Genomic DNA, 55,955 nt, shown 5'->3' on the forward strand with positions numbered 1-55,955 from the left:
TCGCTGCGCTCGCTCTCTCCTCAGTCCAGACACCGGCGCCCCCTCGCGGGTCCGGACATCGGCGTTCCTGAGCGGGTCCAGACGGCGGCGGGCCCTCGCGGGCTCATGGGGACGCGGCGAGGCCCCGCCGTACGGGGGTCCGTACGGCGGGGCCTCTTGCGCCGCCCTCCGTTCCGGGCGGCTCGCGGACGGTGGGGCCGTTGGCCGTCCGCGCGATGTCCGGGGGATCCGGGCGCGCCGGGGGCCGGCGCGCCTCGGGGGGATCAGCGCTCGACGGCCTGCAGCAGCTTGCGGCGCTGCTGGGCGCCGAGACCGCCGAGCCGGCGGGTCTCGTCCACGTCGGCCGCCTGCATGAGCTGGGCCGCCTTGACGTTGCCGATGCCCGGCAGCGCTCGCAGCGCCTGCGAGACCTTGATGCGCTTGGCGACCTCGTCTTCGCGGCCGAGCAGCTGCTCAAGGCTCACGGACCCGGCCTTGACGTCGGCCAGGAGCTTGGCCCGGGCCGCACGCGTCTCGGCGGCCTTGGCGAGCGCCGCTTGACGCTGTTCGGGGGTTAGCTTGGGCAAGGCCATGTTGGTTTCTCCCTGGTTGCTTGGGTTCTGCCGTCCTGTTACCCATAGCGACGCGGCTAATCATCCTGGAACCAGGGAAAAACGGGGCATCCTTCACTGACCACCACGATATGCCCGATTGGTTACCCCAGACTTACCTGACTCTTCGTAGCCTCGACCTCATGAGTATCTGGCAAGGACCGGACGGCATCGAGGTGGAGGCGGTCGTGCTCCACGACCTCCCGTGCCTGCGCGTGACCCGTCGTGTCGGTGACCGTCGGGTGCTCCTGGCGTACTGCACCGATGTGCGGGAGGTCGGCGAGCACGTCGACCTGGCGGAACTGGTCTCCTCCTGAGGAGGCGGCCGGATGCGCGGGGACGTCGGGAGCGCGGGGGCGCCGGGAGGACGATCACGGAACCGGCCGTCCCGCGGGCGAGGCCGGTTCCGCGTCACCGGAGGAACCGAAAGGCGAGGCCGGTTCGGCATCGACGTGAACTTTCCCGATCACCAGGGCGTCCGTGTGAGCAGGGAGGCCCGCATGGAAGTACTCGACGGCCTCGCTGACGAGAGGCTCCGCCTGGAGCTCCTCCTCATCGAAGCCCTGCACCGGGAAGCGGAACGGCTGGCCGCACAGGCCGGCCGCTGAACGGCCGGGGCGGTCCGCCGCCTTGGGGGAGACGGCGGACCGCCCCGGCACCTCCACCCGCGGCACCCGGCGCGGGCGCGGCGCGGACCGCCGCGGGAGGCAGGGCCGGGCGAGCCCCCGAGGCCGCCCGGGTGCCTCACCGCCGCGCCAGCCCCGGGATGAGCACCGCGCCGACGACCAGGTGCAACAGGATCAGCACCAGCGTCGCGGCGGCGCCGGCGGCGCTGCCCAGCGGGCCGAGGAGGGACAGGACGCACACGACCAGGGCGACGATCGTCCAGACGCGGCCGGACCGCCTCACCGACCGTTCCAGGACGGCCAGGAGCGCCCAGCCGGCCAGCCCGGCCAGCAGGCTCGCCACCACGACCGACACCGGCCCGACCGTCTGCGTGGCGCCGCCCGTCCGCACGGTCAGCGCGGTTCCGGCCAGCGGCACCGCCAGCGCCCACACGACCAGGGCCGCCGCGGGGGCGCCGATCACCACTACGAGGAATCTTCTGAGGGAGGTGTTCACGGCGGCCAGCCTCGCCCGGCCGGGCCGGTCACCGCATCGGGCCCGAGGTCGCGTTCCGTCCTCCTCCGGCGGGGGCCGCCTCCTACTTCGGTAGGTGACGGATCCCGCGTTCCGGAGCCTAGTCTGGGCCGGTGAGTGAGACCCGGCCCCCGCACCCCGTGGCAGTGATGATCACGTTCCTGGGGGTGGGCGCGCTGACCGCCGTGTCGATGTGGGGCCGGGCCGGCGGGCCGCCGCCGTGGCCGGAGGCCGCGGTCGGGGCGGCGAGCCTGGCCGCCGCGCTCGCCCAGCTGTGGTGGCCGGTCCCCGGAGCGCTGGCCGCGACCCTCCTCGCCGTACTCTCCCCCGCCGCCACCCCGGCGGCGACGACGGGGGCGCTGCAGGTGGCCCAGCGCAGGCGGTTCCCCGTCGCGGCGGCGGTGGCGGCGGCGGGCCTCGCGGCCCACGCGCTCCAGGGACTGTGGCGGCCGAGCTCCGGCATCTCCCTCGGCTGGTGGCTGCTGCTGATCTGCGCCTCGTACGGTGCTCTCCTCGGGTGGGGCGCGCTGGCCCGTTCCCGCCGCGCGCTGCTCGCCTCGCTGCGCGAGCGCGCCCGCCGTGCCGAGGCGGAGCAGGGCCGGCGGGTCGCCGAGGCCCGCATGGCCGAACGCCGCAGGATCGCCCGGGAGATGCACGACGTGCTGGCCCATCGCCTGTCGCTGGTGGCCACCCACGCCGGGGCGCTGGAGTACCGCCCGGACTCCTCCCCCGAGCAGCTCGCCAGGGCCGCCGGAGTGGTCCGTTCCGGCGTGCACCAGGCGCTGGAGGAACTACGTCAGGTGATCGGCCTGCTGCGCGAGGAGGACGACCTCCTGGAGGAACCCGAACCGCAGCCCACGCTGGCCGACCTGCCGCGGCTGGTCGCCGAGGCGCGCCAGGCGGGCCAGGACGTACGGGTCGGCGACGAGACCGCCGGCGCCGTCCCGCCCCCCGCCGCCGGAAGGACCGGCTACCGCGTCGTCCAGGAGGGGCTGACCAACGCCCGCAAGCACGCCCCGGGCCAGCCGGTGGAGGTGCTGCTGCGCGGCTCCCCCGGCACGCGCCTGCTGATCGACGTCCGCAACCCGCTGCCGGCGCCGGGCTCGGCGCCGGCCGTGCCCGGCGGCGGCGTCGGCCTGGTCGGGCTCACCGAGCGGGTACGGCTGGCCGGTGGGCGGCTGGACCACCAGAACACCGGCGGACGGTTCCTGCTCCGGGCATGGTTACCATGGCCCGCGTGATCCGCGTGCTCCTGGTCGACGACGACGCCCTGGTCCGCGCCGGCCTGTCCATGATGCTGGACGGCGCCGCCGGCATCACCGTCGTCGGCGAGGCGGCCGACGGCCAGGAGGCCGTCACCGCCACCGACGCCCACGCCCCCGACGTCGTCCTCATGGACCTGCGGATGCCCCGCGTGGACGGCATCACCGCCACCCGGCGGCTCCGCGCCCGGGCCCGCCCGCCGGAGGTGATCGTGCTGACCACCTTCGACACCGACGAGAACATCCTGCACGCGCTGCGCGCCGGCGCCGGTGGATTCCTGCTCAAGGACACCCCGCCGCCGCAGATCGTGGAGGCGGTCACCCGGGTCGCGGCGGGCGACCCGATCCTGTCCCCGCGCGTCACCCGGCGGCTGATGGACCGCACCGTCGCCCAGGCCGGCGCCTACGAGCGGGCCCGCGCCGCGCTGGCGGCCCTCACCCCCCGCGAGCACGAGGTGGTCCTCGCGATCGCACGCGGCCGGACGAACGCGGACATCGCCGCGGAACTCGCCATGGGCGTCACCACGGTGAAGGCGCACGTCTCCAGCATCCTCACCAAGCTCGACCTGGGGAACCGCACCCAGATCGCGCTCCTCGCCCACGACGCCGGCCTCACCTGACCGGCGCGCCCCCGACCGGGGCGCACGGCCGCCTGGCCCTCGGCACGCGACGGACCCCCGGCACGCCGCGGCCGTACGGAGAGCCCGGCTCGACGCCGCGGCCGGTGATGGCGTTAGCTTTTCCCCATGAACAAGCGCGAGCTGATCGACAAGGCCGCGGCCGAGGCGGGGCTCAGCAGGCGGCAGACCGCCGCCGCCCTGGACGCCATCCTCAGCGTGATCCAGACGAGCGTGGCGGCCGAGGAGAAAGTGGCCATCCCCGGCTTCGGATCCTTCGAGATCGTCCACAAGCCGGCACGCACCGGACGCAACCCGCAGACCGGCGAACCCCTGGAGATCGCGGAGACCTGGACCGCCAAGTTCAAGCCCAGCCCGGGTTTCATGGGCCTCATCCGCCAGCGCAAGAGAGACTGACCCCGCCCCGCCCCGCCGCGACCGCGTCCCGGCGGGACCACGGCCGCACGCGCGGACGCCCGGCGGACCCGGAGACCGGCGGACGCGAAGGCACCGCGCGGGGTCAGGCCCGTACGGCGCGGGCGTACCAGCGCCCGTCCAGGGCGTCGATCCGCAGCGGCCTGCCGAAGCACTCCGACAGGTTCTCCCCGGTCAGGACCTCCCCCGCCGGGCCGGCCGCCTGGACACGGGCGTCGCGCATCAGCAGGGCGTGGGTGGTGGTGGCCGGGACCTCCTCCAGATGGTGGGTCACGGTGACCGTGGTCAGCGCGGGACGGGACGCCGCCAGATCCTCCACGGCGGCGATCAGGTCCTCGCGGGCGGGCAGGTCGAGCCCGGCGAACGGCTCGTCCAGCAGCAGGACCACCGGCTCGGCCATCAGCGCCCTGGCGACCCTGATCCTGGCCCGCTCCCCCTGGGAGCAGACGCCGAACGGCCGCTCGGCGAGGTCCTTGCATCCCAGGTCGGCCAGCAGCCGATGGGCCCGCTCGTGCTCGGCCGGGCCGTAGCGGTCCCACAGCGGGGCGCTGCTGCCGGTGTGACCGGTCAGCACGACGGTGTGCGCGGTGGCGCCCTCGTCCTCCAGCAGTTCCTCGTCGACGAGCCGCTGACTCGCCGCCACCAGCCCGATCCGGCGGCGCAGCTCCCGTAGGTCGACCCGTCCCAGGCGCTGGCCGAGCACGGTGACCGAGCCGCGGCTGGGGTGCCGCACGGCGGCCGCCAGCGACAGCAGCGTGGTCTTGCCCGCCCCGTTGGGCCCCAGCACCACCCAGTGCTGGCCGTACTCCACCCGCCAGTCGACGCCGGACAGGAGGGTCCGCCCCACCACCCGCACCTCGACGCCGCTCAGCTCCACCGCCCCGGGCCCGAACCCGCTCATCGCTCTCCGTCCGGTTCCGCACGTCCGACGATGATCACCCTAGCCGACCCGGCGGTCCCCGCCTCCGGCCGGGCAGGGCGGGGCCGCCGCCCCTCAGTCGCCGATCTGGAACGACGGGGTCGCGCCCGGCGGGGGCGGGGACGCGTCCTCCGTGGCCGACGGCGCCTGCGACGGCGCCTGGCTCTCACCGTCGCCGGTCTGCGGGATCTGGGTGAAGGAGGGCCTGGGACGGGGGGTGGGCGCGCCCGTCGCCTCGGGACAGCCGCGGTTCGCACCCCGGCCCCGGCCGCCGCCACGCCCGTTGCCCCGGCCGCCGCCGTTTCCCGGGAGGTCCGCACAGGTCTGCGGCCCGTCACCGCCGCCGGGAGGGCCGGCCGTGTCGCGGGGACGGCTCGGGGACGGCTCGGCCGGCACGTCCGCAGAGGTGCGGGAGGTGGGAACCGGCACCGTGCGGGTGGCGGTGACCGTGATCGCCGTCGGCGTGACCGGCGGCGCCTGCCGCGGCCCTCCCTCCGCGGGGCGGGGCCGGTGCGGCGCGGGCGTCACCGTCGCGCCCTCGGCCGGGACCACCACCGGGACGCGCTCGGGGACGCCGGAGCCGCCGGCCCCGCCGGTCCCGCCGTCACCGGCCCGCGCCGCGGCGGCCACGGTCAGCGCCGCCATCGACACCGTGGCCAGCGCGGCGAACCCCGCCTGCGAGAAGCTCCCGCCCCTGCCCGGCGCCGCCCGCCTGGCGCCCCGTCCCCGGGAACGTTCCCGTGAGGGGCCGCCGGGCGCGGACCGTCCCCCCTTCACGGCCGGCTCCTCCACGGCCGGGTACGGCACGCCCGCCGACGGATACGGCACCGGCGCGTACGGGTACGGCACGGCGCCCGGCGGAACCCCCTCCCCGAAGAACGCGGCCCGCGACGCCCCGGAGCGGCCCGGACCCGGCACCTGCGGCGCGACCGGGGGATACGGCACCGCCGTCCAGATGTCCCCCAGCACCGCGGCGACCGCCTCACGCGGATCCGCCGGCGCGGGCACGCCGCCCGCCGCCAGCAGCGCCACGAGCAGGTCGGCGGCCCGGGGACGATGCGCCGGATCCTTGACCAGGCACGCCTCGACCGCCGGGCGCAGCAGCATGGGCACCGAGGAGACGCGCGGCGGCTCGACCATGACGCGCCGGGTCAGCACGTCGAGCTCACCCGTGCCGAAGGGGTGGTACCCGGTGGCCGCGTAGGCGATCACGCAGCCCCAGGCGAAGACGTCGGAGGCGGGCCGCGCGGGCCCCCCGGTGAGCCGCTCCGGGGCGACCCAGCCGGGACTGCCCATGACCTGCCCGGCCTGGGTGTGCGCGCCGGGGGCGTCCACGTCGGTGGCGATGCCGAAGTCGATCACCCGGGGCCCGGAGGGCGACAGCAGCACGTTGCCGGGCTTGAGGTCGCGGTGCACCAGCCCCGACTCGTGCACCGCGACCAGCGCCGCGGCCACCCCCAGGGCGACGCCGTAGGCGAGGTCGGGCGTGAGCGGGCCGCCGGCGGAGACCACCTGGGACAACGCGGGCCCGGGGATGTACTCGCACACCAGGAACGGCCGGTCGCGGTCGGCGCCGTCCTCGACCACGGCCGCGGTGCAGAAAGGCACCACGCGCCGGGAGAACGCCACCTCCTCGGCGAACCGGGCCCGCAGCGTGGGATCGTGCAGATGCAGCGGATGCGGCGTCTTGAGCGCCACCACGCCGCCCTGGGGATGCTCGGCGAGATAGACGACGCCCATCCCGCCCACGCCGAGACGGCCGAGCAGCAGATAACGGCCGATGATGACCGGGTCCCCCACGGTCAGCGGCCGCACACCGGGCGGCAGGCCGTCGATGGGTCCGGTTCCGCCACGCACCATCCTGGTCGAGCCTCCCGTGTCCGCGATACGGCAGAACACACTGTGGCCGTAACCCGTGGCGCTTCGCGCCCGACCGGACACAAGCGATATGACAGGTAAGGCGACTGATCCCTCAAGGTAAGTAACCCGTGGTACGCGGGACGCGGATGGTGCACGACATGACACCGCGACCGGCCGGCACGGCCCGCGGCGGGTCCGGGAACCGGTACGACCGGGCACAGGCGCGAAAAGCACTGCGGGGGGCCAGGCGGCGACCTCCGGCCACACGGCCGGAATGACCGGAACCGCCGCGGGTCAGGCGGCGGCCGAACCGGACGGCGCCGGCAGGTCCCGGGACGTCACGACACCGGGCCGCGCGAGATCCTCCGCCGTCACCGCGCCCGGCCGCGGGAGATCCTCCGCCGCCGCGACGCCCGGCCGTACCGCTCCCCCGGCCGCCACCAGCCCGGAACCACCCGACAGGTCCGGCGCCGAGAGATCCGGCGCCACCGCGGGACCGGACCCGGCGGACACCCCCAGGGCCGCCGTGAGGAACCGGTCGATGTGCCGGAAGACCTGGCGCGCCTCCGGCAGGACGTCGGCCAGGATCGCGAACACGTGCGGCATCCGCCGCCACTCCTCATAGGTCACCGGCACCCCCCCGGCCCGCGCCCGCTCGGCCACCCGGCGCCCGTCGTCACGGAGGACCTCGGTGGAACCCGTCACGATCATCAACGGCGGCAGCCCCCGGTAGTCACCGAAGACCGGGGACACCAGGGGATCGCGCACATCCAGGCCCGCCGTCCAGCGACGGGCCAGCCAGTCCACCCTGCCGGCCGGGATCAGCGGATCGACCAGCCGGTTCACCCGGCGCGGCACGTCCGTCAGGTCCGCCCACGGCGACAGGCACACCGCCGCCGACGGCAGCGGCAGCCCCCGGTCGCGCAACGCCAGCAACGCCGTGAGGGTCAGGTGACCGCCCGCCGAGTCCCCGGCGAACAGGATCCTCGCCGGATCGTAGCCCCGCTCCAGCAGGCACCCGTACGCCGCGACCGCGTCCTGCAACGACTCGGCGGGCCGGTGGACCGGCCCCTGCCGGTAGTCCACGGCCAGCACCGGACGCCGGGCGACCGCCGACAACCGCCAGGTGATCGCCCGATGCGTCGCCGGAGAACAGGCGAAATACCCCCCGCCGTGGAAGTAGAGCAGCACCCCGCCCTCGTCGAGGTCCTCCCCCGCCCGGACCCACTCCCCCCGGCACACCCCGGTGCCGTCCCGGCTCACCCGCACATGGGAGGGCAGGCGCACCGGCACCCGCGCCGCGAGGGCGGCGAGCTGAGAGCCCGCGGCCACCCCCGCGCCGGAACGCAGCAGCAGACCGGCGAGCGGCTTGAAGGTCCCGCGCAGCATCGCGTTGAGAGCCGCGGCCTGCCAGCTCACCGGGTAGCCGGGACAGACGTCCACGTCGATCTCGTCATGCATGCGGACCTCCCGCGGGACCACGAGCGCGGACCCGCTGAAAGGCCGTGCACGCGGACCTCCTGGAAACAGGATTCCCCGCCGCGAAACCCCCCACTCCCCCACCGGGCGCCCACTCCCCCGCCCCGCCACCGTAAATCCCGTTGCCGGGCACGGATCCGACGGGGAAAATCGGGTGGTCCCGACGACCCCGGGAGGCAGCCTTCCTGCTCTACGCACGCGTCGCCGGCTACGGCTTCCGCCGCCACTCCGCCTACCGCGCCGCCGCCCTCGCCGGGGCCTTCACCAACACCGTCTTCGGCGTCCTGCGCGCCTACGTCCTCATCGCCCTGTGGCAGGCCAGGCCCGGACTCGGCGGATACGACGTCACCGACGCCGTCACCTTCTGCTTCCTCACCCAGGCGTTCATCGGCCCCATGCAGTTCCTCGGCGACGGTCTCCAGCTCTCCGAACGCGTGCAGAGCGGCGACATCGCGATCGACCTGCTGCGCCCCGCCTCGCTGCAGCTGTGGAACCTCGCCGACGACCTGGGCCGCGCCGCCTACCTGCTCCTGCTGCGCAGCCTCCCGCCGACCCTCGCCGGGGCGGCGCTGTTCGGCCTGATCGTGCCCGCCTCCCCGGCGACCTGGTGCCTCTTCGCGGTCAGCTTCACCCTCGGCGTCGTCGTCAGCTTCGGCTGGCGGTACCTGGTGGCCCTGTCGGCCTGCTGGATCGTCGACGACCGGGGCACGCAGACGCTGTCGATGGTGCTGACGACCTTCTTCAGCGGCATGACGCTCCCGCTCAACCTCTTGCCGGGCCTGCTCGGCGACGTGGCCCGATCCCTCCCCTGGGCCGCGATGGCCCAGGTGCCCGCCGACGTCTACCTCGGCGAACACGACGCCCTGTCCGCCCTGGCGTTCCAGGCCGCGTGGGCCGCCGCGCTGCTGGCCCTGGGCGCCCTCGCCACCCGCGCCGCCCGCCGCAAGGTGGTGGTCCAGGGTGGCTGACCACGCCGCCGCGGAACCGCGGGGAGGCCCCCGATGACCAGGACCTACCTCCTGCTGGCCTGGACGTGGCTGCGCGCCTCCGCGCAGTACCCCGCGCCGCTGACCATGATGATCATCGGCTCGTTCGTCCTCAACGCGCTGGACGTCGCCGCGATCTGGGTCATCTTCCGCCACACCGGGACGCTCGCCGGATTCGGCCTCGCCGAGGTCATGTTCCTGTACGGCACCGCCGGCGTCTCCTTCGCCCTGGCCGACCTGCTGTTCGGCAACGTCGACCGGCTCAGCCGGCACATCCGGGCCGGCACCTTCGACGTCATGCTCATCCGCCCGGCGAGCGCGTTCGTCCAGATGGCCGCGGACCGCTTCGGCGTGCACCGCCTCGGCCGGGTGGCCCAGGCCTCCGTCGTGCTCGGCCTCGCCCTGTCCCGGCTCCACCTGGAGGCGGGCCGGGCATGGATGATCCCGCTGATGATCGTCTGCGGAACCGTGATCTTCACCTCCGTCTTCACCCTCGGCGGCGCGCTGCAGTTCCTGCTGACCGACGCCCCCGAGGTCGCCAACGCCTTCACCTACGGCGGCGGCACCCTCGTCCAGTACCCGCTGAGCGTCTACGGCGGCGAACTCGTCCGGGGCGTCACCTACGTCCTGCCGCTGGCGTTCGTCAACTGGCAGCCCGCCCTGTTCGTGCTCGACCGGCCCGACCCCCTCGGCCTGCCGTACTGGCTCCGCTTCGCCGCGCCGCTCGCGGCACTGCTCCTCGCCGCCGCGGCCGCCCTCGCCTGGCGGACCGGCGTCCGCCGCTACCGCTCGACAGGGAGTTGATCCGCGTGATCGAAGCCGAACGACTCGGCCGCTCGTTCACCGTGGGCCGCGGCCGGTCCCGCAGGACCGTGCACGCCGTACGGGACCTGTCGTTCACCGTCGGGGCCGGGGAGTTCGTCGGCTGCCTCGGCCCCAACGGCGCGGGCAAGTCCACGACGATCAAGATGCTCACCGGCATCCTCGCGCCCAGCGCGGGGCGGCTGCGGGTGGCCGGGCTCGATCCGACGCGCCGCCGTACGGCCCTGGCCCGCCGGATCGGGGTGGTCTTCGGCCAGCGGACCACGCTGTGGTGGGACCTGCCGCTGCGGGACAGTTTCGAACTGGTCCGGCACCTTTACAAAGTAGATCGTGTTGATTTCCGGCGGCGGCTGGACGAACTGACCGCCGTGCTCGACCTGGCGCCCTTCCTGGCCACCCCGGTCCGTCAGCTCAGCCTCGGCCAGCGCATGCGCGGCGACCTGACCGCCGCGCTCCTGCACGACCCCGTCCTGCTGGTGCTCGACGAGCCCACGATCGGCCTCGACGTGGTGAGCAAGGCGGCCATCCGCGGCTTCCTGCACCGCCTCAACGCCGAGCACGGCACCACGGTCCTGCTCACCACCCACGACCTCGGGGACGTCGAGAAGCTGTGCCGCCGGGTGATGCTGATCGACCACGGGCGGCTGTCCTTCGACGGCACGCTCGGCGACCTGCGCGCCACCGCTCCCCCGGAGGACTCCATCGAGGACGTGGTCGCACGCCTCTACGGCGGCTGAGCCCCGTCGAGCCCGGTCCGGGGACCGGCGCCCGGGGATCCGGCGCCGCCCGGTGTCAGCGGTAGTAGCCGTCGTCGGGCTCGTCGTAGTCCTCGTCGCGGACCCGGGGCGCCCAGCGGGAGGGCATCAGGACGGGCATGAAGAGGGCGACGCCCACGAGGGCGTAGACGCCGGCGGACAGCAGCACGCCCATGCCCCGGCCGGCCTCCAGGAGCGCGGCGGGCATGGAGGGGTCGTGCGGGATCAGGTCCGTGGCGCGGGCGGGATCGAGGGAGTAGACCACGGTCCAGGCGAGCAGCACGATCGACGGGACGAAGGCGGCCATCGGGGAGACCCGGCCGGAGGCCACCAGCCCGAGCAGGAGACCGACGCCCGCCATGGCGCCCAGCGCGGTCCAGGATCTCGGGCCGCCGAGCGTGAAGGCGGCCGCCGCCGACAGACCCTCCTGTACGGCCCAGCCGGCCCCGCCCAACAGTGCGGCGGTGAGAAGCAGCCCGACCAGAAAACCGGAAAAATGCCGCATTGACCTCGCCTAGCTACGAACTGTCTGCGGTGCTCGCGGCAACCATAGCGGCAAAAGACCGGAAAAGGCAGGCGTGGATCATTCATGAGAACATGTGGTCACCATGCGCGCCCGCCTCCCCCTGCGCCTCGCCCGCGCGGCGGCCTTCTCGGCCGTCTGCGTGGCCCTGGCCGTCGCCGGCCACCGGGCCGCGGGCGGAGCCGGGCCCGAGCCGCAGGCGGTGGCCGCCGCCTGGGCGGCCGTCGCGGCGGCGACGGCCGCGCTCGCCGGGCGCGAACGCTCCGGCACGGTGATCAGCACCGGCCTGGCGGCCGCGCAGCTCGTCCTGCACGAGCTGTTCGCCTTCGGCGACCCCTCGGGGATCTCCCTGGTCACGCACTCCCACGGCCGGGGGCTGGGCGAGGGCCTGGGCATGCTCGTCGCGCACCTGACCGCCACGCTGCTCACCGGCTGGTGGCTGGCCCGCGGCGAGGCCGCCCTGTGGACGCTGCTGCGCGCCGCGGGCCGGCGCCTCGGCGCGGCGCTCCGGCTGCTCCCCTCCCCCGCCACGCCGCCCGCTCCCCCGCGGGCGGCCGTTCCCTCCGTCCCGCCCCTCCCGGCGTGGGGCGTCCTGCGGCACACCGTCAGCCGGCGCGGTCCTCCACTCCCCGCCGTCTGACCCTCTCACCGCGGAACCCGCTCCACACGCCGCGGTCCCACGCGTGCCGTGGCCCTGTCATGGGTTCCGCGTCTTTCCCGGACATCCCGAACCCCGAAGTGGAGAATCCCATGTCCTTCCCCGCAGCGTTCCGCCGCCTGGCCGCCGTGACCGCCGGCGCCACCGCCCTCACCCTCGGCCTGGCCGTACCCGCGCTCGCGCACGTGAGCATCAACCCCGGCACCGCCGAGCAGGGCGGCTTCACCAAGGTCGCCTTCCGGGTCCCCAACGAGCGCGACAAGGACTCGACGAGCAAGGTCGAGGTCTCCTTCCCGCTCGACCACCCGCTGCCGTTCGTCTCGGTCAAGCCGGTGCCCGGCTGGAAGGTCAAGGTGACCGAGGGCAAGCTGCCCAAGCCGGTCACCACCGAGTACGGAGAGATCACCGAGGCCGTCACCAAGGTCGTCTGGTCGGGAGGGAGGATCGAGCCGGGCCAGTTCCAGGAGTTCGAGGTGTCCATGGGCGCGCTGCCCGAGGACACCGACCGCCTCCTCTTCCCGACGACCCAGACCTACGACGGCGGCGAGGTCGTCAAGTGGGCCGACGAGCCCAAGGCCGACGGCTCCGAGCCGGAGCACCCGGCTCCGGTGCTCCGGCTCACCCCGGCCGCCGCCGGCTCCGACGGCCACGGCGCCGGTACGGCGAGCCCCTCGGCGGCCCCGGCCGCGCCGGCCGCCTCGCCGGCCACGCCGTCGGCCGCCGTGGTCGCGGCCCCCGGCGCGGACTCCTCCGACGGCACCGCCCGCGCGCTGGGCGTCGCCGGTCTGGTCCTCGGGCTCGTCGGCGCCGTGGCCGGCGTGCTGGGCCTGCGCCGCGGCCGCACCGCCTGAGAGCGCCCGAGGACGCCATGAGGGCCGGCGGGCCGCGCACCGGGGAACCGGTGCGCGGCCCGCACCGTTCGAGGGACTGGAAAGTCAGCACGCGCCGATAAACACTCCTGGGGAGCGGACGGAAAAATCGACCCTGCGGCCCGCGGTTCCCGCCACCGGGATGTGGAACACGGGACGTCCGGGATCGCGGTCCGCTTGACGGCACACGGTCATGACCCCCGAAGCGAGGTTCGCGCATGGCAACCGAGGCAGTCTCGGCACGTCCCTCCGGCGGATGGATCTCCGCACTCAACACCCGGCACCACAGGACGGCGCTCAACGTCTACATGCTGATCGTCCTCGGCCACTGGGCCGAGCACATCGCCCAGGCCATCCAGATCTACGTCCTCGGCTGGCCGCTCCCGGAGGCGCGCGGCGTCCTGGGCCTGCCGTTCCCCTGGCTGGTCACCTCCGAGTGGATGCACTACGGCTACGCGCTGCTCATGCTGATCGGCCTGATCCTGCTGCGGCACGGCTTCACCGGCAGGTCGCGCACCTGGTGGAACATCTCACTCGGCATCCAGGTCTGGCACCACTTCGAGCACCTGCTGCTGCTCAGCCAGGCCATCAGCGGCTACCACCTGCTGGGACGCCCCACCGTGACCAGCATCATCCAGCTCCTGGTGCCGCGGGTGGAGCTGCACCTGTTCTACAACACCCTCGTGTTCATCCCCATGGTGGTCGCGATGGTCCTCCACCGGCGTCCCCGCGCCTCGGAGCGCTCGCTGATGCGGTGCACCTGCGCGGTCGCGCCCCAGTGGTGAGGCGGCACGGCGGACCGGCGAGGAGGCGCTCCCCGTTCTTCAACACGGTCCTGACGCTCATCGCGCTCTTCCTGCTCTACCTGGCCGTGCCGAACATCGGCACGGTCATCCGGGCCGCGCGGGCCGACGGGATCGGCGGCCGGTTCACCGCGCGGCAGCTCGAGTGCATCCAGCACCCCGGGCACGAGTCCTGCACCTGGACGGGCGACTTCCGTTCCTCCGACGGCGGGGTCCGCAAGACCGGGGTCGCGATGTACGGGAGCTCACGCGAGTCGCTGCGGACCGGTCAGGAGATCCTGGCCGTGGACGTCGGCCGTCCCCATCAGGTGTACGGCCCCGGCGGCTCGATGGAGTGGGTCTTCACCGGGGTGCTGCTCCTGATCGGGGTCGCCATCCCGGTGTACCTGTACGGCGGGCCGCTGCGCCGGGCGCTCACCGGCCGCGCGGCGTCCGATGCGCCTGATGCGTCCCGGGAGCCCGGCGGGGTGGACCACCCGGAGCCGCGGACGGCGGAGCCGGTCCGTTGAGAACCGGTGCGGGGGCCCGCCGCCGGCCCGGCCCCCGCACCGGTTCGCACGCCGGGGCGGACGTGGCCTGATGCGGCGTCAGGCGACCTCGAGGACGAAGAACAGGAAACACATGAAGACCCCCGTGGGCCTGGTCGCGAAGAGGTCGGGGAACAGTTCGCGGGCGGCCGGCGCGGGCGGCGGCTCGCTGATGACGCCGATCCGGAAGCCGGCCGCGGTGAAGGCGTCGGTCATCGCGTGCAGCGGCCGGCTCCAGAAGCCCAGCAGGGCGGTGTTCCCGCCGAGGGTCCACTCGTCGAAGGTCTGGCGGGTCTCGAAGTAATTGGTGCCGGGACCGGCCGACAGGTAGTCGGCGAAGGGGTGGTTGACCGACACGATCAGCCGGCCGCCGGGCTTCAGCACGCGCCGCAGTTCGGCCAGCGGCGCCGTCCAGTCCTCCAGGTAGTGCAGAACCAGGGACGCGACGACGTCGTCGAACGAGGCGTCGGGGAACGGCAGCGGGTCGCTCAGGTCGGCCAGGCGCAGGTCCGCGTCGTCGCCGAGCCGCCGCCGGGCCAGCTCCAGCATCTTGGCGCTGGCGTCGAAGCCGGTCACGACGGCGCCCCGGTCGCGCAGCGCCGCCGACAGCGGGCCGGAGCCGCAGCCGGCGTCGAGGATCCGCCGGCCGGCCACGTCACCGGCCAGGTCCAGTATGGCGGGCCGCTCGTAGTGGGCGTTGAGGAGGTTGGTCTCGTTCTCGGCCGAGTACCCCTCGGCGATGGGGTCGTAGTCGTTGAGCGCGGCCCGCTCCGCGGGTCCGATGGACTCCTCGGGAACGGCGCGGATCCACGACGGCGTCGCGGCGGCCGGAGCGGCCGGGGTGTCCGTCTGCTCGTCGGGACTCTCGGAAACGGAAGTCATACGGGCGATCCTGGCACGCCGGGCCGTCCGGGCTCGGCCGTTTTGTGATCTTCCTGTGCCCTTGGGGTGCCGGCCGGCCGCCGGCGGGGCGCCGCGCCGTCAACCGGCCGTCACGCCGTCAACCGGCCGTCACCAGGGCACCGGGCCGTCGGTGCCGAAGAACCCGCCGGTCGGCCCGTCCGCGCCGAGCGTGGCCAGGCGCACCACGGCCGCGGCGCCCTGCGCGGTGGTGAGGTACCCGGTGTGGTCGTTGATGTCGGTGTCGACGAAGCCGGGGTCGGCGGCGTTGACGAGGATCCCGTCCTTGCGCAGCTCGTTGGCGTACTGCACGGTCAGCGCGTTCAGCGCGGTCTTCGACGGCGAGTACGCGGCCGACTCCGGCAGCCCCGACAGCGGGCCGTCCGGGATGCTGTTGACGGTCAGCGACCCGGCGGCGCTGCTGAGGTTGACGACGCGCGGCGCCGGTGACCGCCGCAGCAGCGGCAGCATGGCGTTGGTCACCGTGATCACCCCGAAGACGTTGGTCTCGAACACGGCCCGGACCATGTCCAGGTCGACGGAGCTCGGGACCTGGTCGCGGGCGTCCTGCGGCGAGACCTGCCCGGAGCCGCTGATCCCGGCGTTGTTGACCAGCACGTCGAGGTGGCCGAAGCGCTCCTCGATCCACCTCGCGGCCTCCCGGACGCCGGCCTGGTCGGTGACGTCCAGGGTGACCGCGTGCGCGTCGCCGCCCGCCGCGCGCGCCGCCGCGGCTGCCTCCTCGCCGCGCCGCGGGTCCCTGGCCCCGATCAGGACCGTCATGCCCAGCTCGGCGAGCCGCTCAGCGGTCGCCCGGCCGATCCCCTTGTTCGCGCCGGTGATCAGTGCGACCTGCCGGTGCGTGGTGTGCTCGTTCACGAGCGATCTCCTCCCTGAGAGGGTTCGTTTCCGTCACCCGAGACGAGACAGCCGGCCGTTCTGTGACATGGTCGGGTCATCGCCCGCCGGTTCACGACTCCGGGTGAGCGCGCGACGCCGGTCGGCGACCGTGGACGGTCCCCTCCCGGCCGGCCCGCCTCCCGTGTCACAGACGGGCGGGCTGTCTTGTCTCAGTCGGTGGAGATGGAGGCTCGGACCGGAAAGGTGAGGATCATGAGGGTGTTCGTGGCGGGCGGGGCCGGGGCGCGCGCCGAGGGGTTCGAGGAGGAGCCGGCGTGAGCCGGGTCGAGGAGTTCCAGGAACTGCGGCCGCTGCTGTTCTCGATCGCCTACCGGATCCTGGGCAGCGTGAGCGAGGCCGAGGACGCGGTCCAGGAGACCTGGCTGCGCTACGAGGCGTCCCCGGCCGAGCCCGTGTCGGCCAAGGCGTTCCTGTCCGCCACGGTGTCCCGGGTCGCGATCGACGTGCTGCGCTCGGCACGCGTGCGGCGGGAGCAGTACACCGGGCAGTGGTTCCCCGAGCCGCTGCTGGCCGACCCGTACGAGGACCCGGAGCGCTCGGCGGAGCTGGCCGACTCGCTGTCGATGGCGGCCCTGCTGCTGCTGGAGCGGCTCAGCCCGCTGGAGCGGGCGGTCTTCGTGCTGCGGGAGGTGTTCGGGTTCGGCTTCGGTGAGGTCGCCTCGGCGGTGGGGCGCTCGGAGGCGGCGTGCCGCCAGCTGGCGGTGCGGGCGCGCCGCCACATGAACACCGGGCGCGCCCGGTTCGAGGCCGGCCGCCGGGAACGGGAGGAGCTCGCCCGGCGCTTCTTCGACGCCTTCCGGGAAGGCGATGTCGAGGGACTGCGCGGGCTGCTCGCCGCCGACGTGTCGATGGTCGCCGACAGCGGCGGCAAGGCCCCGCTGTGGGGCGGCGGCGTCTTCGGCGCCGGGAACGTGGCCCGGGTGCTGGCCGCGATCGCCGGGCCGTTCGACCGGATCGGCGGCGTCGCGGAGCCGCACGAGGTGAACGGCCAGCCGGGTGCGATCTTCCTCGACCGGGACGGCAGGGTCGTCAACACCCTGGCGTTCGACATCCTCAACGGACGGATCCAGACGATCCGCGCGGTGCTCAACCCTGACAAGCTGCGGCACCTGGGACCGGTGGCGGACGCCTGGGCGGTCGTCCGCGAGGCCGGCCGGGCCCGCCGTCCCGACGGGGTCTAGGAGCGGCGGGCGGCGACCTGGTCGAGGAGGGCCGCGAGGCGGCCGGGGGCCGAGACCATGGGCCAGTGGCCCGTGTCGAGGGTGCGGAAGTCCCAGCCCGGCGCGGTGCGCATGGCCGAGACGTCGGCGGACACCCGGCCGCCGAAGTGCTCCATCGAGCACATCACGTAGGTGGCCCGCTGCTGCTCCAGCGGACGCGTCAGCACGGCGGACTCGGCGACGGTGCGCCCGGGGTGCCCGACGAAGCGCCTGGTGAGCCAGCCGGCCTGGCGGCGGGAGAGCCCCTGGCCGTCGGCCACGACCGAGGCGTCGGGGGCCGGCCAGCGGCCGTTGTTGGCGTCGATGAGCCGCAGTTCCTCGGCGCGCAGCCGCTCGGGGAAGGCGTGCAGCATCGACTTGCCGTCGTGGGGCAGGAACGCCTCGACGAACACCGTGTGCGCCACCCGGTCCCGGGCCCGGTCGGCCACCAGGCCGGCCACGATGCCCGAGTAGCTGTGCCCCACGACGATGACGTCGCGCAGGTCCTTCTTCTCCATGGTCGCCAGGACGTGGCCGACGTGCGTCTCCAGGCCGACGTCGGCGACGTCGGCTTCGGCGGTGGTCAGGCCCGGCAGCGTGACCGCGTGGACCCGGTGGCCGTGGCCGCGCAGACGCCGTGCCACCGGCTCCCAGGCCCAGGCGCCCATCCACGGGCCGGGGATGAGAACGAAGTTCTTCATAGGAGTCCGTTTCCCTGCTTCCGGCCGGTCCGCGCCCCGTGGGAGGCGCGTTCCGGCGGTGGGACATCGTCATTGTCGAAAGGTCCGGCGACGGCGACGCCCATCGCCATTCAGCAACCCGGTGCCGGGCCCCGTCAAGCTCTCGTCAGGCGGCCCTGCCGGATGCCCGGACGAGGGAGGCCCGGTCGAGGATGGCGGCGTCGGATTCCACGACCCGCACGGCGGGGTTCCCGGTGAGGATCGCGACCACCCCGACGTAGCCGTATCCGGGGTCGAGCGGCAGGAGCCGCACCGCGTCCACGGGGACGTCCAGCGGCCAGCTCCGCAGCGCGGGCCGTTCGTCCGGGCCGCTGACCTCGACCCGGTCCGGGGAGATCCGCAGCCCGTGCCCGGTGGCCTTCAGGGCCGCCTCCTTGCGCACCCACGTCCGGGCGAACGCCTCGTACCGCTCGTCGCCGGGAAGCGCCTCCAGCGTCCTGCGCTCGGCCGGCGTCAGCGCGCACCGCGCGAGCTCGTCGACCGAGGTCGTCGGCACCGCCTCCACGTCCACGCCCAGCGGTCCCTCGGCCGTCAGCGCGACCCCGACCCGGTCGCCCGAGTGGGAGATCGAGACGTGCAGCGGAGGCCCGCCGGTGTCGATCCGCGGTTTGCCGTGGTTCCTCGCGCAGTCCGAGCACGACCGGTCGACCACCACGTCCTCGGGGCGGAGGCCGAGCTGGGCGCCGGCCGTGACCCGCAGCAGCCAGGCCCCGGTGAGGAAGCGGCGCAGGTCCGGCTCGCGCCGGAACCGCGCCGCCCGCTCCCGCTCGGCGGGGCCGAGCACCCCGGTCAGACCCTCGATCGTCCCCTGCCGCGGATCGGCCCACCACACGTGGCACTCGCCCGCCGACAGAACAGAAGTGATCATCGATCTTCTCCTTGTCGCAGCGTCTACTCGCGATGACCGGCGGACAGGGCGCAGCAGGTCACCAGTTCCAGGTGGCTGACCTCCGGCCGGGTGAGGATCCGGCTCACCTCCGCGCGGATCTGCGCGCTCGTGGCCTCCTCCCCGGCGCGTATCCGGATGACGATGTCACCGGTGGCCTGCCTGAGGTCCTTGTGCCATTTCTCCGGAAGAAGCGCCAGAATCCGGATGCCGTCTACCGGAGAATTCGGTATCGGTCGCCCGTCGATATGGCGCATCGTCAACTGAACCAGCATGAGCCACGGTCCTTCTCCCGTTTACCGGCCGATCGGAAAAGGCCGGTTCCTCGACGTTTCACGGCCGTCCGGGTGAACGGCCCAGCGAGCTCCCCGAATTCACCGGATGCCGGCCGGGTCATCGGCCCTTCGACTTCCCTGCCGTCCGGCGTGGTCGGTGATTCGTTCTCACACCCTCAACTCTGCGGCGCGGGAGGGGCCGGGACCAGGCTTCGAGGAGGCAGCAAGTTGCAGGTGGGTAGCCGCATCCTGTCATCGGCCGGCGGGCGCGCCGGAGCCGTACTGGACGACACCGCGGAGCCGTACGGCATGACATCGCGGAGCCGTACGGCATGGCGTAGCGGGGCGTACGGGTTCCGTGCGGGGAGGCCGTGAGGGGAGGCCGTGAGGGGCGGGATCAGGCGGGAAACGCGAATGAGCCGCGCCCCGGTGTTCGGGGCGCGGCTCCTCGGACGGGCTCGGCGGGCGTCAGAGAGGCACGTTCCCGTGCTTGCGCCGGGCCCCGGGCCTGCGCTTGTCACGCAGCATCGCCAGCCCGCGGGCGACCGCCGACCGGGTCTCGACGGGGTCGATCACGTCGTCGACCAGCCCCCGCTCGGCGGCGTAGTAGGGATGGACGAGTTCCTCGGCGTACCGGCCGAGCAGTTCCCCGCGCAGCGCGGCGGGATCGGCCGCCGCGGCGAGGTCCTTTCGGTAGATGACGTTCACCGCGCCCTCGGCGCCCATCACGGCGATCTCGTTGGTCGGCCACGCCAGCGACAGGTCGGTGCCGATGGAGCGGGAGTCCATCACGATGTAGGCCCCGCCGTACGCCTTGCGCACGATGACCTGGACGCGGGGCACGGTGGCCTCGCAGTAGGCGTACAGCAGCTTGGCGCCGTGCCGGATGACCCCGGCGTACTCCTGGTCGGTTCCGGGCAGGAAGCCGGGCACGTCCACCAGGGTCACCAGCGGGATGCCGAAGGCATCGCAGAAACGCACGAAGCGGGCGGCCTTCTGCGACGCGGCGACGTCCAGCACGCCGGCGAGCACCATGGGCTGGTTGCCGACCAGGCCGACCACCTCGCCGTCGATCCTGGCGAGCGCGCAGATCACGTTGGGCGCCCAGCCCTGGTGCACCTCCAGGAAGTCCCCGTCGTCCACCAGCTCGGCGATGACCAGGCGCATGTCGTAGGGCTTGTTCGGCTCGACGGGCACGATCTCCGCCAGCCGGGGCCGCGGGTCGTCGGTCGCGCCGCGGGACGGGTACCGGGGCGGCGGTTCCTGGTTGTTGCCCGGCAGCATCGAGACGAGGTAGCGCACCTCGGCCAGGCAGCTCTCCTCGTCGTCGTGCACGAACGTCGCCACCCCCGAGCGGGTGCCGTGCACCTGCGCGCCGCCGAGCTGGGCGTGGGTGACCCGCTGGCCGGTCACCACCTCCACGACGTCGGGGCCCGTCAGGTAGAGCTGGGCGTTCTCCCCGGCCATGAAGGTGAAGTCGGCCAGCGCCGTGGAATAGGCCGCGCCGCCCGCGCAGGGCCCGAGCACGACGCTGATCTGCGGGATGACCCCGGACGCCTGGACGTTGCGCTGGAAGATGCCGCCGTAGCCGTTGAGCGACATCACCCCCTCCTGGATCCGGGCGCCGCCGCTGTCGTTCAGCCCGATGAACGGCGAGCCGGTGGCGATCGCCAGGTCCATCACCTTCTGGATCTTCAGCGCGTGCGCCTCGCCGAGCGAGCCGCCGAAGACGGTGAAGTCCTGGGCGTAGACGAACACGCGGCGGCCGTGGATCGTGCCCGATCCGGCGACCACGCCGTCGGTGTACGGGCGCTGCCGCTCCATCTTGAGGCCGTGCGCCCGGTGCCGCCGGTACATGTCCACCTCGACGAACGACCCCTCGTCGAGCAGCAGGTCCAGCCGCTCGCGGGCCGTGCGCTTGCCGAGCCTGTGCTGGCGGGCGACCGCCTCGCCGTTCCCGGCGGCGATGCCGTCCCGCAGCCGGCCGTGCTCCTCGCGCAGCGCGCGCATGGAGCGGGACGCGGGGCGGGCGGACGGCGCGGGCGGTACAGCCGGCGCGGGTGAGGCGGGCGGTGCGGCCGACGCGGGCGGTACGGCCGGCGGCGCGTCACGGCCGCCGCCGGGGGCCGCGGGAGCGGCGGGCCGGTCGCCGGGGGGCGCCACGGGGCGGACGGCGAGGTCCTCCCTGGCGGGCGCCGACGCCGGTATGGATACGGCGTCGAGTTCCGAGATGCTCAATGGAGATCCTCCCTCAGGTGTTGCACGCGCCGGTGTTCCGGGTGACCCGGGCCGCCCGCGGCCACGTGGAGTGTCACCTCACGGGCGCGGGCGCCCGGCGAGCGAGGCCGGCGCGCCCGGCGGACAGGTGCCCGCTCTCGCACAGCCACCGCACCGTGTCCCCGACGGTCTCGGCCAGGGGGCGCGGAGTGATCCCGCCCGTGCCGGCGGTTCCGGCGGGGCGTCCGGCGTGGGCGCAGGTGTGGATGGCGCCGTACTCGGCCGGGATGTGCCACGGCCACACCCGCTGTACCAGGTCGGCGAGCAGGCCGACCGGGATCATCGCCGCCGCGGGCGGGAAGGCGGCCGGCAGCGCGCGGCCGGTGACCTCGCGCAGCACCCGGACGTACTCCCGGGTCGTCACGTACCGGCCGGGCCCGAAGCAGCGGACCGCCCCCGGACCGCCCGGCGCGGCGGGCGCGGCGTCCGGGGTGGACGCGGTGCCCACGGCGGGCGCGGCTCCCGGCGTGATTCCCGGCGCGGTCCCCGGCGAGGTCAGCAGCCGGGCGTGCAGCGCCGCGGTGTCCCGCACGTCGCCCAGCGGGAAACCACCGGCCGGCCACAGCGGCATCAGCCCGCGCAGGGCGTCGCGCAGCCTGGCCGTCTGGTCGCCCAGGTTGGGGTCGTGCGGCCCGAGCAGGGCGGGCGGGTAGGTGATCACCACGGGGGCGCCCTCGGCCTGGTGGCGGCGGGCCACCAGCTCGGCCGCGGCCTTGGTCGCCGCGTAGGTCTCGCGCGGGCGGGCGACGGGCGACCACTCGTCGATCGTCCCGGCCCGTGCCGGGGACGACGGGTCACGCGAGGGGCCAGGGGCCAGGGCCACGACGGTGGAGACGTGGATGACCGGCCCGCCGACGACGCGCCGCGCGGCGCCGAGGACGACCTCGGTGCCGCGTTCGTTGACCTGGCGCATCCGTGCCCGCAGCCTGCTGTCGAAGGAGTAGACCGACGCCGCGTGCAGCACCGCGTCGGCTCCGCGAACGGCCCCGGCCACGCTCCTCTCGTCGGTCACGTCGCCCGCCACCACGTCCACCGCCGCCGGATCGACGAGCAGGAGCGTCAGGGCGCGCTCCACCTTCGAGGGGTCGCGGACCAGCATGCGGACCCGGTGGCCCGCGCTCACCATCGCCGCGATCGAGTGGGCGCCGACGAATCCGGTGCCACCGGTGACAGTTACGAGCATCGGTTCACCTCTCCCAATCCCCACCAGTCAAAGGCGGCGGGCCTTCCGGTGTCACCTCCTGGCGTGCTTGCCGCCGAACGCGCAGCTCAGAGGCCGTCCGGGCCCTTTCGGGAAACGCGTGGCCGTTTGCTGCCGCAAGGCCCTTCTCCCTGGGCAGGGGGGCTGGCAGGAAGTGGTAACCGTCATGCAACTTGCTGCCTTCGCCAAGCCTGGTCCGGGTCCTTGCGGGAACGCAGAGTTGATTGTGCGGGGACGACCCGCCGAGAAAGCGAAGAACGAGAAAGAGGCAGTGATATGAGGAACCTGAGCGCCTTCCCGGTGAACTACAGGAGCGTCGTCAGGGGCGCCGTCGCGGTCGCCTCCGGCGCGCTGGTGCTGACCTTCGCAGCCGGCGCTCCCGAGGCGGTGGCCGGGCAGTCCGGCGGGCGGCACGCGACGGTGCTCGCCGACGGCAACACCTGGGGATCGGCCGCGCAGGGCGACGGCAACACCTGGGGATCGGCCGCGCAGGGCGACGGCAACACCTGGGGTTCGGCTTCGCGGGGCGATGGCAACACCTGGGGCATCCTGGCGGAGGGCCCCGGCAACACCTGGGGCTCCGCCCCGCAGGGTGGCCCCGGCAATACCTGGGGCTGACCGGCGGCGCCCCGGCGGCACGCCGCGCCGCGCCGAAGGCGCGGGAAAGCGGAACGCGGAGAACCGGGATGAGGGAAAGCCGGCGCACGGCAAGGCGGGACGCGGACCGTACGGGAGAGGGGCTGGGCCCACCGTACGGGAGGAGCGGAAACCGCGAGGAGAGACGAGAAAGGTCCGGAAAGGACCGAAGACAGCCAGGGTGGCGGACAGAGTGCCCCGAGGCCATCGAGCGGTGTGTCGGCCCCGCCGGTACGGCCTCCCCGGAAAACCTCGCCCGGAGCGGCGGACCCGCTCACGCGCACCACACCCACGCGAGCCCCGATCACACGGACCACGCTCACGCGCGCCCCGATCACGCGCGCCCCGATCACGCGGACCACGCTCAGGCGGACCACGCTCACGCGCGCCCCGATCGCACGGGCTCTGACTGTACGGGCCCCGCGCCGTGGTCCTCCCCTGCCTCACGACTCCCCGCCGGGGTCTCCGCCCGCGGTGGTTCCCCCGGTCCGGCGCCCCCGCCGGCCGACGGGACGGACCCCGCAGGGGGACGCCCGCCCGCGTCGTCGCGGTCAGTCGATGACCGCGGTGGCCTCGACTTCGACCAGGTGAGCGGGCACGTCCAGTGCCGCGACGCCCAGCAGCGTGGCCGGCGGCACCGGGGTGACCCCCAGCCTCGCGGACGCCCGGGTGATCCCCTCCAGGAGCAGGGGCATCTTGTCGGGGGTCCAGTCGACGACGTAGACGGTCAGCTTCGCGACGTCGTCGAAGGAACCGCCGGCCCCGGACAGGGCGGTGCCGACGTTCAGGTAGCACTGTTCGACCTGGGCGGCCAGGTCGCCCTCGCCGACCGTGACCCCGTCGGCGTCCCAGGCGACCTGCCCGGCGACGAAGACCAGCTTCGACCCCGACGCGATCGACACCTGCCGGTAGACATCGATTTCCGGCAGTCCGCCGGGGTTCACCATGGTGATGGCCATGCCACTCGTCTCCTCGTCATGAGAGCCCATGGGCTCTCGCTTGCATAGGGCCACGACACTCGTGGTCTCTTGCGGTTACTGGGGAACTGTAGGAGAGTGTGCGCTGACATGGAAGAACGCACTTTTCGGTGACTGGGGAACCTCATGGTGACCAAGCAGTTCGAGGGCTCGCCCGCGGACGCGGACCTGACACGCGCCGACTCTCTGGCACGCGAGATCTTCTCGGACGTCGCCAACAAGTGGGCGCTGCTGATCATCGAGGCCCTGGGGGAACGCACCCTGCGCTTCAGCGAGCTGCGGGACGGCGTCGAGGGGATCAGCCACAAGATGCTCACCCAGAACCTGCGCATGCTGGAGCGCAACGGCCTGGTCGAGCGGGACGTCCACCCCACCGTGCCGCCGCGGGTCGAGTACACCCTCACCGAGCCGGGCCGCGTCCTGTGGGAGATGACCAACCAGATGTGCGACTGGACCCACCGGTACCTCGGCCACATCGAGGAGTCCCGCCGCCGCTTCGACGCCTGAGACGCCCAGGACACCTGAGGCGTCGAGGCGCTTGAGACCTCCGGGACCCCCCCCGGAGATTCAGAACGTCCCGCCGGTCAGATCCAGTTCTCCTCCTTGGCGCGCAGCGCGGCCTGGAAGCGGTTGACCGCGCCGAGGCGGGCCATGAGGTCGGCGACGTAGCGGCGGTAGGTCCGCACGGAGATGTCCAGCTCGCGGGCGGCGATCTCGTCCTTGTCGGCCGTGGCCATCACCTCCAGCACCCGCTGCTCCATCTCGGAGAGCAACGGCTGGTCGGTGGAGGGCTCGATGAACTCGCGCAGGTCGACGGCGGACTTCCACATCCCCTCGAAGTAGATCACGAGCTGGGACACCAGGCCCGGCTCCCTGACTAGCAGGGCGCCCCTGGCGCTCTCCTTGGGATCGATCGGCACGACCGCCACGCTCCGGTCGTAGATCAGCATGCGGTCCATGGGCTGCTCGGTGATGCGCACCTCACCGCCGAGGCTGACCAACTCGCGGAGGTAGGAGAGCATGAAGGCGTCCTCGAGCGCCGCGGGGTGGTACACCCCTTTGATCGACAGGCCGCGGCGCAGCGAGCGGGTGTCCAGCGGCAGCGCCGACTCGATCATCACCCGGCTGAACGGCCCGCCGGGATGCAGGCAGAGCGTCTCCTTGTAGGAGAAGAAGGCGAGGTCGTCGAGCCGCTGGCGGACCCGGTCGGCGCCCTCGACCCGTTCGATGTCGAGCGCCGTCGCGGCGCGCTCCCCCTCCTGCTTGTCCTCCATGAAGACCGAGATGGCGTCGCGCGCCGCGAGGACGCGCAGGACCTCGGCGTTGAGTTCGTTGAGTCGTTTCTCCACCAGCCGCTCGATGCCGATCCGCGGCTCGGTGGCCACGACCCGGTGCCGGTCGTGCAGGTCGAGCAGGCCCAGCCGGCCGAGTGTCTCGACGGTGGACTCCACGAGATCCGGATCGAGGCCCAGCGCCTCGGGAACGGAGTCGACGCCCTCCCCCCGGTGCCGGAGGAAGTATCGATAGATCTCCACCGCCTCCGGCGAGATGCCGATGACGGACACGTCCACGGCTCACCTCCCGGCCATGCGCACCCGTCCCCAAAAGCGGGCAGACTGCCCCGCCATACAGGTGCGCCCGCCTACAATCTAACAACAAAGAGATAATCAGTAAATCGGCATATCTAGCCGATGACCCCCTGGGAGGCCAGGTGAGCAAGAACGCGGTCGAGGTGCGCCCGGTCCTCGGCCGCGAGACCGCCGAGGAGCCGGTCGTGGACCGTCTCGGTCACCGGGCCGAGCACCTCGGCGAGCAGGGCGTGGCCCGCGCCGGTCAGCCGTACGGCGTAGGCGCGGCGGTCGGCGGGATCGCGCGTCCGCTCGGCCAGCCCCCTCTCCTCCAGGGCGTCGATGAGGTGGACCATGGTCGAGCGGTCCACCCCGAGGCGGCGGCCGAGCTCCTGCTGGGACAGCGGGCCCGCAGCCTGCAGCAGGCAGAGCACGCCGTAGTCGCGCCAGCGCAGGCCCTCGCCCCGCAGCGCCTCCTCCGTCTCGGCGACGATCCGCCGGGCCGTCTCGTGCAGCAGCCAGCCGGTCGTCCCGGCGAGCATCTCCGTGGCGGGGGCCGAGCCTCTCACGCCGTCCTTCGTCACCGCGCCCCCTCCCGGCTCACCGCGTCCGCCCCCGGTGGCGGTCGCGGACCGTCAGGCTCACCGACCGACAGGTTCACCGACCGCCGGCTCCCCCGTCGATCGGCGGGGTCCGCCGGCGGTGTCCCCCGCACGTCGGGAGCCGTCGTACGCCGCGTCGGGGGCCACCGTACAGCCCCGTACGGCCACGTCGAAGGCCACCGTACGCCACGCCGGGAGCCGTCGTGCGCCCCGGGGACCGGGGGTCAGTTCACCGGGCAGGGCAGCGCGGTGCCCGGAGGGAGCGGCCGGTGGCAGGCGGCGCCCGGGCAGACCACCTTGACGACCTGGCGGGACGGCCCGGCCGTGACCGCGACCGGCTCGTGCCCGAACCGCCGGGACGCGACGTCCGCCCAGTTGGACGGCCGCAGCCCGCCGGGCTCACCGAGGAGGCGCGGACCGGTGTCGACGGCCGAACTCTCCAGGTAGGCGAGGTAGTCGGCCTCACGGTGCCAGACCACGAGACGGCGCAGCGAGTCGCCGGCCGGCAGTTCGTCCCACGGCTGGGCGCGGGACGCCATCGCCCGCAGGAACGCCTCGCCGACCGCCTCCTTGACCGTCCGGGCCGCGGCGGCCGCCATGGCCGTCCCCTCACCGCCCACGCCCACCAGGGCGACCCGGGCGTCGGGGGCGGGCAGCACGAACGCCGACACCCACAGGCCCAGGCCGGACGCGGCCTCGACGACCCCGGGGGGAAGCAGCCGGTCGAGATAGCGGGACACCCGGAGGATCCGCCGGCGGGGATCGGCCCACCAGCGCGTGACCACGTCGTGGGCGAGCAGCTCGGCGACGGCCGCGGAGACCCCGTTGTCGACCACGCCGACCTCGGTGGGCTCGACCACGCCGTCGCCCTCCCCCAGCCGGCAGACCTCGGCCGGCAGCAGGTAGCGGTCCCCGGTCAGCAGGCCGGTTCCGGCGACGACCGGCCCGTCCTCCGGCGTGCCGGGCACGAAGTCGGTCAGCCGCAGCCGCCGCCCGCCCAGGCCGGGCACGGGGCCGGAGCCCGACACCGGATCGGACCCGGCCGGCAGACGGTGCAGGAGTTCGAGGGCGCCGGATCGGGCCCGCGCCCTGGTCAGGGCCGCATAGGCGGAAAAGCCCGCGGCGATCACGGCGGGTGCGGCGGGCGACGCCTGCGCGTGCGCCAGGTGGACCGTGCCGCCCAGGCAGCCGGTCACCTCCCCCGTCGTTCCGGGATCCGCCTCCGGTGCCGTGACCGGCCGGGGTTCCGCAGATGTGGACGCCATCGGTCCCTCCTCCTCACAGATCCCGGCCCGTGCGGGCCCGGAGTGAAGGCCGTCGGCCCCGCGGCCGCCGCTCACCTCGCGGAAGGGGGACGTCGGCCGGCCGCGGGCCGGGGTTTCTCCGCCGACCGGCTTCCCGCCCCGACGTCGGAAACGGTTCGGGGGCCGGTACGTGATCCAGTACAGCACGCCGGTCCCGTAGGAGGTCAACGCGGCGGAGCCCAGTCAGCAATCCGCGAGAAGATACGGCCGGCCGCCCCTCCCGCGCGGCGGCCCGGGGCACACGGGGCGGGCGCGCGGGACGGGCGCGCGGGACGGGCGCGCAGGAGGCGGGACGCAGGACGCGAAGCGAGCGCGGGGGACGCTCCCCCGGTGTGCGGGGGAGGCGCCGAGGCGTCAGGCGGCTGACAGGTTCCTGCCAGCCACGGCCATTTTGCTGCCTCCGTTCCGCCTGTCCGGCGTTCCGCCCGGCATGCATCGTGGGTGACACGAGGACGAACCACCAGCCACGAGGCAGGTCTTCCCATGGACGTTTCCGTCACCACGCCGCCCGGACTCGATGTCCACGGCCGCCCTGACGACGCTCCCCGCTTCAACGTCGCCGAGCACTTCCTGGACCGCAACCCCGGCGAGCGGACCGCGCTCCTCACCGACGCCGGTCCCGTCACCTACGCCGAGCTGCGGACGCTGGCCGGCCGGGTGGGCAACGCGCTGCGCGCGCTGGGCGTACGGCGCGGCGACCGGGTGCTGCTCGCGCTCGGCGACGGGGTGGAGTTCGTCGCCACCTGGTACGGCGCGCAGCGGATCGGCGCCGTCACCGCCGAGGTCTACACGTACCTGCGGCCCAAGGACTACCGCTACTTCGCCGAGTACGCCGAGCCCGCCGTCGTGGTGGCCGACGCGGTGACCCTGGACCGGCTCCGGGAGGCCGGGGTGACGAACCTGCTGGTGGTGGGGGTGCCCGAGGAGGACCTGCGGCCCGGCGAGCGCCACTTCGCCTCCCTCGTCGCCGCGCAGCCGTCCGAGCCGGCCACGGCGGAGACGACGCGCGACGACGTGGCCATCTGGAAGTTCACCACCGGCAGCACCGGCGCGCCCAAGGCGTGCGTGCTGCCCGCGCGCAGCCCGCTGCTGAGCTTCGAGTGGTACGCCCGGGGCGTGCTGGACATCCGGCCCGACGACGTCGTGCTGCCGGTGCCCAAGCTGTTCTTCGGCTACGCCCGCGACCTGACCGCGCTGTTCCCGTTCGGGGTGGGGGCGGCCGGGATCGTCTTCCCCGAGCGCAGCACCGCCGACCGGATCTTCGAGCTGATCGCGAAGTACCGGCCGACCATCCTGGTCAACGTGCCGACGATGATGAGCGCGATGATCGCCCATCCGGAGGCCGCGAAGCAGGACCTCAGCTCGATACGGCTGTGCACGTCGGCCGGCGAGCCGCTGCCGGAGGAGTTGCACCGCCGGTGGCTGGACACCTTCGGCGTCGAGGTCGTCGACGGCATCGGCTCCTCCGAGGCGTACCACATCTACCTGTCCAACCGGCCCGGCCGGACCCGCCCCGGCAGCCTGGGCCGGGTGGTGCCCGGCTACCGCGCGCGGGTGGTGGACCGGCACGGCCGGGCCCTGCCCGACGGTGAGACCGGGCTGCTGGAGGTGACCGGCGAGACCGTGGCCCTGGCCTACTGGCAGGAGCCGGAGAAGTCGGCCGAGACGTTCGTCGGCGAGCACACGGTGCGCTCCGGCGACCTGTTCACCCGCGACGCCGAGGGCTACTTCTACTACCGCGGCAGGGCCGACGACATGCTGAAGATCGGCGGGATCTGGGTGGCGCCCGCCGAGGTGGAGAACTGCCTGCTGGGCCACCCGGCCGTGACGGAGTGCGCGGTCGTCGGCCACCAGGTGGACGGCCTGACCCGGCTGCGGGCCTATGTCGTGGCCGACGGCGAGCTGTCCGCCGAGGAGCTGCGGGCGTTCGCGAAGTCCAGGATCGCGCCGCAGAAGTGCCCGCGCGACATCAGGTTCGTCGCGGAGCTGCCGCACACCGGCTCCGGCAAGCTCGACCGCCGCGCCCTGAACGGCGACGACGGCGAGAGCGGCGGCCGGGACGGCGGGAGCCGCCCGGAGCGCCTGGCCGAGGTGGCCTGAAATGGGGGGCACGAGAGGATGAACATGATCGTTGACCAGTCGCAGGAGACGGCGTACCCCTCCTACCTGGCGCTGGACGAGATCCTGACGCCACCGTCCAGGACGCGCCCCGGCGGGTCCGGCGGGACGCTGCTCGCCGTCGCCCTCCGGGCGCAGGGCCTGTGGTTCGAGCAGCTCCTGCGGGAGCTCGGCGCGCTGCAGCGCGGGCTCGACCGCGGCGACGGCCCCGGGGCGCTGCGCGCGGTGGACCGGTCGCTGCGGATCCTGCGGGCGCTGGTCGCCCAGCTGGAGGTCGTCGAGCCGCTGGCCGCGTGGGAGCTGGCCGGCGGTGAGACGGCCGGGCCGGGGGCCTTCGAGCCGGCGGGGTTCCGCGAGGCCGAGGCGGTGCTGGGGTGGCGCGACCGCCGCCCGTCCCCCGCGGACCGCCGCCCGTCCCCCGCGGACCGCCGCCCGTCCTCCACGGACCGCCGCCCGCCGTCCGCTGAGCCGTACCCGGCAGGCGGTTCCCCGGACGGCGGAGGGGTGACGGAGGCGGAGGCGGCGAGGCACCGGCCGTCGGTCTTCGACTCCCTCCTCGGTTACCTGGCGGCGCGTGGTTATCCTGTCCCGTGCGACCTGCTGTACCGGGACGTGTCGTCACCGGCCGCCCCGTCGCCCGGCCTCCAGGACGTCCTGGTACGGGTCCACCGCGACGACGGCGCGGCGGCCCAGATCTGCGAGCGGCTGGTGGACCTCGACGAGGGCTTCCAGGAGTGGCGGTACCGGCACGCCAGGATCGTGGAACGGGCGACCGGCGACGACGCCGATCCCCGCGGAGACGTGTTCGCCCCGGTCTTCCCGGACCTGTGGGCGGTCAGGAGCCTTCTGTGAACCACCGTGAGAACCCGCAGGGCCGCGTCGGCCACCCGGACGACGGGGACCTTCCCGCCGCGGACGGCGCGGCCGTGCCGTCCGGCACGCGTCCCCGCGTCCCGGACGGCGCCGCCGTGCCCGGCGGCGACCGGTCGGCGCTGCTCGCGCCGCACTACTCGATGTTCCGGGTGGCGGAGCGGATGCTGCTGACCGGCCACTCCCACCAGGCGTGGCCCGACGTGGCGATGGCCGGCCAGGTGGAGGCGTTCGAGGACGCCGCCCGCGAGGTGGACGCCAAGTGGGGCCGGGCGATGGCCAAGGCCGACGAGGTGCGGGCGGGCTTCCGGCGATTCCTCGGCGACCCCTCCGCCGAGCTGGCCCTCGGCGGCAACACCCACGAGCTGGTGCTGCGTTTCCTGTCGGCGCTGGATCTGCGGTCCCGGCCCCGGCTGGTCACCTCCGACGGGGAGTTCCACACGCTGCGGCGCCAGCTCGGCCGCCTGGCGGAGGAGGGGGTGGAGGTCGTCCGCGTCCCGGCCGAGCCCACCGTCACGCTGGCGGCCCGGATGGCCGAGGCCGTCGACGACCGCACGGCCGCCGTGCTGGTGTCGGCGGTGCTGTTCGAGACCGCGCGGATCGTCCCCGGTCTCGGCGAGCTGGCCGCCGCCTGCGGGCGGCGCGGCGCGGAGCTGCTGGTGGACGCCTACCACGCCCTGGGCGTCGTGCCGTTCTCCCTGGACGGGTTCGACGCGGCGTGGGTCGTCGGCGGCGGCTACAAGTATCTGCAGCTCGGCGAGGGCAACTGCTTCCTCCGCATCCCGCCGCACGCCGCCGGGCTGCGGCCGGTGATCACCGGCTGGTACGCCGAGTTCGCCGAGCTGACGGCCGACCACCGGGAGGGCGCGGTCGGCTACCCCGCCGGGGCCGCCCGGTTCGCGGGCTCCACCTACGACCCGACGAGTCACTACCGCGCCGCCCGCGTGTTCGGCTTCTTCGCCGACCACGGGCTGACCCCGTCCGTGCTGCGCCGGATCTCGCTGCGCCAGCGGGGACTGCTGACCGCCGGGTTCGACGCGCTGGACGCCCCCGAGGACCTCGTCACCCGCGACCGGGAGGGCTCCCCCGGCGACTTCGGCGGGTTCCTGTCGCTGCGGTCGCCGCACGCCGGGCGGTTGCAGGCCCGGCTGGCGGAGCGGGGCGTCCTGACCGACAGCCGTGGGGAGTACCTGCGGTTCGGGCCGGCGCCGTACCTGTCGGACGCCCAGCTCGCCGCCGCCGTCGACGCCCTCGGCGAGGAGGTCGCCGCCCTGCGGCGGGAGGCGGGGTCGCCGGCCCTCGGGTCCTGACCGGCCGGGTGAGACGGATGACGGCACCTGCGAGATGGCGGCCGGCGGGCTTGACGATCCGCTCGCATAGGAGATTCGCCCTTCGGGGCCCTCCGCGTCACCGGGGGCCGTCAGGCGAGGCGGCCGTCGCGGGCGACGATCCGGCCGGCCTTGACGACGAGGGACCGGCGCGGGCGCGCGCACACCGCCTCGGCCGCGTTGCGGGCGTCCACCACCACCAGGTCGGCGCGGTCGCCCACGGCCGGGCCGTGGTCTTCGAGGCCCAGGGCGCGGGCGGCGGCGCGGGCGGCGGCGTCCAGGGCCAGCTCGATGTCCTCGTCGCGCGCGCCGGTGCCCCTGGCCTGGAGGAAGGCGCGCTCCAGCATGTCCCCGGAGTTGAACGGGCTCCACAGGTCGCGGACGCCGTCGTTGCCCAGAGTCACCCGGACGCCGGCCTCGGTCAGGGCCCGCAGCGGCAGCACCCCCCTGACCGGGGCGATGGTGGCGAGGGCGATCCCGGCCTCGGCCAGATCCTCGATCAGCCGGTCGCGGGTGGCCGGGTCGGCGTCGCCGAGCGCGAAGCCGTGGCTGATGGTGACCTTGCCGCCCAGCCCCAGGGCACGGGTCCGCTCGATGATGAGCTCGAACTGCCAGGTGCCGAGCGTGCCGCCGTCGTGCAGGTGGATGTCCACGCCCGCGCCGTACCGCCCGGCCAGGCCGAAGATCGCGTCCAGGTGCCTGACGGGGTCGCGGTCCACTCCGGCGGGGTCGAGCCCGCCGATCAGCTCGACCCCCGCCTTCAGCGCCTCCTCCAGCAGCGTCTCCGTGCCGGGGCTGATCAGCATGCCCGCCTGCGGGAAGGCGACGAGTTCGGCGGAGATCCGGCCGTCGAGGCGCCCGACGGCCTCGCGGACCGCCTCGACGGAGTCAAGGCCCACCAGCGGGTCGACGTCGACGTGCGACCGGACGTGCGTGGTGCCGCAGACGATCATGTGCTCGAGCAGGGCGGTGATGTGGTCGGCGTTGGGGATGCCGAACTCGGGCCGCCGCTCCTGGCCGTTGCGGATCCTGCCCATCAGGCCGGGGCCCGAGCTGTGCGGCACCCAGGGGCCGCCCCACAGGGTCTTGTCCAGGTGGGCGTGACCGTCGACGAGACCGGGCAGCACGAGCCGGCCGTCCAGGTCCTCGGTCCCGCCCGCGAAGCCGTCCGGACCGCCCGCGCCGGGCGTGAGCAGCGCGGCGATCCGGCCGTCGCGGATCAGCAGGTCGGCGGGGCCCTCATGGCCCTGGATGCGGGCGTCGCGCAGCAGCAGCTCGCTCATGCTTTTTCCTGTCCCTCTCGTCCGGCGGTGTCGTCGCGACATTACCGGTGGCGACGCCGACCGGGCGGCCGCCTGCGCGCTGCGCCACTCGCCGACGGCCGCGGGTCCCCGCCGCGGCGGGGACCCGCGAAACGGATCTAGCGCAGGGCGGGGGCGAACTGGCCCGGGGTGCGGCCGGCGCCGGCCGGGCCCCGGTAGCACTGGGCGATGTCCAGCCAGCGGTCGGCCTCGTCGCCGACGGCGGTGACCGCGAGGTCGTCGCGGTGGCGGCGGCGGGTGGCCAGCAGGCAGAAGTCGACCGCCGGGCCGCTGATCCGCTGCTCGGCGTCCTCGGGACCGTAGGCCCACAGCTCGCCGGAGGGGCCGGTGATCTCGAAGCGGAACTCGGCGGCCGGCGGCGTCAGGCCCCGGGAGAGATAGCCGAAGTCGCGGGTGAGGACGGCGAACACCACCAGGTGACGCAGGCTGCCGCCCCGCTCCAGCTCCACGCCGAGGGCGTCGGCGATGTCCTGGCCGTGGGCGAACTGCTCCATGATGCCGGCGCAGGCCAGCACGATGGGCGGCAGCGGGTTGACCAGCCAGGGCACGACCTGCCCGTCGGGGACGGCGGCCAGGGCGGGCACCACGGCCTCGCGCTCGGCCCGCCAGCGGGCCAGCAGCGTCTCGGGGGTGTCGTTCTCGTAGTCCTTCAGCGCGGCGTTCACCGCGCCGTCGAAGTTCTCCTGGGCCTTGGCGGTCATGGCCTTGAACGCCTCGGGGTCGGCGGCGGCGGCGCCGGCCAGCCGGAAGATGAAGGCCAGGTGGGCGATCTGGTCGGCGACCGTCCAGCCGGTCGCGGGGGTGGGAAGCTTCCACTGGTCGGCGTCCAGGCCCGCCACCAGGCGGTCGAGCTGCTCGCCGTCGGCCGTCAGGTCCGCGAGTACGATCTCCAGGTCGGTCACGCGTCCGTCCTCCTACTTGTCGTTTTCCGTCGGGTGGCGCATCGGATGTCGTGGGGCGGTGCGGCCGGGGCGGCCGGTCACGCCGGGGTGTGCCGGGCGGTGGCCCCGCCGGGGGCGGGGACCTGACGACCGGCGGGAGCGGAGGCGGGTGTCACGGGTGGCACGGGTGTCCAGGAGGCCACCCGCCGCGCCGCGGCCAGGGCGGCCCACGAGGTCAGCTCGACGAGTTCCCGGTCGCCCGCCCCGGCGCCCCGGAACTCCTCGACGACCGTCCGGTCCACCTGGTGCGAGGCGAGCGCGGTGAGCAGAGCCAGCCTGCCCGCGGGACGCTCGGCGGCCGGCAGCCGGTCCGCCGCGGCCGTCGCCCACGCGCGGCTGAGGCCGGTCGGCCCGCCGTCCCAGGCGGCCAGCTCCGCGGCGACCAGCTCCCGCACCCGGCGGGGCACCGATCGCCGGCCGTAGTCTCCGGCGGCGGCGGACGCCCGGGCGAAGGCGTCGGCGAAGTGCGGCACGGCGTCCGCCCACGCCGCCTCCACGCCGTACGGGCCGGGCGCCGGGCGCAAGTCCGCGGGCCGGGGCTCGCCGCCCGCCGGGTCCGGGCCGTACGACAGACTCGGGCCGTACGGCCGGTCCGCGGGCGGGGCGGCGGGGAGCAGGGCGGGTGAGGCGCCGGGCACGGCGGCCCGGCGCGCCGCCGGGAGCATGAGCCGTCCGAGCAGCCGTTCCAGGGGGCGGCGCGCACCCTCGGGCAACCGCGGCGGCATCGGGGAGTCGTCGAGGAACACGTTCACCATGCGGTTCAGGTAGTGGAAGGTGACCGCCACCGCGGCGAGCTCCGCCGTCCGCTCCGCCGGGAGCGGGGCCGCGTGCCGCAGGGCCCTCTCCCGGGTCGCGGTCGCCCGGGCCCACTCGGTGGCCTCCGCCACGGCGGGGTCGCCGGCGGCCCCGGCGGCGCGGGCCGGCGGGAGCAGGCCGTGCAGCGTCCCGGTGTGGACGCCGGTGCAGTACGGGCAGGCGTTGGCGGCCGACACCGCGGCGGCGACCGCCTCCCGCTCCGCCCGGCCTGTCCGCCCGGCGGCCAGGAGCGACTCGCGCAGCATCGTCCAGGAGGCGGCCAGCGCCTCCGGCGAGGGCGAGTGCAGCATGACCGGCGGGGCGAGCACGCCGAAGTCGTCTTCGAGCTGCCGGTAGACCCGCGCGACGAGGCCGCGCGCGGCGCCCGGCCGCACCGGGGAGACGTGCCGGACCTGGATCAGCGTTCCCGGGCGCATCAGCCGCGCGAGCATCCGGATCATCGCCTGTCTCCTCTCCCCCGCCGGTCCTGCCGTCGGCGCGGTCACCGTCGCGTGAGTTCCGGGATCAACGTGGTGACGCCGCGGCGGCCCGCGGTGGAGCCGTCCGGGGCGGGCGCGCCGTAGGTGACCTCGACGCCGCGCTCCCGCGCCGCCTGGACGATGCCGGGGACGGCCCGCTCGGCCAGGGCGGCGATGGTCATCGCGGGGTTGACGGTCAGCGCGCCCGGCACGGCGGAGCCGTCGGTGACGAAGATGCCGGGGTGGCCGCGCAGCTCGTGCCGGTCGTCCAGGGCCGAGGTGTGCGGGTCGTCGCCGATGCGGCAGGAGGACAGCGGGTGGACGGTGTAGGCGCCGACGAGGTCGTTGGTCCACGGCGTCACCGTGGCCAGCCCGTCGCGCTCCAGGATGTCCTTGACGTCGGCGTCGGCCATCTCCCAGGCGCGGATCGTGTTGGCGGTCGGCTTGTAGCTGAGCCGGCCGATGCCGAGCATCTGCTGCGACAGGCGGTCGGCGTTGCCGCGGGCCGGCGGCGGGCCGAACACGCCCTCGTTGTCGTCCTCGATCATCTGGAAGATGATCAGCCAGGACTGCCAGCGCTTCAGCATCTCCTTCTTCTCCACGCCGAACCATCCGGGGTTCGCGCCGGGCGCCTGGGCGAGGATGGTGCCGAGGCCCGGCGGGAAGTAGAGCTGTTCGAGGGAGTAGCGGGTGTACTCGGGCAGCGAGCCGTCCAGCCGGTCCCAGTTGGCCACGGTCGGCCCCTTGCCGATCTGGTTGGCGGCGTAGGCCGGGCCGTCGCCGCGGTCCAGGCCGAGCACCTCGCGCACCCGGTCCTCGTTGAGGACGGCCGTGTTGAGCCGCTCGCCGTTGCCGGAGAAGTAGCGGCCCACGGCGTGCGGCATCGGGCCGAGGCCGGCCTCGCTGCGCTGCAGGATGACCGGGGTGGCGCCGGCCCCGGCGGCGAGGATGACGATCTTGGCGTCGATCGCGCCGTCGCCGGAGGTGACCCGGTAGTCCTCGCCGTCGACGACGCTGTAGTGGACGCGGTAGCCGCCGTCGTCGGTCCGGTCGATCCGCTGCACCTCGTGCAGCGGGCGGATCTCGGCCCCGTGGGCGAGGGCCGCGGGCAGGTAGTTGAGCAGCAGCGACTGCTTGGCGTCGAAGCGGCAGCCGGCCATCATCCAGTTGCAGTTGACGCACTTGTCCCGGTCCACGGCGGCCGGGACGGGGTTGGCCGTACGGCCTGCGTGACGGCACGCGGCGGCCCACAGCCCCCCGGAGTACGTGGCGTCCTCCCAGCCCTGGTGGGTGATCGGGATGGACTCGGCGACCCGGTCGTACCAGGGGTCGAGGGTGTCCCGGCTGACGGCGGCGGGCCACATTCGGCGGTTGATGCCGCCGCGGCGATCGAAGACGAAGCGCGGCGCGCGGGGCATGGCGGCGAAGTAGACGACGCTGCCGCCGCCCACGCAGTTGCCGCCGAGGATGCTCATGCCGTCGCCCACGACGAAGTCGAAGGCGCGGGTGTAGGACGATCCGAGCTTGAAGTCGTGCTCGAAGTCGTCGCTCTTCAGCCAGGGGCCGCGTTCGAGGATGACGACCTTCGCGCCACCGGCCGCGAGGTGGTAGGCGGTGATCGAGCCGCCGAAGCCGCTTCCCACGACCAGGACGTCGGTGCGTTCCGGGCTGCTCATGCGGGGCTCCCTGAGGGGGTCGTGTCCGGGTGCAGGTCCGCCAGGGGGCGGCCGTAGGAGTAGGCGGGGAACCGCCACAGGCCGTCGGCGTCGGGCCGGGTGACGCCCATCGCGGTCAGCCCGGGGTGGCCGGCGGCGAGGGCGTCGGCGGTGTTCAGGTGCGCGGCGGAGTCGTAGGCCATGTTGCTGAACAGGGCGAGGCTGACCCACAGGGCCTTCTCGGGGTGGCCGGGCGCGGTGATCGTCGCCACCAGCGCGGTACGGCCGGCGTGGTCCAGGGCCACGAACGGCGGGACGTCCTCCTCCAGCGCGATCCCGTGCTGGGCGGCGTAGGCCAGGGCGTGCTCGTCCAGCGCCCGCGCGAAGTCGGCGAGGCCACCGGATATGCCGGTCGCGTCCCATTCCAGCAGCTCGATGGCCCCGGCGGCCACCGCGCCGCCGCCCGGCGCCGCGCCCGCGACGGCCCGGTCCCCGGGCCAGCGCTTCTCGCCGGGGATGATCGTGTCCGCGAACGCCTCGAGGGTCATGGTCCTGTCGTCCTGGGGTTCGTTCTGAGCTGGCGGGCGCATACGCGTTCCTCGCATCTAGTTGAGCTCGGGTTCTCCACATGGTCCGGACAACGCCTCGTCCGGCGCATCTTCCACGTTGCCGTCGCCCTCGGCCTGGAGGGCCGAGCGGAGGGCGGCCAGGCCGCGGACGGTCTGGCTGCGCACGGTCGAGCAGCCGCTGCCCATCACTCGGGCGGTCTCCTCGACGCTGCGGTCCTCCCAGTAGCGCAGGACGACGGCGGCCCGCTGGCGCGGGCCGAGGCCGGCGAGGGCGTCCATGAGCATCAGGCGGTCGCCCAGGGCGGCGTAGGGGTCGGGGGCGGGGACGGACTCGGGGACCGAGTCGCCGAGCACCTCCCGGGACCACCGGTGCGCCCTGCGGTCGCTGATGAGCAGCCGTGTCATGACGGTGCGCGCGTACGCGTTGATCTTCTCGTGGTGGTCCAGCCGCTCCCAGTGCCGGTGCAGGGTCATCAGGGTGCGCTGGACGAGGTCGTCGGCCTCGTACCAGTCGTCGGAGAGCTGGAACGCGGCGCGCCGCAGGGCGGACCTGGTCGCCTCGACGAAGTGCGCGAACTCGTCGTCGCGTGTCCCGGCCATTTTTCACACTCCAAGAACGCCCCATGAACATGGGACGTTAAAAGGGGTTAAATCTGACAAACAGTTGTTTAGGCACTTCTTGTCCGACCTCCTCACAATTGGCGCACTCTTCCGGACCAACAACCCCTAGAGCCTTCTGACCTGCCCTTACTCCGGGCACCTCCACCCCAGAAAACCGGCCAACCAGTGCTTCGGCCCGCGAAGCAGGCATACGCTCCCCAGGTGACCAGCTCGCAGACCGGCGGCGGAGGGTCGCCGGCGGGCGGCCCCGGGGCCGTCTCCATCCCCGGGCGGCCACCGGATCGCACGGCCCGCCGCCCCTTTCCCGCGCCCGACCGGCCCGCGAGCCGGGCGGATAGAAGCGCGATAGGAACGCGAAGGAACGCGGGGGCACGCTAAGGGAAAGGCACCCGCACAGGGCGCCGGCGTGAAAGATCAGGACCGCTCCGGCGGTCTTTTCCGCCACCCGCAGACGGCGGTGGAGATATCGGCAAGGTGCCCGTGACCAGCCCGGGAGAACCCCGGACACGCTCCGAACACATGTCGTCACAGATATATCGCTCATATATCGGGGCGAATTTATCGGCGTGGCGGTGCAGCGCCGGACGGCTCTCACCGCGTGTACATGTCGACGAAGAAGAAGGACGCAGGAAATAGATCCCAGGCCGTTTCGGAGAAAGCGCTCGACGGCGCCGACCGGATGCCGCCGCGCCAGGAGAGATTCCGGCCTATTTCGAAGGCCCGTTCGTCCGGGCCTGTCCACCAGAAAGCCTCCGGACCCCAGGAGGAGCCATGGATGACGTAATCGAGCGAGCCGTCCTGCGAGTGATCGAGAGCATGCATGAGAACCTCGGAGACCAGATCACCGTCGACGACATGGCACGGACCGCGATGTTCAGCAAGTTCCACTTCTCCCGCGTCTTCCAGCGGGTGACCGGGCTGTCCCCGGGACGATTCCTGTCCGCCGTACGGCTGGGCGAGGCGAAGCGGCTGCTCGCCTCGACCTCCCTGAGCATCACCAACATCAGCCACCAGGTCGGCTACTCCAGCGTGGGCACCTTCAGCTCCCGGTTCACCGGCAGCGTGGGACTGTCCCCCAGCCGGTACCGGCTGCTCAAGAGCGTGACCCCGCAGTCCCTCGACGACGGCCGCGCCCGGGTCGCGCCGGGCCCGGCCGTGACGGTCAGCGGGACCGTGATCTCCCCGCTGAAGGACCGGCCGATCTTCGCGGGGCTGTTCCCCGACCGGATCCTGGAGGGCCGCCCCGTCTGCTACACGCTGCTCGACGGCCCGGGACCGTACGTGCTGGAGAACGTTCCGGAGGGCCGCTGGCACCTGATCGCGCAGTCCGTCGCCCCCGGCTACGAGGACGCCGTCCGGTACCGGCCGGGTGACGGCGACGCGCTCTGCCTGGCGCGCCGGCCGGTCACCGTGGGACCGGGCGCCGGACCCCAGCTCGCCGACATCGAGCTGCGGCCGATGCGGCCGCTCGACCCGCCGGTGCTGCTGGCGCTGCGCGACCTGCTGTCGGCGTCGGACCCCGCGGGGGCGAGCCGTCCGGTGGAAGAGGAGGAGCCGGACCGGCCGGCGCGCGCGGTGTGCCCGGCCCGGCCGGCGGGCGCGCTGGGCGGAGGCGGCCGGTACTGACGGAGACGGAACACGGCGGCCCCCGGGCGGTGGAGACACCGCCCGGGGCCTGTCGCGTTCCGCGTCCGCCGCGTTCCGCCCCCGCGCGGAACGGCACGGAGCACGCGGACACACGGACGCACACACGCGGACACACGGACACACGGACGACGCACGCACATACGCACACACGCGGACGACGCGTGAAAGCGCACGCGCGGACGCGCGGAGCCGCGGCCGGGCACGCGGAGACGCCGCGAGGCGGGCCCCTTCGCCGGGGCCCGCCGTACGGGCTCGTCAGACCGTCTGGACGGTCATGGGCAGGCCGCCGCGGACCCGCAGGGAGAGCATGGCCTCCGGGAACGCCTCGCGGCCTGGCAGGCCGGTCAGCCGCAGCTCCCGGGCGACCATGGCGATGACGAACGTCGCCTCCATCATCCCCAGATGGTTGCCGACGCAGAAGCGCGGCCCCGCGCCGAACGGGATGTAGGCGTACCTGGGCCTGGCGGCAGGCGCAGCCGGGTCGAACCGCTCCGGCTCGAACCGGTCGGGGTCGTCCCAGAAGCCGGGATGCCGGTGCAGGGTGTAGGTGCTCACCACGACGTCGGCGCCGGCGGGCACGTGGTAGCCGCCGACCTCGTCGGCGGCCAGGGCCTTGCGGGTCAGGGCCCACACGGGCGGGTAGAGACGCATGACCTCCTCGACGACCATCGCCGTGTACCGCAGCCGGTGCAGGTCCTCGTAGCGGGGCGGCCGGTCGCCCAGCACCTCGACGGCCTCCGCTCGAAGCCGCTCCCCCACCTCCGGGTGGCGGTCGATGAGGTGGAAGGCCCACGACAGCGTGCTCGCCGTCGTCTCGTGCCCGGCCAGCAGCAGCGTGACCAGCTCCTCGCGGAGCCGCCGGTGGGCGGCGCGCGGGTCGCCCCCCGGCTGCGCGGCGGAGCGCAGCAGCCGCGTCACCAGACCGTCCCCGCTGCCCCCGCCGTCTCCGCCGTCCCCGGCCTCGCCGTTCAGGAGGCGCCGGAGATGGGAGGCGAGGAGGTGGTCGGCCACGCGGTACAGCTCCCGGCGCGCCCGGCGGAACCGCAGGTGCCCGGGGAGCGGCAGCCACAGCGGCACCATGCTGAGCGACACCATCTCGAACATGGCCTGGTCCTGGACCGCCTCGAAGGAGTGCCCGATCGAGCCGAAGGCGCCGAGGTCGGCGTCGAGCAGGGTACGGCCCAGCACCCCGAGGGTCAGGCCGGTCATCTCCTCGGCGACGTCCACCGGCGGCCCGCCCGCGTGGGAGCGCAGCCGCGCGACCAGGCGCGCCGCCTCGTCGGCGACGGCCTCGTCCTGGTGGACGATCCGTTTGTTCTGGAACATCGGCTGGATGGTGCGGCGCTGCGTCCGCCACAGCTCGCCCTCGCTGGTCAGCAGCCCGTCGCCGATGACCCGGCGGGCCTCGGTCAGGCCGATGCCCTTGTGGTAGTTGCCGCTGTTGTCGGCCAGGACGTGCTTGGCGTGGTCGGGGTGGTTGAACAGGTAGATCGACTTGGGGCCGATGGACAGCCGGACCGCGTCGCCGTACCGGGCGGTCGCCTCGGCGAACAGCCCGATGCGGTCGGTCACGAGCTTGGCGAACAGGCCCGGTGTGGCGCGGAGCGGGGGGCCGGGCGGCACCGCGCCGGTGCCGCGCCGGCGCGTGCCCGGCCGTGCCGCGGGGGCGGCGGGCCGGGTGCGCTCCCCCAGCAGGCTCATGCCGGGACCTCCCGCCAGTAGGAGGTGACCTCCCGGAACTGGCCCCGGTAGACCAGCAGGCCGTCGCCGTCGGCCTGCTGCTCCATGCCCAGGACCTTCCCGATGAAGATCGTGTGATCGCCGCCGTCGTAGGAGCGCCACAGCTCGCACTCGAAGCGGGCGACCGTGCCGCCGATGAGCGGCACGCCGGTCAGCTCGCCGGGCATCCACTCGACGGGGTCGAACTGCGCCATGCCCATCGGCCGGTAGCGGTTGGCGAAATGCCGCGCCTCCTTCTCCTGGCGGGCGCCCAGCACCGAGACCCCGAAGACCCCCGTCATGCTGAGGCACTGGTGCATGACCGCTCCCCGGTCGATGCAGACCAGCACCAGCGGCGGGTCGAGCGAGACCGAGGTGAAGGAGTTGGCGGTCATGGCGTGCGGAACGGGCCCTCCCGTCGTCACCACGGTGACGCCGGTGGCGAAGGCTCCGAACGCCCGCCGCAACGCCTTGGCGTCATCCACCGTGGAAGACGTCGTAGATTGGTCGACTTTCACGCTGACCTCCTGGATCCGCGCCTAGTTGGCATACGGTTCGAGCGCCCGGACGAGCGGCTCGGGGACCCTGGCTGGTGCCGTGCGGGTGTTGGGCCCGCGCATGCAGGCCACCCGCTGCCTGCCGCGGGCGATGAGGGTCTCACCCTCACCGTCGCCCTTGCCGAGCCGTACGTAGTCGAAGCCGAACTCCACCTGGGTCTGTCCCAGCTCCAGCAGGCGCATCCTGATGGACAGCTCGTCGAACGCGGTGATCTCGGCGAAGAACTCGCAGTCGACCTTGAGGGTGAACAGCTTCAGGTCGTCCTGCAGGTCGGCGAGGACCTCCGGGGCGCGTTCCTTGAGGAACATCTCCCGGCAGCGGCCCTGCCAGCGCAGGTAGTTGACGTAGTAGACGTTGCCCACGATGTTGGTCTCCTCGAAACCGACCGTGTGCAGGTATTCGTAGTACTTGCTCATTCCTGTGACCGCCCTTCTGGCTGATCGCTCGCGACCGGCGTCCGTTCCGGGACGCAGATCGCGAAGACGACGGGGTCGGGGGCGTCCCGCAGGGTCGTGACGAGCGTCGCGACGCGCACGCCGTCGGCGGCGAACACGGCCCAGGCGCCGCTCCCCTCCCCCGTCAGGGTCAGGGACGACTCCTTCGGCAGGCCGGCCCGCGTCAGGGACGCGGCGGCCGCGGCGACGCGCGCGGCGGCGGTGTCGGGGCCGTCGCCGGTGACGGAGGCGACCCGTTCGGCGAGCGGGGTGTGCGGTCCCAGCAGGGCCGCCCACTCCGCGGGCGTCCGCGCGGCGGCCCCCGTGACGTCGCAGCCGAGCGTGCCGAGGGTGGCGACGCAGAGCGTCACGCCGGGACCGTGGGCGACGGAGACCGTCGCGCCGTCGATCTCGGCGCCGGCCTCGCCGCCGGTCCCCGGCGCGCCGGGTGCGACCGGACGGCCGAGCGCCCGGCCCAGCCCCACGGCCGCCCGCTCCCGGGCCGCCTCGCCGTCCTCCGCCCCGGCGGGACCGCCGACGGCGTCAACGGCGGCGAAGGGCTCGACGGCGACCGCGACCCGGACGCCGACGAGGTCCTCGACGGTCCGCTCCAGGTAGGAGCCGAGCAGCGGCGTCACCCAGGGGCCCCGCCCGTCCTTCTTCCGTACGGCCTGCAACCGCAGGCCGTCCCAGCGCTCCACGACGTCACCGGCCGGGGTGCGCACCGCGATGTCGTAGATGTACGTGTCGCCCTCGCGGCTGCGCTCGGTGGCGCAGTAGCGGAGCTCCCCGGCCTCGGCGAGCGCCGCGCCGCCGGCGTGCACCCGCTCGATCGCGGTGGGCAGCAGCGTGGCGTCCGGGACGCAGACCTGGTTGCCGTGCATGAGCGCGTCGCGCATGCCCGGGTCGCCCAGGAGCAGGTCCCCGGGGAGGTACCGGGCGAACCAGTCGCCGGACTCCAGCGCCGCCACGTCGGCGTCGACGTGACGGGCCGCGGCCCGGTGGTAGCGGCGCAGCCGGTGGAAGCGCCGCCCCTGGAACAGCACGTCGCCGTACATCTCCGTCCCCGGATCCAGCGGCACCGCGGGCAGGCCGTCGGCGACCTGTCCGGGCGGGCCCTGCGGCGCGGGCTCGCCGGTGTAGGCGAGCCGGGCGCGGAAGTGGTCCACGTCGAAGCCGGTCTCGGCGCTGCGGATCGTGACCGCGACGGTGTCGTCGTCGGTGACGGCCGCGGCGATCCGCAGCGTGGTGCTGCCGTCCGGCGGCACGATGATCGGCCGCAGGAACTCGGCGTGCTCGACGACCGGCGCGCCCTGCCGCCCGGTGGCGGCGTGGGCGACCTGGGCCATGGCCTCCATGCCGATCACCGCCGGGAACAGCAGGTTGCCGTCGAGGAGGTGGTCGGCGAGGTAGAGGTCGGTACCGGGGTTGACCTCGACATCGGTGACGAACTCGACGTCGTGGTAGCGGATCAGCGGCTTGCCGACGAAGCGCAGCAGCGGCAGCGGCGGCAGGTCGTATCGGACGGTGTCGATGCCCTCGGTGCGGCCGCTGATGACCACGACGGGCGGGACGTCGGGGTCGGCGACCAGGCGGCGCATGATCTGCACGCCCTGCTGCGGGGTGATCGGGGTGATGCCCTGGCGGGTAAGCCCCTCCACCACCGACAGCCGCTCGCCCATGCCGACGTCGGACCAGACCGACCACTCCATGCAGACGGCGCGGCAGCGGGGGTGCTTGTCGGCCACCTCCCTGGTGAGCTCGGCCAGCCACTCGTTGGCGGTGGCGTAGTGGGCCTCGCCGTGCAGCCCGGCGCGGCCGATGATGCTGCCGAAGGTGACGAGCAGGCGCAGCCCGGCGACGTCGACGGCGTCGAGCACGTTGCGCAGGCCGTCCACCTTGGGGGCGAAGGTGCGGGCGAAGGCGGCCATGTCGAGGCTGGTCAGCGCGGCCGGCTCGTTGCGGCCGGCGCCGTGCAGCACGGCGGTGACCGGCCCGAGCGCCGCCTGGGCCTCGGCGACGGCGCGGCGGACCTGCCCGGCGTCGGTGACGTCGGCGCGGGCGTAGTGGACGGCCACCCCGGCCTCGGTCATCCGGCGGAGGTTGGCCGCCAGCTCGGTGTCCTCCGCCGGGTCGGACCGGCCGAGCACGGCCAGCCTGGCGCCGCTGTCGGCGGCGACGGCCAGGGCGCACTCGGCGGTGATGCCCTTGCCTCCGCCGGTGACCAGCAGGACGTCCTCCGCGCCGAGCGGCTGCTCGGCGCGGGCCGGCCGTACCGGCAGGGCCCGCATGGTGGGCACCCGCCGCACGCCCGCGGCGTCGTAGTACGCCTCGGCGTAGCCGGTGGTGGCCGCGACCTCGTCTACCACCCAGCCGACGGCCTCGGCGGCCGCCGGTACGTGCACGATGGTGACGCGGAGCTGGGGGGTCTCCAGCTGGAGCGTCTTGGCCAGGCCGGCCGCGCCCCGGCCGTGCTGAACCAGCACGAACCGGGTGCCCGCGGGACCGGCGACGGCCGCCTTGGCGCCGAGCAGCGCCTGCTCCAGGTCTTCCCGCCGGCACTCCGGCGGTAGGCACACCAGGACACCTGATCCGACCCTCCCGTTCTCGAGGGCCTGGCGGAGCGGCTCGGCGATCGGGGAGCCCGCGCCGGCGAACAGCCGCCACTGACCGCTCTCGCGCACCGCGGGCCGTTCCGGCAGCGGCATCTCGTCCAGGTCGAGCGCGAACGGCCGGGCCCACGCGGCGGCGCCGGCCACGATCTTCGCGGGCTGCGCCTGGGGGGCCTTGGCCAGGCCGTCGAGCGCCTCGCCCAGCTCCCGGAGGCTGGCGGTGGCGAGGTTCGTCGGGGCCTGCGCGGCGGGCACGCCCATCCGCTGGGTGGCCTGGTCGATGATGTGCATCACCGTGACCGAGCTGAGGTGCAGCTCGTCCAGCGGACGGCTGTCCTCGGTGACCATCTCCAGCGGCAGCTCGGCACGCTCGGCGGCCAGGCGGCGCAGCAGGTCGATGGTCGTCTCGCCCTCCTGACCCGCCGCGGCGACGGACTGCGCGGACTCGGCGGCCGGTGCGGCCGGGGCGGACTCCGCGACGCGGTGGGCCGCGCCGATCCCGATCTGCGGCGCCTGCTCGGTGGGGCTGGCGAAGAACGAGAACTCCTCCCCCACCTCCAGCGGCCGGACGAGGCGGCCGTGGAACAGCTCCTCGTGCGCGATGGGCACGCCGGTGACGTAGGCGGCGCCGGCCACGCGGAGCAGCGAGGTCAGCGACTCGTCGTCGGTGTCCAGCGCGACCACCGGCACGTCGGTGATGTTCGCGGCCAGGCCGCTGAGCACCCGTCCCGGGCCGACCTCGACGAACAGGTCGACGCCGGGGGCTGCCTGCCGTACGGCCTGGGTGAACCGGACGGGCTCGGTGATCTGCCGCCGCAGCAGCGCCGGGACGTCGGTGTCCGGCGCCAGGTCCTCACCGGTGACGGTGGAGACGACGCGGCGGTCCGTCGGGGCGAAGTCCTCGTCCGCCAGGCGGGCGCCGAGGACCTCGGCCGCCGGGGCGACCAGCGGCGAGTGGAAGGCGTGCGACACCCGCAGCCGGGTCCAGGTCAGACCGGCCTCGGCGGCGCGGCGCCCGACCGTCTCGACCGCGTCGACGGGCCCGGCGACGACGGTCTGGCCGGGGCCGTTGTAACCGGCGATGACGACGGGCAGGTCGCCGATCAGGCCGGTCACCGTGCCGGGGGTGGCGCGGACGCCGGCCATGGTGCCCGAGGCGCTGTGCTCGGTCATGGCCTGTCCCCGTACGGTCGCCACGCGCAGCAGGGTGTCCTCGTCCATCGCGCCGGCCCAGTGCAGGGCCGACAGCTCGCCCAGGCTGTGGCCGAGCGCGACGTCGGCGTCCACGCCCAGCAGGGCGAGGGCGCGCAGACCGGCCATGGAGCCGGTGACGATGCGCGGCTGGGCGACGGCGGTGGCCACCGTGTCGCCGCCCTCGGGCAGCGCGGCCCGCAGGTAGAGCTCCTCGACCTCGGCGAAGCGGCGGCGCAGCGCGCCCCCGCTGGTGCCGCGGCCCGACCCCTGGCCGGGGAAGAGGTAGCCGACCCTGGCCGGGCCGCCGGCCCGGCCGAGGAAGGCGCGGCCGTCCGGGGCGAGCACGGCGGTCTCGCCCGCCTCCAGCGCGGTGATCAGGCGCTGGAGCTGCCGCTCGGCGTCCTCCGGGGAGGTGACGACCACCGCGGCCCGGTACGGCAGGCCGCGCAGCTCCCGCTGGAGCGTCGCGGCCAGGTCGGCGAGCTGGGCGTAGGACACCTTCGGCACGAAGTCCGCCAGCTCGGTGAGCCGCTCGCGCAGCGCCTGCGGCGAGGCCGCGTCGGCCAGCAGCAGCTCGGCGTCCTGCAGCGAGGCGGCCAGGGCGCGGGCGCGGCCCGGCAGCGGGGAACGCCGCCGGGGGGCGGCGTTCTCCAGCACGACGTGGGTGTTGATGCCGCCGAAGCCCATGGCGGTGACGCCGGCCCGCAGCGGGGCGCCGTCCGGCCAGGGCTCGGCCTTGCGCAGCACGCGCAGGGCCGCCCCCTCCTCGGCCAGCACCGGGTGCGGGTCGACGCAGCCGACGGTGGGGGGCAGCATCTGCCCGTGCACAGCCATCACGGCCTTGATCAGGCCGGCCACGCCGGCCGCGGCCTTGGCGTGGCCGATCATGCCCTTGATCGAGCCGACCGCGGCGGGCGGCGCCGAGGGGTCGGCGGCGGAGCGGGCGCCCGACAGCGCCTTCAGCTCCGTCGCGTCGCCCAGGGCGGTGCCGGTGCCGTGGCCCTCGAACAGGGGGACGGTCTCGATGCCGAACCCGGCCCGCTCGTAGGCGCGGCGCAGGGCGAGCTGGTAGCCGCTGACCTCCGGCCGGGTCATACCGCCCCGGCCGTCGGAGGAGATGCCCCAGCCGGCGACGGTGGCGTAGATCCGGTGCCCGGCGGCCAGCGCGTCGCTCTCCCGCATCAGCACGACCATGCCGCAGCCCTCGCCCGGCCAGAAGCCGTTGGAGTGGCGGTCGTAGAGGCGGAAGTCGTTCTTGGCCAGCGCCCCGGTCTTGGCGAACCCGACGATCTCGAACGGGTCGATGGACAGGTCCACCCCGCCGGCGACGGCGACGTCGATGTCGCCGTCGGCCAGCGCCTTGCCGGCGGTCACCACCGACAGCAGCGACGACGAGCAGGCGCCGTCCACGGTGTAGCCGCCGCCGTTGAGGTCGAAGTGGTTGCAGATCCGCCCGGCGATGGTGTTGGACAGGCCACCGGCGAGGGTGTCCTCGTCGATGGGCGGGAACGGGCTCTTGTAGGCGGCCTCGTAGTCGGCGAGGAACGCCTCCAGCCGCCCGTCGTCCCAGCCCTGCTCCTTCAGCGCCGCGGCGAGGGTCCGGCGCACGTACGGCCAGCGCAGCCGCAGCACGTTGGCCCGGGTGAACTCACCGGTGAGGGTGTTGCCCACCACCACGCCGGTGCGCTCGCGGGGCAGGCCCTCGGCGTCGGGGAAGCCGGCGTCGGCCAGCGCCCGGCCGGCCGTGTCGAGGGCGAGCCAGTGGGTCAGGTCGGTGGAGCGGTAGGTGCTGCCGGCGACGCGGTAGGCGAGCCGGTCGAACTCGTAGCCCTCGATGACCGCGGCGGTGCGGGCGTAGAAGCGGTCGGGGGCCGTGGGGTCGGGGTCCCAGTAGTCGTCGAGCCGCATCCGCACGTCGGGCAGCCGGCGGAAGGCCCGCCGCCCGGCGACGGCGTTCTCCCACAGCTCCCGCGGCGAGGTGGCATCCGGGTAACGGCATGCCATGCCGACGATGGCGAGCCTGGTCATACTTTCGCGACCTCTTTCCGGGCCGGGGCGAGGGCCTGCTCGGCCGCCGCGCTGACCTGGGCCGCGTCCCGCTCGCGGGCCTTGCCGACGATGTGCAGGGACCACAGGAAGGCGCCGCGGACCAGGCAGACGGTCGCGGTGGCGAAGAAGATGCCGTAGGGGATGCTCATGCCGGTCAGCAGGCCGTACACCAGGGCGACGCCGCCGCCGAAGGCGACCTGCGACAGCGGCTTGGACGGCGTGGTGCCCGGGTCGGTGATCATGTAGTTGGTGAACAGGACGAACGCCACGCCGGTCATCATGGCCAGGCCGCCGAGGAGGGCGACGTCGTCGAGGATGACGCTGCGCACGACCGCCTGCAGGGCGAAGCCGATCACCCAGGCGCCGATCAGCCACATGCGGTTGGTCAGCTTGGCGTTCAGCATGGTGCCGAAGACGATGATCACGCAGGGGATGATCCAGTCGATCGGGTTGGTGACGTTCTCACTGAAGTGGTACGGCGGCGCGATGCTGGCCCACGGGAACAGCAGCAGGATGACGGCGATGCCGAAGTTGGAGGGGTTCATCACGTGGCGCAGCCGGCCGCGGACGGGGGCCCGGATGACCCACTTGGTGCCGACGGCGACGACGACGCCGAACATCATCACCAGGACCTGGTCGTTGACGTAGATCAGCATGTTCATCGCGATGCCGCTGATGTGCGCCGGGTAGAGGAACTCCATCACGCCGCGCGGGCCGTTGCCGCGGAAGCGCGGGGTGCGGCCCTCGACCCTGGCGCCGATCAGCTCCAGGACGATCTCGGTGGTGTAGGCGGTCGCCAGGGCGATGAGGGGCCACGTCCAGGGCTGCTCGAATCCGAGGACCGTGTAGCCGAGGATGTTGAAGACCGTGATCGAGAGGGCGAACCGGCGCAGGGCCGTGATGACCTTCGGGTCGTGCCGCGGAGGCGTCTTGGTTTTCTCGGCCATGTCGTCACTGCTCCTTCGCTTGCGAGCCGAGCTGCACGGTGTGCCGGCCCGGGGTCAGCTGAAGTTCCTGCTCGTGGACCTTTCCGGTCCGGTCGCGCCAGGTCAGGCACACCGGCAGCGGGCCGGTGACGTCCCGGCCGAGGCCGATGTGCACCTCGTGGCTGCGGCGGCCGGAGTGGCCGCTGCCGCCGTCGACCTTGCCGATGGCGACGCGGCCGCCGGGGAGGGTCACCTTCACCTCGGCGCCGATCGCGGGCGAGGCGGCGGACGGGGCGGCGCCGGCGGCGTTCTCGTGGTTCAGCCGCAGCTCCAGGAACGCGCCGGGGGACGGGCTCTGGTTGTGGTAGAAGACCGGGGCGTCCCACTGGCGGGCGACCGCGATGTCGAGCCGTCCGTCGCCGTCGGCGTCACCGGTGGCGATGCCGCGGGTGGGAATCGGCACGGCCAGGCCGAGCTGCGGCGACAGGTCGGCGTAGCGGCCCGTCTTCGCGTCCTTGACGAAGAAGGCGAGCGTCTGGTTGCCGCCGATGTCGGCGCCCTCGTGGACGGTCGGCCAGGAGTGCGGGTTGCGCAGCACGCCGTCGTTGGCGGTGGCGAGCTCCTGCAGCTGCGGCCAGCGGTTGACGTCGCCCTTGACGAAACCGGTGGCCTGGACGATCGCCGGGACGCCGCCGTTGTCGAAGTCGTCGATCTTGACGTCCCAGCCCCAGCCGGACCACGCGGTGCGGCTCGGGGCGCTGCGGTCGGCGAACGGCGCGACGCCGCGCTTCAGCTCGGAGCCGACCTCGGCCCGGTCCTTGGCGGTGGACATGAACTGGAAGTTGCTCTCCTCGATGCCGAAGGAGGTGGTGATGTTGCTGACGAAGATGTCGTAGAGGCCGTCGCCGTCCAGGTCGCCGAAGTCGGAGCCCATGCCCTTGAACGAGTCGTGGCCCAGCACCTTGGACTTGGGCACGATCGGCGAGGACTTGCCCTCGACGAGGGAGAAGGCGATGCGGCCGGGGGTGGAGCGGTTGTACAGCAGCCGGTCCTTGCCGAAGTCGTTGTTCAGGAACAGCTCGGGCAGCTGGTCGCCGTCCAGGTCGGCGGTGCTGGCGCCGAGCTCCCAGCCCTTGGAGACGTTCACGGGCAGGACGTCGTCGAGCTTGGCGAAGCTGACCGTCGGCTGCTCGCCGGCGGTGGCGCCGGTCCAGCGGAAGAAGTAGTCCTCGCCGCCGTTGACGGCCGCCGACATGGAGTCGTTCATCTCCACGCCGCCGTTGACCTTCGGGTCCAGGACGGGGCCGTGGGGGAAGTAGTTGCCGATGAAGACGTCCAGGTGGCCGTCGCCGTCGAAGTCGGCGGCGGTGGCGGTGTTGCTGTTCCACTGCGGCCCGGTGTACTTCGCCGTGCCGACGCCCGCCACCAGCTCGGTGGGCACGTAGGCGTCCGCGGAGAGCTGCGTGGCGCCGCTCTTGGCGAGGTAGACGATCGGCGTGCGGCCCCAGAAGTAGACCAGCAGGTCGGTACGGCCGTCCTCGTTGTAGTCACCGGGCAGGCAGCCCATGGGCGCCATCGTGTCGCTCATCGGCAGCGAGCCGGGGTTCAGCGCGAACGGCCGGTAGCGGTCGGCCTTCGCGCCGGGGGTGGGGGTCACCACGACCTGGTCGATCCGGGTGTCGGTGACGCACAGGTCGTTGGACAGGCCGTCCATGTCGAGGTCGTTCATGGCGATGCCGGCCCCGACCGAGGAGATCCAGGCGTCGATGTTGCTGTAACGCTGGTTCACCTTGCGAACCGTCTTCTGCGTGTACCCGGCGGGCAGCGCGATGCTCATCGGCTCGAACGCGTAGGCGCTCGCCAGCCCGGCCTTCTCCTCCTCGGAGGCGAAGGACGGGCGGCCCGCCACGAAAAGGGCCGCCATCATGACGAGGGCGACGATTCCCGGCAGTTGCCTGCGCAGCCAGCCAGCTGTCGTGGTCACGGAGTAACACCTCCAGCAAATGCGAATTCATTGGCGATGCGGCGCCGCCACACCTCGTAGGCGGGCAGGTCGCCGGAAACGGGCCCGTCGGGGCGGGTCCGGCGGCTGGTCAGGGCGGCGTCCTCGGGCGTGGTGCCGCACAGCACCCGGGTCGCGACCTCGTTGTGCGGCACCAGCAGGCCGGCGCGGACCCGGGCCTCGGCCGCGAACGCGCTGCCCTGGGCGAGCTGCGGCCGGTGCGTCCCGGCCCGCTCGCGCAGCTCCAGCAGCTCGTCCTCGGGCGCGCCTCCCGCGTAGGTCGCGGCCAGGCCGACGCCGGCGTACAGGTCGGCCCGGCGCGAGGCGGGGAACCGCTCGACCAGCGAGACGACGTGTTCGACGTCGGTGCCGCCGACGAACCACAGCGCGCGGCCGATGCCCTGGTCGATGGCGCGGGCGGCGTACGCCTCGGGCCCGCCGGCCGGCCAGGGGAAGCGCGTCTCTCGGTACTGCTCGTGCACGTACTTCTGAGTGTGGAAGTAGGCCTGGTGGAAGCCGTAGCCGTCGTGGACGAGCCACAGCAGCAGCGGGTCCAGCCCCCGGCTGTCCGGCCACAGGAAGCGCGGCAGCCGCGCCATGGCCCAGCCGATGCCGACGTAGATCATGTAGTTGTGGGCGTCACCCCGGCCGGCGAGGGAGTCGGCGGTACGGTGCCCGCCGCCCGGCGTCAGCCGGTCGAGGATCGCGAAGGCCATGCCCGCGCCCTCGTAGGCGAAGCCGCGGAAGCGCCGGGGGATCTCCTCCAGGCGTTCCTCGGCCTCGGCCGCGGAGCGGGTCTCGGCCGCGAAGGCGTAGCCGGTGAGAAATGTCTCGCCGACCGTCTCCAGCAATTCCCGGGACGCGTCGTCCTTCACGTGGAAACCCCGGGTGGCAAGTTTCGTCTCTGATATGTCCGGCGTCAGGACACGACGCCTCAATGACCGGAACATGCTGGCCAACCCAACCCCTCCACCCCTCGTCAACAGGTGCCCTTTGATAGATTCACGCATATGCCGAGCTGGGCCCTCCACTTCGGAAGTGCTCATCCGGCGCGCTTTCCGGCATGGCGCGCGACGGTTTTCCGAAAATCGGAAAACAGCCGGTCGGACCATTCATGAATGGCGCGATGAATTCACCGGGCGTCACGGCCGGGCGATGGGGCCCGGCGGACCGGCGCCCGGCGGCCGGGATCGCGGCGCTCCGGCGGTCCGGCGACCCGGGCCCGGTGGCCCGGATCCGGTGCTCCGGGCCCGGGTTCAGCGCCCGACGCGGTCCGGCGCGAAACGGTCGTGGATCCGCCGCCGCCACACCTCATACTGCGGAACCGGGCCGGAACCGTGGGGATCGACGGCGGTGTCGTCGGCGAGCGCGACGGCGTCGGCGACCGCCAGGCCGGTCAGCGCGGCGGTGGCGGCCGCGGTGTGCTCGGGGACGAACCCGGCGTGGTCCCGGGCCTTGACCGCGAAGACCGCGCCCAGGGCCAGCTCGGCCCGGTGCTCGCCGGCCTCCTCCCCCATCGCCGCCAGCGCCTCGGTCCCGCAGCCGCCGGCGAACGTCGCCGCCAGGCCGACGCCGCTCCACAGGTCGGCCTGGCGGCCGGCGGCGAAGCGGCGCACCGCGGCGGAGACGTCCGCCGTCCGCGCGCCGTGGATGAACCACAGGGCGCGGCCGATGCCCTGGTCGACGGCCCGGTTGAAGTAGCCGGGCGACCCCTCCCAGGCGTAGGGGGCGGGCACCCGCTGCTCGTCCACCCAGCGCCGGGTGTCGAAGTAGGCCCGGTCGAAGCCGTAGCCGTCCACCGCCAGCCAGCTCATCGTCGGGTGGTACGGCGTCTCGCCCAGGTCGGGGACGACCTTCTTCCACAGCGGCCGGGGCAGCCGCGCCATGGCGAAGCCGATGCCGATGTAGGTGAGGAAGATGTGCGGGCGGCCCGGCCCGAGCAGCAGGTCGCGGGTACGGTGACCGCGGCCCCCGCCCATCGCGTCGAGGACGGTCAGCGCCATCGTGGCGCCCTCGTAGGCGAAACCGCGCAGCTCCACGTCGATCATGTTCAGCCGCCGCTCCACCTCCCACTGGTTCCGCGCGTCGATGCCCCATTCGAAGCCGCACACGACGGACTGCGGGATCGCCTCCAGCCGTTCGGCCGCCGGCGACGACGCGCCTGGGAAGCCGCGCACCGCGAACGTCACGTCCGCCAGGGACGGCGCCAGCAGCAACCGGCGGAACGAGCCGAAGAATGTCGACATGGCGCTCTCCTCAGACCACCCGGAGACCCGGGACCGCCGCCGCGGGCGTCCCGGCGTGCGGGGGAACGCCCCGCGCACACCACTCAGGATGCGACCGGCGGCCCGCTCGGGCTTTTCGCAGAATGCGGGGCCCGCGGACGCGGGGACGGTCCGCACGGGCGGAGAAGAGCGGCGGAGCCGGCGTTCCAGGCGGCCCAGACGCTCCAGGCGGAGCAGGCGTCCCAGATCGTCCCGGCGCTCCAGGCCGGTTCGGCGTTCCAGGCGCTCCGCGGGCGGCCGGTCACGGGCCCGGCGGGCACGACGGGCTCGGCGACGGCCGCCGCGGCGGCCGCGGCCCGCGCGGTGAGGACGGCGACGACCGCCGCGAGCTCCTCCGCCGTCGGGTTGCCCCGCACGACGGTCAGGATCGGGTTCTCCTCCACGGCACACCTCCGGCTACGACCGTCGCACCCGGCGACGGCGGCGCGCACCTTCGGGAGTGCCCTCCCGGGCCCGGCGGATTTCGGGGTCCGGACGGGCCCGGGAGGAGTCTCAGACGACGAGCTGGTCGCCGAACTCCAGGACGAGCGGCAGGTCGGCGCGGCGGCTGATGTTGAGCTTGCGGTAGGTACGGGTGAGGTGCTGCTCGACCGTGCTGATCGTGATGTAGAGCTTCGCGGCGATCTCCCGGTTGGTGTATCCGGCCGCGGCCAGGGCGGCGACCCGCCGCTCGGCGTCGCTCAGCATGCCGATCATGTCCCCGGCGGGCAGGGCCGGCGGCGCGCCGGGGTCGTCGGCGCGCGACAGCGTCCTGGCCAGCGGCTGGGCGTGGCACTCCAGGGCCACGGCCCGCGCCCGCCCGGCGATCGTCTTGGCGCGGCGGTGCTCGCCGAGCGCCTCGTAGACCTCGACCAGGTCGAACAGCGCGCGGGCCAGCTCGTACCTGTCCCCCGCGGCCTGGAGGTACTCGGTCGCCTGGCGCAGCAGCGGGGGGCGGCGGCGCAGCTCGGAGACGGCGGCCAGCAGCCGGAGCGCGGCGCCCCGGCCCCTGGTCGCGCCGGGGCCGCACAGGTCGAGCTGCGCCTGGACGAGCTGCCGGGCCTCGTCCGCCTGGCCCATCCGCAGGCACGCCTCGGCGGCGTCGGCCCGCCAGGGGATCAGGCCGGGCGTGTCGAGGTTCCAGGCGGCCATCAGGTCGCCGCACCGCTGGAAGTCGCGCAGCGCCAGCGCGAAGTAGTCGGTGGCCAGGCTGTGGCGGCCCCTGGCGTGCAGGTAGTGCAGGCCGTAGCGGGTCTGGAACATCGCCTCGGGCACCGGCCGGTCCAGGTACTCGCGCACCGCGTCGTACTTGCCCATCGCGGTGAGAGCGAGGATCAGGCTGCTCAGCGGCCCGCCGATGGCGACGCCCCAGCTGCTCACCGGGATGATGTCCAGGGCCAGGCGCGCGTGGTGCTCGGCGGCGGACATGTCGCCCTGGCGGACGGCGATCTCGGCGCGGATCGCGGCGAGGCGGGCCTGGCGGCTCGGCGCCTGCCGGGACGACGCCTCGACGCTGAACAGGTCGCACCAGGGGGCCACCCGCTCGCAGCGGCCCGCGTAGGTGAGGGCCAGCAGCGAGTTCTCGACGGTGTCGAGCGTCATCTCGTCCAGGCGGGAGTCCTCCAGAATCCGCTCGACGGCGTCCATGTCCTCCTCGCGCGGCCCCCGGGTGAGGACCTCGGCGAGCGCGAGCGCCGACTCCAGCCGCCGGCTGACCGACACCGAGACCATGGTCGCCAGACCCCGGTCGCCGGCGAGGTGCCGCAGCCGGTCGAGGAAGGGCGGGTGGGTGGCCCGCAGCCACAGCTGGCTCACCACCAGCTCGGCGACCGTCTCGGGGTCCGCCCCCGCGCCCGGCCGGTTGAGCTGTTCGAGCACGTCGCGCGCGTCGTCGAAGCGGCCGTACCACAGCAGCGCCCGGGCGAGCACGACGGCGTCGACGCCGCGCAGGCTGCCCCGGTTCATCGCCTCGGTCAGCTCGGCGAGGTGCCCGGTCGGCGCGGCGGGGTTGATCCGCCACTCGGCGCGCACCAGCATCGTCATGATCTTCGCGCGCTGGGTCTCGTCGGCGCACTCGCGCCAGGCCATACGCAGGTAGTCGACCGCCGTCTCCACCTGCCC

The 55,955-nt window shown here is 73.9% G+C and carries 50 protein-coding genes and 1 pseudogene (1 of these 51 running past the window's edge); 18 read left to right on the top strand and 33 right to left on the bottom strand.

The window, feature by feature from the left end:
- Positions 1-263 precede the first annotated feature (263 nt).
- The gene (gene mihF / locus AB0D67_RS27345; protein ID WP_362941787.1) at positions 264-572 is read right to left on the bottom strand and encodes an integration host factor, actinobacterial type; all 309 of its coding nucleotides are present in this window, start codon (positions 570-572) and stop codon (positions 264-266) included.
- 161 nt (positions 573-733) lie between these two features.
- On the opposite strand from mihF, the gene AB0D67_RS27350 reads away from it, so the two are divergent.
- Entirely contained in the window at positions 734-907 is a 174-nt protein-coding gene (locus AB0D67_RS27350) for a hypothetical protein (RefSeq protein ID WP_362941790.1), read from the top strand.
- Positions 908-1,334: 427 nt separating this feature from the next.
- Here the strand turns inward: AB0D67_RS27350 and AB0D67_RS27355 are convergent, their stop codons facing one another.
- Entirely contained in the window at positions 1,335-1,712 is a 378-nt protein-coding gene (locus AB0D67_RS27355) for a DUF6069 family protein (protein ID WP_362941793.1), read from the bottom strand.
- Positions 1,713-1,843: 131 nt separating this feature from the next.
- Here AB0D67_RS27355 and AB0D67_RS27360 point away from each other — a divergent pair, with 131 nt between their 5' ends.
- The 3 genes from AB0D67_RS27360 (at position 1,844) to AB0D67_RS27370 (ending at position 4,026) form a co-directional block, all read left to right on the top strand.
- Entirely contained in the window at positions 1,844-2,971 is a 1,128-nt protein-coding gene (locus AB0D67_RS27360) for a histidine kinase (RefSeq protein WP_362941796.1), read from the top strand.
- Positions 2,959-3,612, top strand: coding sequence for a response regulator transcription factor (locus AB0D67_RS27365; RefSeq protein ID WP_362941983.1), 654 nt, complete (start codon positions 2,959-2,961; stop codon positions 3,610-3,612). Before AB0D67_RS27360 ends, AB0D67_RS27365 begins: the two co-directional genes overlap by 13 nt.
- Positions 3,613-3,738: 126 nt before the next feature.
- Complete coding sequence (locus AB0D67_RS27370) at positions 3,739-4,026, top strand: HU family DNA-binding protein (RefSeq protein ID WP_362941799.1); 288 nt, start codon at positions 3,739-3,741, stop codon at positions 4,024-4,026.
- 103 nt (positions 4,027-4,129) lie between these two features.
- Here the strand turns inward: AB0D67_RS27370 and AB0D67_RS27375 are convergent, their stop codons facing one another.
- From AB0D67_RS27375 to AB0D67_RS27385, 3 genes are all read right to left on the bottom strand, one after another.
- A complete protein-coding gene (locus AB0D67_RS27375; RefSeq protein WP_362941802.1) occupies positions 4,130-4,945 on the bottom strand; it encodes an ATP-binding cassette domain-containing protein in 816 nt (271 codons plus the stop codon).
- A gap of 93 nt (positions 4,946-5,038) precedes the next feature.
- On the bottom strand, positions 5,039-6,823 hold the full coding sequence (locus AB0D67_RS27380; protein WP_362941805.1) for a protein kinase: 1,785 nt from the start codon (positions 6,821-6,823) through the stop codon (positions 5,039-5,041).
- Positions 6,824-7,117: 294 nt separating this feature from the next.
- Positions 7,118-8,284 carry an alpha/beta hydrolase gene (locus tag AB0D67_RS27385; RefSeq protein ID WP_362941807.1) on the bottom strand — a complete coding sequence of 389 codons (1,167 nt, stop codon included), beginning with the start codon at positions 8,282-8,284 and terminating at the stop codon, positions 7,118-7,120.
- A gap of 140 nt (positions 8,285-8,424) precedes the next feature.
- Here AB0D67_RS27385 and AB0D67_RS27390 point away from each other — a divergent pair, with 140 nt between their 5' ends.
- Genes AB0D67_RS27390 through AB0D67_RS27400 form a run of 3 tightly spaced genes read left to right on the top strand, consistent with a single transcriptional unit; the run spans position 8,425 to position 10,847 of the window.
- Complete coding sequence (locus AB0D67_RS27390) at positions 8,425-9,270, top strand: ABC-2 family transporter protein (RefSeq protein WP_362941810.1); 846 nt, start codon at positions 8,425-8,427, stop codon at positions 9,268-9,270.
- Positions 9,271-9,303: 33 nt separating this feature from the next.
- On the top strand, positions 9,304-10,092 hold the full coding sequence (locus AB0D67_RS27395) for an ABC-2 family transporter protein (protein WP_362941813.1): 789 nt from the start codon (positions 9,304-9,306) through the stop codon (positions 10,090-10,092).
- A 5-nt stretch (positions 10,093-10,097) separates the two neighbouring features.
- A complete protein-coding gene (locus tag AB0D67_RS27400) occupies positions 10,098-10,847 on the top strand; it encodes an ATP-binding cassette domain-containing protein (protein WP_362941816.1) in 750 nt (249 codons plus the stop codon).
- 55 nt (positions 10,848-10,902) lie between these two features.
- On the opposite strand, the gene AB0D67_RS27405 is transcribed toward AB0D67_RS27400, so the two are convergent.
- Entirely contained in the window at positions 10,903-11,370 is a 468-nt protein-coding gene (locus AB0D67_RS27405) for a hypothetical protein (protein ID WP_362941819.1), read from the bottom strand.
- Positions 11,371-11,473: 103 nt separating this feature from the next.
- On the opposite strand from AB0D67_RS27405, the gene AB0D67_RS27410 reads away from it, so the two are divergent.
- The 4 genes from AB0D67_RS27410 to AB0D67_RS27425 all read left to right on the top strand — a co-directional run bounded on the left by AB0D67_RS27410 (position 11,474) and on the right by AB0D67_RS27425 (position 14,227).
- The gene (locus tag AB0D67_RS27410; RefSeq protein WP_362941986.1) at positions 11,474-12,028 is read left to right on the top strand and encodes an MFS transporter; all 555 of its coding nucleotides are present in this window, start codon (positions 11,474-11,476) and stop codon (positions 12,026-12,028) included.
- A 110-nt stretch (positions 12,029-12,138) separates the two neighbouring features.
- Positions 12,139-12,897: a YcnI family protein gene (locus tag AB0D67_RS27415; RefSeq protein ID WP_362941822.1), complete on the top strand. Its 759-nt coding sequence runs from the start codon at positions 12,139-12,141 to the stop codon at positions 12,895-12,897.
- Positions 12,898-13,133: 236 nt separating this feature from the next.
- Positions 13,134-13,700, top strand: coding sequence for a hypothetical protein (locus AB0D67_RS27420; RefSeq protein ID WP_362941825.1), 567 nt, complete (start codon positions 13,134-13,136; stop codon positions 13,698-13,700).
- Entirely contained in the window at positions 13,694-14,227 is a 534-nt protein-coding gene (locus AB0D67_RS27425; protein WP_362941828.1) for a hypothetical protein, read from the top strand. The genes AB0D67_RS27420 and AB0D67_RS27425 overlap by 7 nt, the downstream gene beginning before the upstream one ends.
- A 78-nt stretch (positions 14,228-14,305) precedes the next feature.
- Here AB0D67_RS27425 and AB0D67_RS27430 read toward each other — a convergent pair whose 3' ends face one another.
- Positions 14,306-15,127, bottom strand: coding sequence for a class I SAM-dependent methyltransferase (locus AB0D67_RS27430; protein WP_362941831.1), 822 nt, complete (start codon positions 15,125-15,127; stop codon positions 14,306-14,308).
- Positions 15,128-15,256: 129 nt separating this feature from the next.
- Positions 15,257-16,024 carry an SDR family NAD(P)-dependent oxidoreductase gene (locus AB0D67_RS27435; protein WP_362941834.1) on the bottom strand — a complete coding sequence of 256 codons (768 nt, stop codon included), beginning with the start codon at positions 16,022-16,024 and terminating at the stop codon, positions 15,257-15,259.
- 296 nt (positions 16,025-16,320) lie between these two features.
- Between AB0D67_RS27435 and AB0D67_RS27440 the strand changes: the two genes are divergently transcribed.
- Positions 16,321-17,247: an RNA polymerase sigma-70 factor gene (locus tag AB0D67_RS27440; RefSeq protein ID WP_362941837.1), complete on the top strand. Its 927-nt coding sequence runs from the start codon at positions 16,321-16,323 to the stop codon at positions 17,245-17,247.
- Here AB0D67_RS27440 and AB0D67_RS27445 read toward each other — a convergent pair.
- The 5 genes from AB0D67_RS27445 to AB0D67_RS27465 form a co-directional block, all read right to left on the bottom strand.
- Positions 17,244-17,966 (bottom strand): alpha/beta hydrolase family protein, encoded by a 723-nt coding sequence (locus tag AB0D67_RS27445; protein WP_362941840.1) that lies wholly within the window; start codon positions 17,964-17,966, stop codon positions 17,244-17,246. The two genes, AB0D67_RS27440 and AB0D67_RS27445, sit on opposite strands and share 4 nt — an antisense overlap.
- A 145-nt stretch (positions 17,967-18,111) precedes the next feature.
- Positions 18,112-18,873, bottom strand: a complete 762-nt coding sequence (locus AB0D67_RS27450) for a 4'-phosphopantetheinyl transferase superfamily protein (RefSeq protein WP_362941843.1) — start codon at positions 18,871-18,873, stop codon at positions 18,112-18,114.
- A 23-nt stretch (positions 18,874-18,896) separates the two neighbouring features.
- Positions 18,897-19,166 carry a hypothetical protein gene (locus AB0D67_RS27455; protein ID WP_362941846.1) on the bottom strand — a complete coding sequence of 90 codons (270 nt, stop codon included), beginning with the start codon at positions 19,164-19,166 and terminating at the stop codon, positions 18,897-18,899.
- Between the two features lie 468 nt (positions 19,167-19,634).
- On the bottom strand, positions 19,635-21,176 hold the full coding sequence (locus AB0D67_RS27460; protein WP_362941989.1) for an acyl-CoA carboxylase subunit beta: 1,542 nt from the start codon (positions 21,174-21,176) through the stop codon (positions 19,635-19,637).
- Between the two features lie 301 nt (positions 21,177-21,477).
- Complete coding sequence (locus AB0D67_RS27465) at positions 21,478-22,626, bottom strand: NAD-dependent epimerase/dehydratase family protein (RefSeq protein ID WP_362941849.1); 1,149 nt, start codon at positions 22,624-22,626, stop codon at positions 21,478-21,480.
- A gap of 294 nt (positions 22,627-22,920) precedes the next feature.
- On the opposite strand from AB0D67_RS27465, the gene AB0D67_RS27470 reads away from it, so the two are divergent.
- Positions 22,921-23,262: a hypothetical protein gene (locus tag AB0D67_RS27470; RefSeq protein ID WP_362941852.1), complete on the top strand. Its 342-nt coding sequence runs from the start codon at positions 22,921-22,923 to the stop codon at positions 23,260-23,262.
- Between the two features lie 569 nt (positions 23,263-23,831).
- Here the strand turns inward: AB0D67_RS27470 and AB0D67_RS27475 are convergent.
- The gene (locus tag AB0D67_RS27475; RefSeq protein WP_362941855.1) at positions 23,832-24,239 is read right to left on the bottom strand and encodes a RidA family protein; all 408 of its coding nucleotides are present in this window, start codon (positions 24,237-24,239) and stop codon (positions 23,832-23,834) included.
- A 144-nt stretch (positions 24,240-24,383) separates the two neighbouring features.
- Here AB0D67_RS27475 and AB0D67_RS27480 point away from each other — a divergent pair, with 144 nt between their 5' ends.
- Positions 24,384-24,764 carry a helix-turn-helix domain-containing protein gene (locus AB0D67_RS27480; protein WP_362941858.1) on the top strand — a complete coding sequence of 127 codons (381 nt, stop codon included), beginning with the start codon at positions 24,384-24,386 and terminating at the stop codon, positions 24,762-24,764.
- A gap of 77 nt (positions 24,765-24,841) precedes the next feature.
- On the opposite strand, the gene AB0D67_RS27485 is transcribed toward AB0D67_RS27480, so the two are convergent.
- The 3 genes from AB0D67_RS27485 to AB0D67_RS27495 form a co-directional block, all read right to left on the bottom strand.
- The gene (locus AB0D67_RS27485; protein ID WP_362941861.1) at positions 24,842-25,828 is read right to left on the bottom strand and encodes a helix-turn-helix transcriptional regulator; all 987 of its coding nucleotides are present in this window, start codon (positions 25,826-25,828) and stop codon (positions 24,842-24,844) included.
- Positions 25,829-25,941: 113 nt separating this feature from the next.
- Positions 25,942-26,409, bottom strand: a complete 468-nt coding sequence (locus tag AB0D67_RS27490; RefSeq protein WP_362941864.1) for a MarR family transcriptional regulator — start codon at positions 26,407-26,409, stop codon at positions 25,942-25,944.
- A gap of 242 nt (positions 26,410-26,651) precedes the next feature.
- Positions 26,652-27,692 carry a hypothetical protein gene (locus tag AB0D67_RS27495; RefSeq protein ID WP_362941867.1) on the bottom strand — a complete coding sequence of 347 codons (1,041 nt, stop codon included), beginning with the start codon at positions 27,690-27,692 and terminating at the stop codon, positions 26,652-26,654.
- 522 nt (positions 27,693-28,214) lie between these two features.
- Between AB0D67_RS27495 and AB0D67_RS27500 the strand changes: the two genes are divergently transcribed.
- Genes AB0D67_RS27500 through AB0D67_RS27510 form a run of 3 tightly spaced genes read left to right on the top strand, consistent with a single transcriptional unit; the run spans position 28,215 to position 32,029 of the window.
- Positions 28,215-29,831 (top strand): benzoate-CoA ligase family protein, encoded by a 1,617-nt coding sequence (locus AB0D67_RS27500; RefSeq protein WP_362941870.1) that lies wholly within the window; start codon positions 28,215-28,217, stop codon positions 29,829-29,831.
- Positions 29,832-29,855: 24 nt separating this feature from the next.
- Positions 29,856-30,701 (top strand): tryptophan 2,3-dioxygenase, encoded by an 846-nt coding sequence (locus tag AB0D67_RS27505; RefSeq protein ID WP_362941873.1) that lies wholly within the window; start codon positions 29,856-29,858, stop codon positions 30,699-30,701.
- Positions 30,698-32,029, top strand: coding sequence for a kynureninase (locus AB0D67_RS27510; RefSeq protein WP_362941876.1), 1,332 nt, complete (start codon positions 30,698-30,700; stop codon positions 32,027-32,029). The genes AB0D67_RS27505 and AB0D67_RS27510 overlap by 4 nt, the downstream gene beginning before the upstream one ends.
- 110 nt (positions 32,030-32,139) lie before the next feature.
- Here the strand turns inward: AB0D67_RS27510 and AB0D67_RS27515 are convergent, their stop codons facing one another.
- The 6 genes from AB0D67_RS27515 to AB0D67_RS27540 all read right to left on the bottom strand — a co-directional run bounded on the left by AB0D67_RS27515 (position 32,140) and on the right by AB0D67_RS27540 (position 38,408).
- Positions 32,140-33,330 carry an amidohydrolase gene (locus AB0D67_RS27515; protein WP_362941879.1) on the bottom strand — a complete coding sequence of 397 codons (1,191 nt, stop codon included), beginning with the start codon at positions 33,328-33,330 and terminating at the stop codon, positions 32,140-32,142.
- 137 nt (positions 33,331-33,467) lie between these two features.
- A complete protein-coding gene (locus AB0D67_RS27520; RefSeq protein WP_362941882.1) occupies positions 33,468-34,271 on the bottom strand; it encodes a TIGR03084 family metal-binding protein in 804 nt (267 codons plus the stop codon).
- 77 nt (positions 34,272-34,348) lie between these two features.
- Positions 34,349-35,566 carry a carboxymuconolactone decarboxylase family protein gene (locus AB0D67_RS27525; RefSeq protein WP_362941885.1) on the bottom strand — a complete coding sequence of 406 codons (1,218 nt, stop codon included), beginning with the start codon at positions 35,564-35,566 and terminating at the stop codon, positions 34,349-34,351.
- 41 nt (positions 35,567-35,607) lie between these two features.
- A complete protein-coding gene (locus tag AB0D67_RS27530) occupies positions 35,608-37,260 on the bottom strand; it encodes a GMC family oxidoreductase (protein WP_362941888.1) in 1,653 nt (550 codons plus the stop codon).
- Positions 37,257-37,829: a DUF5987 family protein gene (locus AB0D67_RS27535; RefSeq protein WP_362941891.1), complete on the bottom strand. Its 573-nt coding sequence runs from the start codon at positions 37,827-37,829 to the stop codon at positions 37,257-37,259. The genes AB0D67_RS27530 and AB0D67_RS27535 overlap by 4 nt, the downstream gene beginning before the upstream one ends.
- A gap of 15 nt (positions 37,830-37,844) precedes the next feature.
- Positions 37,845-38,408: a SigE family RNA polymerase sigma factor gene (locus tag AB0D67_RS27540; protein WP_362941894.1), complete on the bottom strand. Its 564-nt coding sequence runs from the start codon at positions 38,406-38,408 to the stop codon at positions 37,845-37,847.
- 792 nt (positions 38,409-39,200) lie between these two features.
- Here AB0D67_RS27540 and AB0D67_RS27545 point away from each other — a divergent pair.
- Positions 39,201-40,055 (top strand): AraC family transcriptional regulator, encoded by an 855-nt coding sequence (locus tag AB0D67_RS27545; protein ID WP_362941897.1) that lies wholly within the window; start codon positions 39,201-39,203, stop codon positions 40,053-40,055.
- A 276-nt stretch (positions 40,056-40,331) separates the two neighbouring features.
- Here AB0D67_RS27545 and AB0D67_RS27550 read toward each other — a convergent pair whose 3' ends face one another.
- The 10 genes and pseudogenes from AB0D67_RS27550 to AB0D67_RS27595 all read right to left on the bottom strand — a co-directional run.
- Positions 40,332-41,777, bottom strand: coding sequence for a cytochrome P450 (locus AB0D67_RS27550; RefSeq protein WP_362941900.1), 1,446 nt, complete (start codon positions 41,775-41,777; stop codon positions 40,332-40,334).
- The gene (locus AB0D67_RS27555; RefSeq protein ID WP_362941903.1) at positions 41,774-42,313 is read right to left on the bottom strand and encodes a flavin reductase family protein; all 540 of its coding nucleotides are present in this window, start codon (positions 42,311-42,313) and stop codon (positions 41,774-41,776) included. Before AB0D67_RS27555 ends, AB0D67_RS27550 begins: the two co-directional genes overlap by 4 nt.
- A 21-nt stretch (positions 42,314-42,334) precedes the next feature.
- Positions 42,335-42,769 (bottom strand): acyl-CoA thioesterase, encoded by a 435-nt coding sequence (locus tag AB0D67_RS27560; RefSeq protein ID WP_362941906.1) that lies wholly within the window; start codon positions 42,767-42,769, stop codon positions 42,335-42,337.
- Positions 42,766-48,621 carry a type I polyketide synthase gene (locus AB0D67_RS27565; RefSeq protein ID WP_362941909.1) on the bottom strand — a complete coding sequence of 1,952 codons (5,856 nt, stop codon included), beginning with the start codon at positions 48,619-48,621 and terminating at the stop codon, positions 42,766-42,768. The genes AB0D67_RS27560 and AB0D67_RS27565 overlap by 4 nt, the downstream gene beginning before the upstream one ends.
- Positions 48,618-49,589, bottom strand: a complete 972-nt coding sequence (locus AB0D67_RS27570; RefSeq protein WP_362941912.1) for an enediyne biosynthesis protein — start codon at positions 49,587-49,589, stop codon at positions 48,618-48,620. Before AB0D67_RS27570 ends, AB0D67_RS27565 begins: the two co-directional genes overlap by 4 nt.
- Before the next feature lie 4 nt (positions 49,590-49,593).
- Positions 49,594-51,552, bottom strand: a complete 1,959-nt coding sequence (locus tag AB0D67_RS27575; protein WP_362941915.1) for a CRTAC1 family protein — start codon at positions 51,550-51,552, stop codon at positions 49,594-49,596.
- Positions 51,549-52,520 (bottom strand): DUF1702 family protein, encoded by a 972-nt coding sequence (locus AB0D67_RS27580; RefSeq protein ID WP_362941918.1) that lies wholly within the window; start codon positions 52,518-52,520, stop codon positions 51,549-51,551. Before AB0D67_RS27580 ends, AB0D67_RS27575 begins: the two co-directional genes overlap by 4 nt.
- Positions 52,521-52,826: 306 nt before the next feature.
- Positions 52,827-53,816 carry a DUF1702 family protein gene (locus tag AB0D67_RS27585; RefSeq protein WP_362941922.1) on the bottom strand — a complete coding sequence of 330 codons (990 nt, stop codon included), beginning with the start codon at positions 53,814-53,816 and terminating at the stop codon, positions 52,827-52,829.
- Positions 53,817-54,130: 314 nt separating this feature from the next.
- Positions 54,131-54,238, bottom strand: a pseudogene (locus AB0D67_RS27590) (acyl-CoA carboxylase subunit epsilon); the annotation flags it as partial.
- A 109-nt stretch (positions 54,239-54,347) separates the two neighbouring features.
- Positions 54,348-55,955, bottom strand: the 3' portion of a protein-coding gene (locus tag AB0D67_RS27595; RefSeq protein ID WP_362941925.1) for an AAA family ATPase. It continues 1,176 nt past the right edge of the window; the window shows 1,608 of its 2,784 coding nt (coding positions 1,177-2,784); the start codon falls outside the window, past its right edge; the stop codon is at positions 54,348-54,350.

Origin of the sequence: Streptosporangium sp. NPDC048047, from assembly GCF_040653115.1 — a bacterium.
In the GTDB taxonomy this organism is placed as follows: Bacteria; Actinomycetota; Actinomycetes; order Streptosporangiales; family Streptosporangiaceae; genus Streptosporangium.

What these genes read in the sequence shown, in the direction of transcription:
- mihF (WP_362941787.1), bottom strand. Translation starts at nt 572, where the DNA reads ATGGCCTTGCCCAAGCTAACCCCCGAACAGCGTCAAGCGGCGCTCGCC.
- AB0D67_RS27350 (WP_362941790.1), top strand. Translation starts at nt 734, where the DNA reads ATGAGTATCTGGCAAGGACCGGACGGCATCGAGGTGGAGGCGGTCGTG.
- AB0D67_RS27365 (WP_362941983.1), top strand. Translation starts at nt 2,959, where the DNA reads ATGGCCCGCGTGATCCGCGTGCTCCTGGTCGACGACGACGCCCTGGTC.
- AB0D67_RS27370 (WP_362941799.1), top strand. Translation starts at nt 3,739, where the DNA reads ATGAACAAGCGCGAGCTGATCGACAAGGCCGCGGCCGAGGCGGGGCTC.
- AB0D67_RS27375 (WP_362941802.1), bottom strand. Translation starts at nt 4,945, where the DNA reads ATGAGCGGGTTCGGGCCCGGGGCGGTGGAGCTGAGCGGCGTCGAGGTG.
- AB0D67_RS27380 (WP_362941805.1), bottom strand. Translation starts at nt 6,823, where the DNA reads ATGGTGCGTGGCGGAACCGGACCCATCGACGGCCTGCCGCCCGGTGTG.
- AB0D67_RS27385 (WP_362941807.1), bottom strand. Translation starts at nt 8,284, where the DNA reads ATGCATGACGAGATCGACGTGGACGTCTGTCCCGGCTACCCGGTGAGC.
- AB0D67_RS27395 (WP_362941813.1), top strand. Translation starts at nt 9,304, where the DNA reads ATGACCAGGACCTACCTCCTGCTGGCCTGGACGTGGCTGCGCGCCTCC.
- AB0D67_RS27405 (WP_362941819.1), bottom strand. Translation starts at nt 11,370, where the DNA reads ATGCGGCATTTTTCCGGTTTTCTGGTCGGGCTGCTTCTCACCGCCGCA.
- AB0D67_RS27410 (WP_362941986.1), top strand. Translation starts at nt 11,474, where the DNA reads ATGCGCGCCCGCCTCCCCCTGCGCCTCGCCCGCGCGGCGGCCTTCTCG.
- AB0D67_RS27415 (WP_362941822.1), top strand. Translation starts at nt 12,139, where the DNA reads ATGTCCTTCCCCGCAGCGTTCCGCCGCCTGGCCGCCGTGACCGCCGGC.
- AB0D67_RS27420 (WP_362941825.1), top strand. Translation starts at nt 13,134, where the DNA reads ATGGCAACCGAGGCAGTCTCGGCACGTCCCTCCGGCGGATGGATCTCC.
- AB0D67_RS27430 (WP_362941831.1), bottom strand. Translation starts at nt 15,127, where the DNA reads ATGACTTCCGTTTCCGAGAGTCCCGACGAGCAGACGGACACCCCGGCC.
- AB0D67_RS27445 (WP_362941840.1), bottom strand. Translation starts at nt 17,966, where the DNA reads ATGAAGAACTTCGTTCTCATCCCCGGCCCGTGGATGGGCGCCTGGGCC.
- AB0D67_RS27450 (WP_362941843.1), bottom strand. Translation starts at nt 18,873, where the DNA reads ATGATCACTTCTGTTCTGTCGGCGGGCGAGTGCCACGTGTGGTGGGCC.
- AB0D67_RS27455 (WP_362941846.1), bottom strand. Translation starts at nt 19,166, where the DNA reads ATGCTGGTTCAGTTGACGATGCGCCATATCGACGGGCGACCGATACCG.
- AB0D67_RS27460 (WP_362941989.1), bottom strand. Translation starts at nt 21,176, where the DNA reads ATGCGCGCGCTGCGCGAGGAGCACGGCCGGCTGCGGGACGGCATCGCC.
- AB0D67_RS27465 (WP_362941849.1), bottom strand. Translation starts at nt 22,626, where the DNA reads ATGCTCGTAACTGTCACCGGTGGCACCGGATTCGTCGGCGCCCACTCG.
- AB0D67_RS27470 (WP_362941852.1), top strand. Translation starts at nt 22,921, where the DNA reads ATGAGGAACCTGAGCGCCTTCCCGGTGAACTACAGGAGCGTCGTCAGG.
- AB0D67_RS27475 (WP_362941855.1), bottom strand. Translation starts at nt 24,239, where the DNA reads ATGGCCATCACCATGGTGAACCCCGGCGGACTGCCGGAAATCGATGTC.
- AB0D67_RS27480 (WP_362941858.1), top strand. Translation starts at nt 24,384, where the DNA reads ATGGTGACCAAGCAGTTCGAGGGCTCGCCCGCGGACGCGGACCTGACA.
- AB0D67_RS27495 (WP_362941867.1), bottom strand. Translation starts at nt 27,692, where the DNA reads ATGGCGTCCACATCTGCGGAACCCCGGCCGGTCACGGCACCGGAGGCG.
- AB0D67_RS27500 (WP_362941870.1), top strand. Translation starts at nt 28,215, where the DNA reads ATGGACGTTTCCGTCACCACGCCGCCCGGACTCGATGTCCACGGCCGC.
- AB0D67_RS27505 (WP_362941873.1), top strand. Translation starts at nt 29,856, where the DNA reads ATGATCGTTGACCAGTCGCAGGAGACGGCGTACCCCTCCTACCTGGCG.
- AB0D67_RS27515 (WP_362941879.1), bottom strand. Translation starts at nt 33,330, where the DNA reads ATGAGCGAGCTGCTGCTGCGCGACGCCCGCATCCAGGGCCATGAGGGC.
- AB0D67_RS27525 (WP_362941885.1), bottom strand. Translation starts at nt 35,566, where the DNA reads ATGATCCGGATGCTCGCGCGGCTGATGCGCCCGGGAACGCTGATCCAG.
- AB0D67_RS27530 (WP_362941888.1), bottom strand. Translation starts at nt 37,260, where the DNA reads ATGAGCAGCCCGGAACGCACCGACGTCCTGGTCGTGGGAAGCGGCTTC.
- AB0D67_RS27535 (WP_362941891.1), bottom strand. Translation starts at nt 37,829, where the DNA reads ATGCGCCCGCCAGCTCAGAACGAACCCCAGGACGACAGGACCATGACC.
- AB0D67_RS27540 (WP_362941894.1), bottom strand. Translation starts at nt 38,408, where the DNA reads ATGGCCGGGACACGCGACGACGAGTTCGCGCACTTCGTCGAGGCGACC.
- AB0D67_RS27545 (WP_362941897.1), top strand. Translation starts at nt 39,201, where the DNA reads ATGGATGACGTAATCGAGCGAGCCGTCCTGCGAGTGATCGAGAGCATG.
- AB0D67_RS27550 (WP_362941900.1), bottom strand. Translation starts at nt 41,777, where the DNA reads ATGAGCCTGCTGGGGGAGCGCACCCGGCCCGCCGCCCCCGCGGCACGG.
- AB0D67_RS27560 (WP_362941906.1), bottom strand. Translation starts at nt 42,769, where the DNA reads ATGAGCAAGTACTACGAATACCTGCACACGGTCGGTTTCGAGGAGACC.
- AB0D67_RS27565 (WP_362941909.1), bottom strand. Translation starts at nt 48,621, where the DNA reads ATGACCAGGCTCGCCATCGTCGGCATGGCATGCCGTTACCCGGATGCC.
- AB0D67_RS27570 (WP_362941912.1), bottom strand. Translation starts at nt 49,589, where the DNA reads ATGGCCGAGAAAACCAAGACGCCTCCGCGGCACGACCCGAAGGTCATC.
- AB0D67_RS27580 (WP_362941918.1), bottom strand. Translation starts at nt 52,520, where the DNA reads ATGTTCCGGTCATTGAGGCGTCGTGTCCTGACGCCGGACATATCAGAG.
- AB0D67_RS27585 (WP_362941922.1), bottom strand. Translation starts at nt 53,816, where the DNA reads ATGTCGACATTCTTCGGCTCGTTCCGCCGGTTGCTGCTGGCGCCGTCC.